At 39.1% G+C, this 57,671-nt stretch carries 42 protein-coding genes and 2 pseudogenes (1 of these 44 running past the window's edge); 14 read left to right on the top strand and 30 right to left on the bottom strand.

Going from position 1 to position 57,671, the window contains the following annotated elements; genetic code table 11:
* Positions 1-421 (top strand): annotated as a pseudogene (locus tag CD001_RS24740) (transposase); the annotation flags it as partial.
* Positions 422-555: 134 nt separating this feature from the next.
* On the opposite strand, the gene CD001_RS24745 reads toward CD001_RS24740, so the two are convergent.
* The 10 genes and pseudogenes from CD001_RS24745 to hpf all read right to left on the bottom strand — a co-directional run bounded on the left by CD001_RS24745 (position 556) and on the right by hpf (position 15,221).
* A complete protein-coding gene (locus CD001_RS24745; RefSeq protein ID WP_096190230.1) occupies positions 556-2,043 on the bottom strand; it encodes a S41 family peptidase in 1,488 nt (495 codons plus the stop codon).
* 681 nt (positions 2,044-2,724) lie between these two features.
* Positions 2,725-3,984, bottom strand: a pseudogene (gene ltrA / locus CD001_RS24750) (group II intron reverse transcriptase/maturase).
* A gap of 606 nt (positions 3,985-4,590) precedes the next feature.
* Complete coding sequence (locus CD001_RS24755) at positions 4,591-5,907, bottom strand: murein hydrolase activator EnvC family protein (protein WP_096190231.1); 1,317 nt, start codon at positions 5,905-5,907, stop codon at positions 4,591-4,593.
* Positions 5,908-5,990: 83 nt separating this feature from the next.
* Entirely contained in the window at positions 5,991-6,884 is an 894-nt protein-coding gene (gene ftsX / locus CD001_RS24760; RefSeq protein ID WP_096190232.1) for a permease-like cell division protein FtsX, read from the bottom strand.
* The gene (gene ftsE, locus CD001_RS24765) at positions 6,874-7,551 is read right to left on the bottom strand and encodes a cell division ATP-binding protein FtsE (protein WP_407081155.1); all 678 of its coding nucleotides are present in this window, start codon (positions 7,549-7,551) and stop codon (positions 6,874-6,876) included. The genes ftsX and ftsE overlap by 11 nt, the downstream gene beginning before the upstream one ends.
* A 1,105-nt stretch (positions 7,552-8,656) precedes the next feature.
* Positions 8,657-9,004, bottom strand: a complete 348-nt coding sequence (locus tag CD001_RS24770) for a c-type cytochrome (protein ID WP_257009934.1) — start codon at positions 9,002-9,004, stop codon at positions 8,657-8,659.
* A gap of 68 nt (positions 9,005-9,072) precedes the next feature.
* A complete protein-coding gene (locus CD001_RS24775) occupies positions 9,073-9,957 on the bottom strand; it encodes a YitT family protein (protein WP_096190757.1) in 885 nt (294 codons plus the stop codon).
* Positions 9,958-10,397: 440 nt separating this feature from the next.
* A protein-coding gene (prfB, locus tag CD001_RS24780) for a peptide chain release factor 2 (protein ID WP_096190235.1) occupies positions 10,398-11,499 on the bottom strand; the annotation gives its coding sequence in 2 pieces (ribosomal slippage) (positions 10,398-11,426 and positions 11,428-11,499; 1,101 coding nt in all).
* A gap of 106 nt (positions 11,500-11,605) precedes the next feature.
* Positions 11,606-14,125: a preprotein translocase subunit SecA gene (secA, locus tag CD001_RS24785; RefSeq protein WP_096190236.1), complete on the bottom strand. Its 2,520-nt coding sequence runs from the start codon at positions 14,123-14,125 to the stop codon at positions 11,606-11,608.
* 541 nt (positions 14,126-14,666) lie between these two features.
* Entirely contained in the window at positions 14,667-15,221 is a 555-nt protein-coding gene (gene hpf, locus CD001_RS24790) for a ribosome hibernation-promoting factor, HPF/YfiA family (RefSeq protein ID WP_096190237.1), read from the bottom strand.
* A 658-nt stretch (positions 15,222-15,879) separates the two neighbouring features.
* On the opposite strand from hpf, the gene CD001_RS24795 reads away from it, so the two are divergent.
* The gene (locus CD001_RS24795) at positions 15,880-16,686 is read left to right on the top strand and encodes a transposase (protein WP_096190238.1); all 807 of its coding nucleotides are present in this window, start codon (positions 15,880-15,882) and stop codon (positions 16,684-16,686) included.
* A gap of 56 nt (positions 16,687-16,742) precedes the next feature.
* The gene (locus CD001_RS24800) at positions 16,743-17,093 is read left to right on the top strand and encodes a hypothetical protein (protein WP_096186829.1); all 351 of its coding nucleotides are present in this window, start codon (positions 16,743-16,745) and stop codon (positions 17,091-17,093) included.
* A gap of 346 nt (positions 17,094-17,439) precedes the next feature.
* Here the strand turns inward: CD001_RS24800 and CD001_RS24805 are convergent, their stop codons facing one another.
* Complete coding sequence (locus CD001_RS24805) at positions 17,440-17,637, bottom strand: cold shock domain-containing protein (RefSeq protein WP_096190240.1); 198 nt, start codon at positions 17,635-17,637, stop codon at positions 17,440-17,442.
* Positions 17,638-18,050: 413 nt separating this feature from the next.
* Here CD001_RS24805 and asnB point away from each other — a divergent pair, with 413 nt between their 5' ends.
* The 4 genes from asnB (at position 18,051) to CD001_RS24825 (ending at position 22,116) form a co-directional block, all read left to right on the top strand.
* Positions 18,051-19,970: an asparagine synthase (glutamine-hydrolyzing) gene (gene asnB / locus CD001_RS24810; protein ID WP_096190241.1), complete on the top strand. Its 1,920-nt coding sequence runs from the start codon at positions 18,051-18,053 to the stop codon at positions 19,968-19,970.
* A gap of 694 nt (positions 19,971-20,664) precedes the next feature.
* Positions 20,665-21,372 (top strand): transposase, encoded by a 708-nt coding sequence (locus tag CD001_RS24815; protein ID WP_179298892.1) that lies wholly within the window; start codon positions 20,665-20,667, stop codon positions 21,370-21,372.
* A 57-nt stretch (positions 21,373-21,429) separates the two neighbouring features.
* Positions 21,430-21,837, top strand: coding sequence for a single-stranded DNA-binding protein (gene ssb / locus CD001_RS24820; RefSeq protein WP_096190243.1), 408 nt, complete (start codon positions 21,430-21,432; stop codon positions 21,835-21,837).
* 27 nt (positions 21,838-21,864) lie between these two features.
* On the top strand, positions 21,865-22,116 hold the full coding sequence (locus tag CD001_RS24825) for a hypothetical protein (protein WP_142303642.1): 252 nt from the start codon (positions 21,865-21,867) through the stop codon (positions 22,114-22,116).
* 469 nt (positions 22,117-22,585) lie between these two features.
* Here CD001_RS24825 and manA read toward each other — a convergent pair whose 3' ends face one another.
* The gene (manA, locus tag CD001_RS24830) at positions 22,586-23,536 is read right to left on the bottom strand and encodes a mannose-6-phosphate isomerase, class I (protein ID WP_096190245.1); all 951 of its coding nucleotides are present in this window, start codon (positions 23,534-23,536) and stop codon (positions 22,586-22,588) included.
* 314 nt (positions 23,537-23,850) lie between these two features.
* On the opposite strand from manA, the gene CD001_RS24835 reads away from it, so the two are divergent.
* Complete coding sequence (locus CD001_RS24835) at positions 23,851-25,623, top strand: alpha-glycosidase (RefSeq protein WP_096190246.1); 1,773 nt, start codon at positions 23,851-23,853, stop codon at positions 25,621-25,623.
* 238 nt (positions 25,624-25,861) lie between these two features.
* On the opposite strand, the gene CD001_RS26150 is transcribed toward CD001_RS24835, so the two are convergent.
* Positions 25,862-26,014, bottom strand: coding sequence for a lmo0937 family membrane protein (locus tag CD001_RS26150; RefSeq protein ID WP_142303643.1), 153 nt, complete (start codon positions 26,012-26,014; stop codon positions 25,862-25,864).
* Between the two features lie 680 nt (positions 26,015-26,694).
* Here CD001_RS26150 and CD001_RS24840 point away from each other — a divergent pair.
* Positions 26,695-28,218: a sodium/proline symporter gene (locus tag CD001_RS24840; protein ID WP_096190247.1), complete on the top strand. Its 1,524-nt coding sequence runs from the start codon at positions 26,695-26,697 to the stop codon at positions 28,216-28,218.
* Positions 28,219-28,294: 76 nt separating this feature from the next.
* Here CD001_RS24840 and CD001_RS24845 read toward each other — a convergent pair whose 3' ends face one another.
* From CD001_RS24845 to CD001_RS24870, 6 genes are all read right to left on the bottom strand, one after another.
* Positions 28,295-28,690, bottom strand: coding sequence for a hypothetical protein (locus CD001_RS24845; protein ID WP_096190248.1), 396 nt, complete (start codon positions 28,688-28,690; stop codon positions 28,295-28,297).
* Positions 28,691-29,036: 346 nt separating this feature from the next.
* Positions 29,037-29,468: a flagellar export chaperone FliS gene (gene fliS / locus CD001_RS24850; protein ID WP_096190249.1), complete on the bottom strand. Its 432-nt coding sequence runs from the start codon at positions 29,466-29,468 to the stop codon at positions 29,037-29,039.
* A 291-nt stretch (positions 29,469-29,759) separates the two neighbouring features.
* Positions 29,760-30,149 (bottom strand): flagellar protein FlaG, encoded by a 390-nt coding sequence (locus CD001_RS24855; RefSeq protein WP_096190250.1) that lies wholly within the window; start codon positions 30,147-30,149, stop codon positions 29,760-29,762.
* 118 nt (positions 30,150-30,267) lie between these two features.
* Positions 30,268-30,627: a flagellar protein gene (locus CD001_RS24860; RefSeq protein ID WP_096190251.1), complete on the bottom strand. Its 360-nt coding sequence runs from the start codon at positions 30,625-30,627 to the stop codon at positions 30,268-30,270.
* 211 nt (positions 30,628-30,838) lie between these two features.
* Positions 30,839-32,857, bottom strand: coding sequence for a flagellar filament capping protein FliD (fliD, locus tag CD001_RS24865; RefSeq protein ID WP_257009935.1), 2,019 nt, complete (start codon positions 32,855-32,857; stop codon positions 30,839-30,841).
* A 518-nt stretch (positions 32,858-33,375) separates the two neighbouring features.
* Positions 33,376-34,929 (bottom strand): flagellar hook-associated protein 2, encoded by a 1,554-nt coding sequence (locus CD001_RS24870; protein ID WP_096190252.1) that lies wholly within the window; start codon positions 34,927-34,929, stop codon positions 33,376-33,378.
* A 673-nt stretch (positions 34,930-35,602) separates the two neighbouring features.
* On the opposite strand from CD001_RS24870, the gene CD001_RS24875 reads away from it, so the two are divergent.
* The 5 genes from CD001_RS24875 to CD001_RS24895 all read left to right on the top strand — a co-directional run bounded on the left by CD001_RS24875 (position 35,603) and on the right by CD001_RS24895 (position 41,037).
* Positions 35,603-36,925 (top strand): ABC transporter substrate-binding protein, encoded by a 1,323-nt coding sequence (locus CD001_RS24875; RefSeq protein WP_096190759.1) that lies wholly within the window; start codon positions 35,603-35,605, stop codon positions 36,923-36,925.
* Positions 36,926-37,175: 250 nt separating this feature from the next.
* Positions 37,176-38,069, top strand: a complete 894-nt coding sequence (locus tag CD001_RS24880) for a carbohydrate ABC transporter permease (RefSeq protein WP_096190253.1) — start codon at positions 37,176-37,178, stop codon at positions 38,067-38,069.
* A gap of 431 nt (positions 38,070-38,500) precedes the next feature.
* Positions 38,501-39,349, top strand: a complete 849-nt coding sequence (locus tag CD001_RS24885; protein ID WP_096190254.1) for a carbohydrate ABC transporter permease — start codon at positions 38,501-38,503, stop codon at positions 39,347-39,349.
* Between the two features lie 250 nt (positions 39,350-39,599).
* Entirely contained in the window at positions 39,600-40,133 is a 534-nt protein-coding gene (locus CD001_RS24890) for a signal peptidase I (RefSeq protein WP_179298893.1), read from the top strand.
* 94 nt (positions 40,134-40,227) lie between these two features.
* Positions 40,228-41,037: a hypothetical protein gene (locus CD001_RS24895; RefSeq protein ID WP_142303644.1), complete on the top strand. Its 810-nt coding sequence runs from the start codon at positions 40,228-40,230 to the stop codon at positions 41,035-41,037.
* Positions 41,038-41,557: 520 nt separating this feature from the next.
* Here CD001_RS24895 and CD001_RS24900 read toward each other — a convergent pair.
* From CD001_RS24900 to CD001_RS24950, 11 genes are all read right to left on the bottom strand, one after another.
* Complete coding sequence (locus CD001_RS24900; protein WP_096190257.1) at positions 41,558-43,180, bottom strand: long-chain fatty acid--CoA ligase; 1,623 nt, start codon at positions 43,178-43,180, stop codon at positions 41,558-41,560.
* Positions 43,181-43,247: 67 nt separating this feature from the next.
* Positions 43,248-44,387, bottom strand: coding sequence for a CaiB/BaiF CoA transferase family protein (locus tag CD001_RS24905; RefSeq protein ID WP_096190258.1), 1,140 nt, complete (start codon positions 44,385-44,387; stop codon positions 43,248-43,250).
* 46 nt (positions 44,388-44,433) lie between these two features.
* Positions 44,434-45,996, bottom strand: a complete 1,563-nt coding sequence (locus CD001_RS24910) for a fatty acid--CoA ligase (RefSeq protein ID WP_096190259.1) — start codon at positions 45,994-45,996, stop codon at positions 44,434-44,436.
* A 208-nt stretch (positions 45,997-46,204) separates the two neighbouring features.
* Entirely contained in the window at positions 46,205-47,350 is a 1,146-nt protein-coding gene (locus CD001_RS24915) for an acyl-CoA dehydrogenase family protein (protein WP_096190260.1), read from the bottom strand.
* Positions 47,351-47,373: 23 nt separating this feature from the next.
* Entirely contained in the window at positions 47,374-48,921 is a 1,548-nt protein-coding gene (locus tag CD001_RS24920; protein ID WP_096190261.1) for a long-chain-fatty-acid--CoA ligase, read from the bottom strand.
* A 170-nt stretch (positions 48,922-49,091) separates the two neighbouring features.
* Positions 49,092-51,152, bottom strand: a complete 2,061-nt coding sequence (locus CD001_RS24925) for a sigma 54-interacting transcriptional regulator (protein WP_257009936.1) — start codon at positions 51,150-51,152, stop codon at positions 49,092-49,094.
* Between the two features lie 645 nt (positions 51,153-51,797).
* On the bottom strand, positions 51,798-52,565 hold the full coding sequence (locus tag CD001_RS24930) for a 3-hydroxyacyl-CoA dehydrogenase (protein ID WP_096190262.1): 768 nt from the start codon (positions 52,563-52,565) through the stop codon (positions 51,798-51,800).
* A 285-nt stretch (positions 52,566-52,850) separates the two neighbouring features.
* Positions 52,851-53,747, bottom strand: coding sequence for a peptidylprolyl isomerase (locus CD001_RS24935; protein WP_179298894.1), 897 nt, complete (start codon positions 53,745-53,747; stop codon positions 52,851-52,853).
* Positions 53,748-53,888: 141 nt separating this feature from the next.
* Positions 53,889-55,886 carry a M6 family metalloprotease domain-containing protein gene (locus CD001_RS24940; RefSeq protein WP_096190264.1) on the bottom strand — a complete coding sequence of 666 codons (1,998 nt, stop codon included), beginning with the start codon at positions 55,884-55,886 and terminating at the stop codon, positions 53,889-53,891.
* 626 nt (positions 55,887-56,512) lie between these two features.
* Positions 56,513-57,226, bottom strand: a complete 714-nt coding sequence (locus CD001_RS24945) for a phosphocholine cytidylyltransferase family protein (RefSeq protein WP_096190265.1) — start codon at positions 57,224-57,226, stop codon at positions 56,513-56,515.
* Between the two features lie 5 nt (positions 57,227-57,231).
* Positions 57,232-57,671, bottom strand: partial view of a pyridoxal-phosphate-dependent aminotransferase family protein gene (locus CD001_RS24950; RefSeq protein ID WP_096190266.1) — the final stretch only. The gene runs 622 nt beyond the window's last position; 440 of the gene's 1,062 nt are visible here — the last part of the coding sequence; its start codon lies off the right edge, out of view — the gene reads right to left on this strand; the stop codon is at positions 57,232-57,234.

The following is a 57,671-nucleotide window of genomic DNA, read 5'->3' on the forward strand; positions in this document are numbered from 1 at the left end:
CCAAAGTGGAAATTTACCTATAACAAAGAGACGGATACTTATACATGCCCTAATGGTAGTACCTTATCATACGCTACAACGAACCGCGAAGGCCGACGTCAATACCATTCAAACCCTGCAGAATGTGTAAACTGTCCCCTGCTTAACCAATGTACGAAAGCCAAAAATCATAAAAAAGTTCTCACAAGGCATGTATGGGAAGACAGTAAGGAAAAAGTGAGAGAGCATAGACTTTCCGCAACAGGGAAATTCCTCTATAAAAAAAGAAAAGAAACCATTGAGCGAAGCTTCGCGGACGCAAAACAGTTCCATGGGCTTCGCTACTGCCGGTTACGCAGCTTGAAGCGCCTCAGAACAAGCGCTCATGACAGCCACAGCACAGAACATAAAGAAGATCGCAAACCACCTTTCAGCCAGCTGAAGGGTGGTTTGTGTCACTTTTTCACCTGAATTTGAACGGAAATGAAAAAATCCCTAAAAATAAAGAAACCCACGTTTTGAAAAAACTGTGGGTTTCTCGACAATCTGAAGGCCACATATGGCCTCCTTCTTCATTTATTTGGATAATAATTCAATCGCCTTTTTAAACTGGAGATCATATTCGCGGTCTTGGACCGCTTCAAATACACTCTGTTGAATAAGCTCAGCGGTTTCCTCATTAATTTCCCCTGTCACATCCAGTCCATGATCGGCTTGAAACTCACGAACAGCTTCTTCTGTTTCTTCACTGAAATAACCGTCACTGCGTCCAGGGTCATACCCAATACCTTCAAGCATGATTTGAGCGTTCTCTATGTTGTCGTTATTCATATCTAATTCAAATGATTCATCTTCAACATTAATTGGTGAAACGTAGAAGAAATCTGGTTGATCCACTTCAACAGTCGGGTCTACCCCTTCTTCGTTAATAAAATTCCCATCGGATGTTAACCATTTATAGACCGTTAATTTCAGCTCACTTCCATCTCCAATTTGCAGCGTTTGCTGAACTGTTCCTTTACCGAAAGTAGACCTTCCAACAACTTCATGCCCACCAGCTTCTTTTATCGCAGCAGCTAATATTTCAGAAGCGGAAGCACTTCCTTCATTAATTAATGCAACCATTGGATACTCTTTATCCTCTTGTAAATTAGAAATTTGTCTCGTTCGATTTCCTTCCCGATCTTCAATTTGTACAATTGGCTCTCCACCAGGGATAATCAAACTGCCTATTTCTTCAACACTTTGTAAAAATCCACCCGGATTACCACGAACATCGATGACAAGTCCATCGATTCCTTCATCTTCAAGTTTTATAAGCTCTTCTTCAAAGCGTTCAGAAGTATTTTGTGAAAATGAAGCAATATCGATGACACCAATCTTTTTATCATTTTCTTCAACAAGATCACTATAAACAGTCTCTATTGGAATTTCATCACGGATGACATCAATCTCAAGTAAATCATTGACTCCCGGCCTTTGAACAGTTAGAGTAACGGTCGTACCTTTCTCACCGCGAATTTGTAAGACTGCATCATATAATGATAAGCCATCTATATCATTGCCATCCACTTCAAGGATTTGGTCATTCGGTCTAAGTCCAGCTTTCTCAGCTGGAGAATCCCTAAATGGAGCAACGATCGTGACCTTTCCATTCGACATACTAACTTCTGCCCCTATCCCTTCAAAAGAAGAGTCAAGCGAGTCCATAAATTCTCTTGCCGTTTCCTCATCCATATAAACTGAATAAGGGTCTTCTAGACTCTCTAACATCCCGTTAATCGCACCTTCTAAGAGCTCTGACTCATCTATGTCTTCTACATAACTTTCCATCACCATTTCGTATGTTTTTTTTAACTTTTCCATTTGCTCTTCTGACGAAACGGACTGTTGTGAGGTCTCCCCTTTTTCACTTTCAGAATCAGCTATTTCACCATTATCATGTTGATCAATAACTGGTGCTGCTTCATTCCCTTCAATAACTTGAACGCCAACATACATCATTCCTGCTCCAACTAGCAATGATACGATAATTGCTAAAGGCAGAAAATATTTTGTTTTCATGGGATCACCTCGTCTTCTTTTCAATACATTCGATGTCAAAATGATTCATTACTTTTATCATTAGTAATACATTCGTTACTAACATAAATATAGTAATTTAAGCGTAACAGATTCACAATCCATTTACAATCAACGCTAAATGTAATCATTATGTAAAAAGTTGGTCATTAATTTCATCTTTTCAACAGGGATAATCAGGTTTAATCATATGCAAACTTATTTAAATGACTAAATTATTTTTTTTGTTGACGAACAATAAATCCGTACTCTCCTTCCTTTCAATGTGCACTAGTATATTATCTTGTAGCAAACTTCTTAGCATTTTTTCAAGATTAGCTTTGTCAATTTAAAAGAAACGAGCTCTTCTAGGAGGGTCAGTAACTTAGCATATCTACTTAGACGCGTCTTTCCTTAAATCTAAAACTTAATTTTCATATATCCAACAGTCATCGCGCTGTTTATCGGACTAGGAACGTCTTCGTGAAATCACCGTTCCATTCTATAAAAAACATGACTTATTATATGTAAATATTAAGATATTATGTACCACGTTCTATTTTTGGCGGGGCAATGGCATATCAGGTGCAAGTACATATTTTATAATCAATCGAGTAGGAGGGGGTGACTAACCCCCGACCTCTCACACCACCGTGCGTACCGTTCGGTACACGGCGGTTTCATTTAAGTCCAACGTAACGATTGATATCTCAAAAGTAGACTTTTAAGCCCTTGATTATTCCAATATCGGTTATCAAGGGCTCTATCTAATATAGGCCTTTTAGCTATACGCCAGTATCCTAGTCTAGAATTAGCCCACTCCCATGCCTGTTGTTCATTGATTCCTTGCTTCCTACGATTCTTTTGTTTCGTTTTAATCTTCTTCCACTCTTTCCATCGAATCATCCTCAACCTTCTTCGAAGCCAACCATCAATCCTTTTAAAGATTGAGGTAGTTTCGGCTAGTTGATAATAGCCCATCCAACCGATCAGATAGCGGTTGATTTTCTCTATCCTATCCCCCATAGAAATTGACCATTTCCTCGAGGTGAGTTTTCGTATTCTCAGTTTAAAACGTTGAATACTTTGCTTGGATACTCTAATTTTCGGTTGTTTAATGTTGTTGGTGAAAGTGAAGCCTAGGAATGTTCTTCTCCATGGTCGGTCTACTGCACTCTTCTCTTTGTTCACCTTCAGTTTGAGTTTCTTCTCAATAAACGTTGTAATACTTTCCATTATCCGTTCACCTGCTCTTCTAGAGCGGACGTAGATATTACAATCGTCGGCATAGCGTACGAAGGCAAGACCTCTTTCCTCCAGTTCCTTGTCAAGTTCGTCTAGAACCATGTTAGCCAGGAGGGGACTAAGCAGACCCCGCTACGGGGTCCCCTCAGTATTAGGACTGACAAGGCCTTTCTCCATCACACCAGATTGAAGATACCTACGTATCAACCTAAGTAGTATGGGGTCATCCACTCGATAACTTATTGTTCTCATTAATCTATCATGGTTTACCTTATCGAAGAATTTCTCTAGGTCAATGTCCACGACCCAGCGACAACCCTCTTTAATATACCCCCTAGCTTGTCGAACAGCGTCGTGAGCACGTTTGTCTGGTCGGAACCCAAAACTTTTGGTGGAGAATGTTGGGTCATAAACCTCACTCAGTGTTTGTGCAATAGCCTGTTGTATGAAACGGTCTATCACAGTCGGGATTCCTAATTTCCTCTTACCTCCGCTCGGTTTCGGGATTTCGACTCGGCGAACAGGTTGAGGTTGATAGGTACCACTTTCGAGCTGAGCTCGCAGGGATGCCCAGTGTTCATGAAGATAAGGTCGTAGGTTTTGTCCGTTCATCCCATCTACACCGTGACTTCCTTTATTACGCTCCACTCTTTCGAGTGCGCGATTTAAATTTTGCCGTGATAGAACTCGTTCCAACATTCTTATCAATCTCCTACGTGAATTAGATCATCTTCTTGTGTGGTATTACTCTCAGCCCTTCTTATCTCCCCTGTGGGATTCACCACGTCCTCCATTAGGAAGGATTATATGTTTCTGCTTCATTGAGTAATACGTACGCCAAGCGCTAATTCTTCTTAAATGATTCGGCCCTTCCCTTAAATCTCTATATCATTCAAAGTACTATGGCCTCTGCTTACTCCTGACTGTTCAGCTATTTATCACTAAATAGGTTACCAAGTGAGCTTGGCGTTACAGCCAGGCCTCCCCAGGTAAGAGTGCAATCTTTCCCTCCACCTATCTGCTTCATTTACTCTGTACCACCTTCGGCAGAACGGACTTTGTTTTGTTTAGCAAACTCATCCAGTGATACCTAGCCTCATATGAAGTTCGTGTTCCTCAGACCGGAGGTCTGCCGCTCGCTTCCTTCAGATTCCACGTCACCATGGACACCCTTGCGTTTGGCTAACCACTACTTCTGCCTTCGTGGTTCGGGACTTTCACCCTATAGATTACACCCATGCTGGGCGCACTAAAAAGGTCATCTAGGAATTCACGTTTCCCTAGATGACCTTAACTGACCTTACTTTAGTTAATATATTTCATTGGGTCAACTGAGTTAGATTTCGCACCATTCCAGTCCCCTTCATGCACCTCAAAGTGCAAGTGAGGTCCAGTTGAACGGCCAGTGTTCCCCATGTATCCTAAGAAGTCGCCTCTGCTTACGTGTTGACCAGAGCTAACGGCACGGTTTTCTAAGTGCGCATACAATGTCGTAATAGTCTGTCCATCTACATTATGACGGATTAACACGGTATTACCATAACTTGGCGAATAGTATGATTGAATAACCGTTCCAGATTCTGCGGCAACAACTTCAACATTGCTTCGCCCACCTAAACCAATATCGATTCCGTGGTGTATTCGTCCCCATCTTGGGCCGTACCCAGAAGTAATAGTACCTGTAGCAGGTCGCATAAATGTACCAGAGTTATCCGGAGTTCCATTATCCGACGATCCGCCAGAACTGCTACCACCGCCACCACTGCTGCTTTTGGCTTCTTTTTCTTGACGTTTCCGTTCTTCTTCTTGACGCTTACGTTCTTCTTCGATACGTTTTTGCTCTTCTTCCCAATCGTCTAACTCTTGCTTTGCAATCTCTTCTTGTGCAGCTAAGATTTCTTGCTCTTCTTCGATACTCATTAATTTATCACTTAAGCTAGACTCTTTTTCTTCTAACGTATCCATAAGACGTTCTTTTTCTTCTCGTTGCTGCTCAAGCTGTTCAAGTAATTCTTCAAGCTCAGCCATTTGATTTTCTAATGACTCAAGCTCACCTTCAAGCTCCTGTTTAGCTTCCTCCAGCTCTTGCATATCGGCAATATGCTGCTCTAAAATATTTCTGTCTTGTTGAGCAATAGTATTTAATGCTGATACTCGTTCGATTAAATCACCAAAACTTTGAGCACCTAAAATCACTTCTATGTAATTTACAGATCCACCATTTTGATACATAGATTTCACACGGTCTTTTAATAACTCATCCCGCTCTTCAATACGCTCTTGCAATTCTTCGATTCTTTCTCTTAACTCATCGATACGCTCATTTGTTTCATCAATTTCTCCCTGCTTTTCACGAATTTGTTCATTCGTTCTTGCAGTATTTTCGTCTAATTGACGTACTTCTTCATTCACTTCCTGCAACTCTTCTTCAATTTCCTTTAATTCATCTTCCGCTTCACCAGCTTCTTTTTCCTTGTCGCTTTGCTGCTGCCTGTAATCTTCGATTTTCTCTTCTAACTCTTGCCCTGTATTTGCTTCCGCTTGTAAAAGTTGGTTCGTTCCTAACATCGTTGAGAACGTAACAATAAGAGCAAGGGTGACCATGAACAATCTTCGATTCATAAGTTGACCTCCCTGTGACAATTTCACGACTATTTCCTCGGAAATAGTCTTAATTTGTTTTTATATTTATTAGTTTAATAGGTTTAGACTTTTAAAAATTTGCGAACACTCATAATACTTCCCCACATTCCTACAAAAGCTCCTATTGATACGAGTAAAAGAGCCATTTGGAATGTAAGTGGGGATGCTGGTAAAAACTCAAAAAATTCAAGTCCTGTCTCATCTCCCATCGCCTCATAAAAACGAATATATCCATACGTTAATAAGCTGATCGGGATAATAGCCCCTAAGATTCCTAGCAACAGTCCTTCGATAAAGAATGGCCACCTAATAAACCAATTTGTAGCACCTACTAGTTTCATAATCTGAATTTCTCGTTTTCTAGCAATAATCGTAATCTTAATTGTATTCGCAATTAGAAACATTGCAGTAAACATCAATCCGATAATTAAAGCAAGTCCAATCCAGCGAATTAAGTCTGTCGCTGCAAACAGCTGTTCAAAAATGTCTTGTCCATACTCTACAGTTTCTACATGTGATAATTCTTCTGCTTCTTCGGCTATGAGAACCGTTTCTTGAGGATCCTCAGCTCGAAGAACAAATTTATCATTTAAAGGGTTCTCATCACGTAACGTTTCAAAAAATTCGCCTTGCTCACCTAAACTTTCAATAAAGGTGTCCAATCCTTCATCCCTTGAAATATAAGAGATATCCTCTATCCCATCTAGTGAGTCTAATTCATCCCTTAGTTCATCTTGTTCCTCTTCAGAGGCTGTCAGATCTATAAACACTTGTACTTCAACATCCTCTTCTAAAGATGAGGCGAAGTGATTAATATTCATTATAAGTAAAAGGAAGGCACCTACGACGAAAAGCATCACGGTAACAGCACTGATCGAGGCGAAGGTCATCCAGCCATTTCTCACTATATTTTTTCCGCCCTCTTTAATATGGCGTAATATAGTTCTACCTTTCATAACCGTATTCCCCCTTTGCTTCATCACGGGCAATTCGGCCATTTTCAACAGCAATTACTCTTTTGCGCATCGTGTTTACAATCTCTTTATTATGGGTAGCCATAACAATAGTCGTACCACGATCATTAATATCTTCAAGGATTTGCATAATTCCCCAAGATGTCTCTGGATCTAGGTTCCCGGTAGGCTCGTCCGCAATTAACACGGAAGGGCTATTTACAATTGCCCTCGCAATTGCTACACGCTGTTGTTCTCCTCCAGATAGTTCATGCGGTTGAAATCGAGCTTTATTTTTTAAGCGAACAATGTCCAATACATTCATTACACGTTTGCGAATATTACTTTTGCTTTCCTCGATTACTTCTAGAGCGAAAGCGACGTTTTCAAAAACAGTTAATGTTGGTAATAATTTAAAGTCTTGGAATACGACTCCGATGTTTCTCCTTAAGTAAGGGATGTGACGCTCTTTCATACTTGACAGTGATTTACCGTCTATAACGATTTCGCCCCTTGTTGGCTTTTCTTCTCGATACATCATTTTAATAAAGGTAGACTTTCCGGCACCACTTGGTCCGACTACGTAAACAAATTCACCTTTATCAATTGAAACATTGATTCCATTTATAGCCATTACCCCATTCGGGTAAGTTTTCCAAATTTCTTTCATACTAATCAACAATATCACTTCCTGTTTCGATTAATCTAAGGTGTTAAACTCACAAGTTTTGAAAGGTTTCATGATGCGAATTGTGTTTAGTAAAAATTTCCTATTATTTATTTTCCCATTCGAAAAATGAATATTTTTGTAATATTTATGTCGAATAATTTTATATTGTTTAATTGAGAATACCTTACAAATCTACAACACTCTATCACTTTAACATTATATCATCAAAAGGAGACAATTTAAGTAATATTTATTTTACAATTATGTTTCAATTGATAGAAAGTAGTAAAGCTAAATGTAATATACCTATTAATTCGACAGTTAATATCCATCATTATCCATTTATGTAGGTATTTATTAACTTATCTTTATCGACAAATTTTACGAATTTTTCTACTAACATGAAGGTGTGCTTGGTTCTTGTCACTTCTACTTACATTTTAGGCTAATGTGCTCAAGCTGAAATAACTCTTCATAAAAAACGATCCGTATTAATTGGATAGACATCTTCCTTTTTAACATTCAATATGAAGAGCGTTAGCGCCTCGGGTATCGACGAAGAGAACTGGACGGGCAAAACGACAGTTCTGTGGCATGTCCGACAATAGAAAGTCCTGTACGTCGGACTGGGCAGAGGGAGATAAAGGAAGTCGAAATCTTGTCTTTTTCTCTTCCTCTACAAGAATTGCTCTGGAGTGTATCCGTCGAGACAACTCGAAGTCTTGCGTAATGTAAACGCTCGTTGCTCTCGACTTATTGTAGACGAGAAAAGGGAAGTTTCTCAAGTCGTATATGCTGTTTCTTCCTCTACAAGCGTTGTTACGCTGTTTATCCTTCAATCGGGCAAAGCGCCACCTCCTGTGGCATGACCAGAGTTAGGACATCCTGTCCGTTAAGACGACTCGTTAGATCATATCTTCTGCTAAAACCCTCTGCCCTGTTGGAACGACTAAGTCACTATATTCGTGTGAAAGCGCGTGGTGTACGCTATTCACTGAGCAAGATACAACAAATAATTTGAGGATTTTCAATAGGGGGTTCCTGAACAAAAAAAGCAGTACCTCTCCTGCATGTAGGAAAAGTACTGCTTTAATCGTATGAAATGTTATTGATCAGCAATCCATGCTGCTACGTCTTGAGCGTCATCGCCACTAACTAGGTCAGCAGGCATCGTTCCTGGTCCTTCTTCAATAGCTGCTAAAATCGTGTCAACGTCATATCCTTCAAGTCCAGGGCCGCTTGCCCCCTCAAGATCTCCTCCATGACATGCTAAACATTGATTTTGATAAACGGCTTCTCCGTTTGCTGCATCATATGTAGCGTCTCCTGCAGCTTCATCCGTTTCTTCTGTATCAATGTCATCCTCGTCTGCTGGTGGCTCTTCTGTATCTTCAGCACCACAAGCTCCTAATAATAGTGCTGCCCCCAACATTGCAACTAGTAATTTTTTCATCTGAATCCCTCCTCAAAGTTTTAAATATTGGAAGACTCTCCAAACCTTCCTCCGCTATTATAACCGAATTACTTATTTTTGAAACCCTTCCCAAGTACCTCTGACGCATTGGTAACAACGACAAATGCTGTTGGATCAATCGTTTGAACAATTTGTTTCAATTTTGTGACTTCGTTCCGGCCGACCACACACATTAACACAGGTTTTTCATGATTTGTATATCCACCAAATCCTGTTAGCTTTGTTACCCCGCGATCCACTTGAGTTAACAACCCTTGTTTTACCTCTTCCTCGAAATTTGAAATAATAATTGCCATTTTTGAATACCCAAGGCCGATTTGGACAAGGTCAATTGTTTTACCCGTCGTAAATAAGCCAATAAGAGCATACAGAGCAAATTCAATTCCGAAAACAAAGGCTGAAGAGATGACGACGAGGCCATCCATAATAAATACACAACCACCTAAAGATAAACCTGTATACTTATTAACAATTTGTGCTGCTAAATCTGTGCCTCCTGTTGATGAATGAGAGCGAAACACAATTCCTAAGCCAAGTCCAACTCCAATTCCGCCAAATATTGCTGCTAACAGCGGATCAGTCGTCGCAGGTTCTAAATGACGGGTTAAATAAACAACTAGTGGAAGAAATAATGTTCCAGCAAGCGTCTTCGACCCGTAAAGGATGCTTCCGACTAAACTTCCTCCTAATAAAAGAATCCCTGCGATAAATAACGGTATATTAAATGCCCATTGTGTAAAAGCAGGCTCAAATCCGAACGCATAGTTCATAATCGTCGATATTCCTGATACTCCACCAGACGCAATTTGGTTCGGTAACAAAAAGATATTAAATGCTATTGCAACAATTGCTGAACCGACTAATACGTGTGCAAATTCAAAAAGTATCCGTTTTGTTGGATTTAATGGTTGATTGACTAATCTTCGCTGCATTTGTTTCATCATTTTTAATAATCACCTGTTTTTCCAAAAATATGTATAAACTTAAAGAAGAATTTCCGGTATTATATGGGATTAAACGAGAATATATTTAGTATGTTTCTTTCACTTACTACGTACTCAACTCATTTAATTAAGCAGAAATAAACGATTGTCGACAAATCCTAAGGTAGTATAACACCAACACTATAGGCTGTAAACGCAGTTCCACTACCGCTTTAATGCGATAAAAAAGACTAATTTTGTCATTAAATAAGCTCTTAGCAGCGAATGATGCTTTGGATAGAAACTCTTATACTTTCGTGCAAGTCTCAATTGTGAAAGCATTAGCTCCGGTTATACGATTATCCATAGGTTTTATAGTTTCCGATTTGTAAAAAATCCCCAAGTGCCAGGCACATGGGGATTTTTGGCTTTTTAAGTTGCTTTGTTTGTTAGTTTATTTTTGAACGTAAGTAAGCGTCGATGAACGGATCAAGTTCTCCGTCCATGACTGACTGCGTATTTCCTGTTTCATAGTTCGTACGGTGATCTTTTACCATATTATATGGATGGAACACGTAAGATCTAATTTGGCTACCCCAACCAATATCTGATTGCTCACCGCGAATTTCATCAAGTTCTTGCTTTTGTTTTTCTAGTTCTAGCTGATAAAGTTTTGCTTTTAGCATCTTCATTGCTCTTTCACGGTTTTTAATTTGAGAGCGCTCAGACTGACATGTAACGACCGTATTCGTAGGAGTGTGAGTAATGCGAACAGCTGAATCTGTTGTATTTACATGTTGTCCTCCCGCGCCACTTGAACGATACGTATCGATTTTTAGTTCCTCCGGTGAGATTTCAACTTCAACATTATCATCTAATTCAGGCATAATTTCACATGAAGCGAATGAAGTATGTCTTCTACCTGACGAATCAAAAGGTGAAATACGAACGAGACGATGGACACCTTTTTCTGCCTTCAAATAACCATAAGCATTATGGCCTTTTATTAGCAATGTAACACTTTTTACACCGGCTTCGTCCCCAGGTAAATAGTCCAATGTTTCTACTTTGAAACCTTTCGATTCAGCCCAACGTGTATACATTCTTAGAAGCATCGATGCCCAATCCTGTGATTCGGTTCCACCAGCACCAGGGTGTAGCTCTAAAATGGCATTATTTTGATCATGTGGTTCACTTAACAATAACATTAATTCAAAATTGTTCAGCTTTTCCACAAGTTCTTTCACGCCTACTTCAAGCTCTTCTGCTAATTCCTTGTCGTTTTCTTCTTTAACTAACTCATAAGATACTTCAAGATCTTCGTGAGTCGATTCTAATTCTCGGTACGTATTCGTCATACTTTTTAATGCATTATTTTCATCGATCACCTTTTGGGCTTCATTTTGATTATCCCAAAACGTTGGATCTGCCATCTGCTCTTCCAATTCGGCAATACGGGTCTCTTTTTCCTCCAAGTCAAAGAGACCCCCTAAAGTCCGCTAAACGCTTAGCCATCGTTGTAAGTTCTTGCTTCAATTCTACTAATTCCATTGAAAATCACCTCAACTGTATTCTTGAACATTGCAGCGACCTGGCAATCATTGTTCCAGGTCGCTGTATCTTTTCGATATTGTCTCCAATCATAAACTGTAAGTTATTATTTACCGTGACATTGCTTATACTTTTTCCCTGATCCGCAAGGGCACGGGTCATTACGGCCGATTGTACTTTCTTTACGGAACGGTGTTTTACGTTTTTTCTTTTCGTCGGCTTCATTTGAACTTCTATGAACGGCTTTACCTTCCGCAACTTGCTTACGTTCCAGGTTTGTTTCAATTTGTGCATTCATGACGTAACGCGTAACTTCTTCCTCGATTGAAGCGACCATTTCTTCAAACATTTGGAAACCTTCAAATTTGTACTCACGAAGCGGATCGTTTTGCCCGTATGCACGTAAATGAATCCCTTGGCGCAGCTGATCCATTTGATCAATATGATTCATCCATTTCGTATCGACAGTACGAAGCAAGATTACTTTTTCAAATTCACGCATACGTTCTGGAGTGAACTCTTTTTCCCGTTTATCGTACTCTATTTGAACTTTATCCAAAATGAGTTCAGTCATCTCTTCTGGTTCAAGACCTTTAATATCTTTTTCTGTTATTTCTTGTTCATCCAAGACATTCGCATTGACATAATCAACGATTCCTTGCAAATTCCAATCTTCTGGTACTTCTTCTTCGGGTGTATATGAAGAAACCGTTCGTTCGATCGTTGATTCGATCATTTTTTCAACAACAGATCGAAGGTTTTCTGATTCAAGCACTTCCATCCGCTGCTCATAAATGACATCTCGTTGTTCACGCATGACATCATCATACTGGAGTAGTTGTTTACGTGCGTCAAAGTTGTTCCCTTCAACTCGTTTTTGCGCTTGTTCAACCGCTCTCGTGACGAGTTTACTTTCGATTGGCTGATCTTCATCCATCCCGAGCTTCTCCATCATATTGCGCATGTTTTCTGAACCAAATCGGCGCATGAGCGTATCTTCAAGAGAAAGATAAAATTGGGACATACCTGGGTCTCCTTGACGCCCTGAACGACCTCGCAACTGATTATCAATCCGGCGGCTTTCGTGACGTTCTGTCCCAAGAACATACAAGCCTCCAAGTTCTTTAACCCCATCACCTAATTTTATATCCGTACCACGGCCTGCCATGTTCGTTGCAATCGTAACTGCTTTTTTCTGACCGGCATTTTCGATAATTTCAGCTTCTTTTTCGTGATTCTTCGCATTTAGTACGTTGTGCGGAATTCGTTTCTTTTTTAACATCGATGAAATGAGCTCAGACGTATCGACGTTCACTGTGCCAACGAGCACCGGCTGACCTTTCTCATAAAGCTCATTGATTTTTTCTATAATCGCCTTGAACTTTGCATCCATTGATTTATAGATTAAATCAGAATTATCTATACGAGCAATCGGCTCATTAGTCGGAATCCCAAAAACGTTCATTCCATAAATATTACGGAATTCTTCTTCTTCTGTTTTAGCAGTCCCTGTCATTCCAGCAAGTTTTTTATACATTCGGAAATAGTTCTGGAATGTAATCGATGCTAATGTCATGCTTTCTTTCTTTATTTCAAGCCCCTCTTTAGCTTCAATCGCTTGGTGAAGGCCATCACTGTATCGTCGGCCTTTCATTAAACGCCCTGTAAATTGGTCAATAATCACCACTTCGCCGTCTTGCACAACGTAATCCTCGTCGACGATCATGACCTTATGTGCTTTTAATGCTTGATTAATATGGTGGTTTAGTTGAACGTGTTCAGAATCAAACAAGTTGTCAATATTGAATGCTCTCTCAGCCTTACTAACACCTTCGTCAGTGATTTGAACATTTTTTGTTTTTTCATCGTACGTGTAATCTTCATCCTCTTCCAGCATACGTACAAAGGAATTTGCAGCTGTATAGAGCTGTGTTGTTCGCTGTGCAGACCCTGAAATAATTAATGGTGTACGTGCTTCATCAATTAAGATCGAGTCAACTTCATCGACGATTGCATAGTGAAGTGGACGCTGTACCATTTGATCTTTATATTGCACCATATTGTCACGTAAATAGTCGAATCCAAATTCATTATTTGTTCCATACGTAACGTCAGCTAAATATGCTTCGCGCTTTTCCTCTTTTGTTAACCCTGAAATATTAAGGCTAACCTTTAAACCGAGAAATTCATAAAGTTTTCCCATTTCTGCTGCATCACGGCGAACTAGATATTCGTTTACCGTAACAACGTGGACACCTTTTTCCGTAAGAGCATTTAAATAGACAGATAAAGTGGCAACAAGTGTTTTACCTTCACCTGTTTTCATTTCTGCAATGTCTCCATGATGGAGTACAATTCCTCCGAGTAACTGTACAGGGTAATGTGTCATTCCTAATGCCCGGGTTGCGCCTTCACGGACAACAGCGAATGCCTCTGGTAGTAAATCTTCTAAAGATTCGCCATTGCGATGACGCTCTTTGAACTCTTCTGTTTTTTTCCTGAGGTCATCGTCACTTAATTTTTTCATCTCTTCACTTATTGATTCAATTTCATCAACCGACTTTTGAAGTTTCTTTAAGTGCCTTGCATCGGTATCTCCAATGACCTTTTTCAATAAACCTAACATCGGACATTGCTCCCTTATCGTTTTTTCTAAAGGTTGTTCAGCTAGCACATTGTAAAACAGTTATTCGTGTAGCTCCAAGAGTGAGCATGAAACCTACTATGTTTCTTTCATAGCCCAAACAAACCTCTCATTTTATTTAAGATTGTATACGTTGGATCATTTCCACTATACTTATGACGACTATATAATATCAAAAAAAGAAAAGTAATTTGTACTAACACACTTAACCTACATTTTATCAGTTTGCCAACCCCCTTACAAGTTAAGGCACAAATAATTTCCATATCAAACCATGTGCCTGGCACCTGAAATCCCAAAGATTGCCTGAAAGTGGTATATTCCTATAACATGACTTGGCTTTGCTTGTCGGTAAAGGGGATCATCAGGAATTAAATTGTGCTGCTAACTCTTATGATTTCATGCTGTCCTCCATGGCGAAAGGCTTCGTTGACGTTTTACGATCGTCGATAGGTTTTAAATTCTGATAGTATAAATACGAAAGGGGACTGCACGTGGCAGTCCCCTTTATATCAACATTTGTTTATTCAGGTTCGATAAGACCGTAACGGCCGTCTCTGCGTTTGTATACGACATTTGTATCTCCACTAACCGAGTTGGAGAAAACGAAAAAGTTATGGCCTAGCATATCCATTTGAAGAATTGCTTCTTCAGCATCCATTGGTTTCAGATCAAAACGTTTAGTTCGAACGATTTCTAATTCATCTTCATCGCTTTCCGGCTCTTCTTCTGCCAACGGCTCTAATTCATTTTTAAACATATACTTTAAGCTGTCATCAGCCCGGAATTTACGATTTACTTTCGTTTTATGCTTACGAATTTGACGTTCCAACTTCTCAATAACAAGGTCAATTGCCGCATACATATCTGTATGTTTTTCCTCCGCTCTTAAAAGTAGCTTTGGCATCGGTATTGTAACCTCTACTTTTTGATCGCTGTTTAAAACACTTAATTTTACGTGGACCTCCGAAGATAATGGTGAATCAAAATATTTGTCTAGTTTACCTACCTTTTTTTCCACGTAATCTCTTAGTGCTGAAGTAATATCTAGGTTTTCGCCACGAATGTTAAAATTCATAAGCAAATTCCTCCTTTCGGTTATGTATTTAATATTCTTCATTCCCCATTCATATTCCTGCTAAAACCTTAGAAAAAAAGAAAAGATTTTGTCGAAATAGTGAACAATCTGCTGAAAAAATCTTACTAAAAAACAACGTCGGTCATCATTGATATTGGGGGCATTCGGCCTTCACATATAAATTAAATGATGAATCATCATGATTGAATATAAGTGAGGGTTCAGATGAAATAGGCAAGTAAACACCCCTCCTCTCCTCTTTGATCGCTACTCGTGTTAATCAATATATGAAGGAAAAACCAGGATATTAAACTTATTTATATTCTCAACACAGAACAACACACTATACCCCCATTCACAAAATTGTCACAGACCTGGTACCGCACAATTTAACTTCATGTATTGACAGGGAGTGAATCATGTTTCTAATACATCGCTAGTGATTATTATATAGAGATTTAGATAGCTTTAAGATACTTTGTATAAATACCAAAATAATCCAGGTGCCCAATGGTGTTCAATGGCGTTGCATGAATTTAAATAAATTCCATGTTTTCAAAAATATGTATTTATATTCAATAAAAAAACTCCTATTGTAGATGTGTTGACCTTGTATTGTTCCCTAATACAAACAAGTCATCTACAAAAGGAGCTCCTAATGAATAAGAAAATTATAGGACGTGAAATGCTCATTTGTCAATGCTTATCTCTTCTTCCTTCGGAAGAGTTAGATTGTCCTTTATTAGATTATGGGAACTATAAGCTTTCAACCAAGGCTTTGTTAAAAATTCTTGTATCCGCTCAATTGGATCATTGGGATTCATATCGTCATATGGAAGAAAAACTAGAAGCTTATCCAAAGCTTCGGGAGGAAATCGGTATAAAGGAAATCAGCGGTTCTCAGATAAGCCGCAGGATTAATGATTTGCCAACTGAGTTAGTACAAAAGCTCTTTATGAAAGTTGTGGAAAAAATCGCCAAACTTACACAGGGGCTAAAGGGACTTCCGAACGGCTTAGGCTGGTTGCGAATTGTGGACTCTACTGAAATAAGGTTGCCACAAAATTTATGCGATTGGGCATACATTTCAAAGAACCAATCTGCAGTTAAAATGCATACTCGGCTAGTCGTTGCTTCACCCGATGTTGTTTATCCAGATAAAATTGTTCCGTCATCCGCAAAGTTAAGCGATTTCGAGAGTTCCGGTGTCATCATAGAAAAATCAAATTCTATTTACGTGATGGATCGCGGTTATCCTTCTAGAGAAAACCTTCAATCGTGGCAGGAAAAAGATGTCTCATTTGTTGTGCGAGTGACGAAGTCACTTCGGTTAGGCATCTTAGAGGAATATGGTCCGACACACCCGTCTGTGCTTCAAGACGCTAAGGTATCGTATACTGTTTCTCAACCACCAGTACGCTACATTGAATTCGTCGATGATAAACAAAGAGTATATAGAATTTAACGAATAGATTTGACCTTACAGATCAACAAATCATGGATATATATCGCGCATGGTGGATGATAGAGTTATTTTTCAAGTGGATTAAACAGCACCTAAGATTAACCAAAATTTGGAGTACAAAACCGCAAGGTATTTGGAATCAAATGTTTCTCTCTTTAATTGCATATGGATTATCTTTAATCGTCAAACTTCAAACAAACTCTAATAAGTCTGCTTGGGAATTCTTTAGACTCCTTCAAACTTATCTCTTTAAAACCGTTGGCTCATTTAAAAGAGCTTTAAAACGGAAAAAGAAAAGAACATCTAAGGGGAGACAAAAAGTGCCCATACCAAAGCCAAAAGTGAAGCCAGATTTTGGGGATGTAGCTCTAGATAAAACAGAATTAAAGAAGAAAAAGCACAAGTAACTTAATGATTTAGACAATTGTAAAAAAAGGGAACAAGGTCGAAACACTACCTCGTTTCCCTTTTTTCTTCATAAGGACAAAAGTAACTTGAAAAAAATTACATATATTGAATTTAAAAACAATTGTGCAACACCAAAATATTCCAGGTGCCTGGCACCTGGAATATTTTGGTGTTTAGATTCGAGTTATTTACCATCAATAACCCGGCTTCCTGAGCGGATGCCGGGTTATGTTCATTTAATTTTATAAAAAATAGATACTGTGCTCTCTCTCCATCTAGAAAGCGCTTACTTTAGAGCACGTACTTGACTGCATGATTAAGATCCTTGTACATGAATATTTCATCCTACAATTTCGTCACATTTGCAGCTTGTGGACCTCGAGCTCCTTCTACAATCTCAAACTCTACACCTTGACCTTCTTCAAGAGTTTTGAAGCCTTCTTCATTGATGGCAGAATAATGAACAAAAACGTCATCACCATCTTCTCTCTCGATAAATCCAAAGCCTTTCTCTGCATTAAACCATTTCACTTTTCCTTGCATGTTTCTTTAAACATTCCTTTCATTTTAGAAATCGTAGTATCCGCTTGTCCAAAATCTGTCGTAAACATTTCCTCACACCTTTATGGACATAACCATAACAATACTTCTAAATAAAGCGTGATAAGGAAATGACGATCCTCAGTTTTAAACAAACTCATCTACTACAATTCCACTATAGCAAAACAAAAATCACATCGTCAAACATTTTTATCTGATTATTTCGACAAATCATACAATTCGTTTATGACGATAGCAATTATCTACAATCTTTTAAAAAATGAATCTAATCTAAAAAATGCTTCGTTATATTTTCGCAAGACATATACAAAGCAGAAGTATGCCCAAATAGGCAATTGTGCAATACTATTACAGATTTATTGAAAATCTTTTATGGATGAAAGGAGCAAGTAAACATGTGCGGATTTATTGGAATCGTCTCTAATAAACAAGACACACTTTATAGATTACCAATAGAAAAAATGGCATCAGCTCAACAACATCGAGGACCTGATGATCAAGGATTTTATGAAAATGATTATGTAAGGTTCGGGTTCCAACGGTTAAGTATTGTTGATATTAGCGGCGGTCATCAGCCAATGCACTTCTCAAATAACCGCTATACGATCGTTTTTAATGGGGAAATTTATAATGCACCTGAACTTAGAAATGTACTAAGTGACAAAGGTGTTCATTTTCAAACTCATTCTGATACAGAAGTCATTCTTGGTCTCTATGATACGAAAGGAACAGAATGTGTAAACGATTTAAGAGGAATGTTCTCCTTTATCCTATGGGACAACGAAAAAAAGATACTATTTGGTGCTCGCGATCCATTTGGAATCAAACCATTATTTTATCAGGAGCTAATTGACGGAACGATTATGTTTGCATCTGAAAAAAAATCACTATTTCTTAACGATTCTAGAAAATGTATTCACGGTGAAGCTGCTTTTCATTATTTAACGATGCAATACGTCCCAGAGCCACTCACAGCGACATCATCGATCAAAAAAATACAACCTGGTCATTCATTTATTTGGAAACCTGAGCAGGACCTCTTATTTAGCCAATATTGGGAGCCAACATTCACACCTGAAAAAAGAAAGTGGAATATCAGATCATTAATAAAAAAAAATCAGAATGAAAATAAATTAACTAAAATAAGAGAAGCATTGACAGACTCTGTGAATGTTCATATGCGTAGTGATGTTCCTGTAGGTGCCTTTTTATCAGGTGGAATCGATTCTTCAGCTGTCGTTTCCATCGCAAAACAGTTCCATCCAGATTTAAACACCTTTACTGCTGAATTTGAACGTGAAGGTTACAGTGAAGCTGATGTTGCTGCTGAAACTGCAGAAGCTATCGGGGTTAAACACCATCGTGTAAATATTAGTGCTGAAGAGGTCATGAATGAATTACCAAAAATTATTTGGCACATGGACGAACCTGTTGCTGATCCTGCTTCAATACCATTATATTTCGTTGCGAAAAAAGCAAGTGAACATGTAAAAGTTGTCCTTTCCGGTGAAGGTGCTGACGAGTTGTTCGGTGGGTACAACATTTATCGTGAACCAAACTCGCTCAGAATGTTTAAGTTGTTTCCTAGCATGTTGAAAAATCAATTAAAAAGCTTCGCAGTGCGGCTTCCTCACGGTATGAAAGGACGTAGCTTTTTAATCCGTGGCTGTACTCCATTGCATGAAAGATATGTTGGAAACGCAAAGATTTTTTCAGATTCAGAGAAATCTTCTATTTTAGTTCCAGGTTCACCTAGCTGGAATTCCGGAAATGTTCTTTCTTCTTTATATACACAAGCAAAATCATTCAATTATGACGATGTTACAACGATGCAGCATATCGACATGCACATGTGGTTAAGAGGCGATATTCTTGTAAAGGCAGACAAAATGACGATGGCACATTCTCTTGAATTACGCGTACCTTTCCTTGATCGTAACGTTTTTGAAGCAGCTGCAAACATACCTGTCATAGGAAAAGTTCAAGGAAAACAAACAAAAGTCTGGCTTCGTGAGGCGTTACGTGATGTGGTACCCCCACACGTGTTACATCGGAAGAAACTAGGGTTTCCTGTCCCGATCAAACATTGGTTAAAAAATGAAATGTATGAATGGGCTAGAGATTGGATGACATATAGTGAGACCGACCATATCTTCAATAAAAAAGAATGCCTAAAACTATTAGAATTACATCGAGCAGGAAAAATTGAAGCAAGTAGAAAAATATGGACCATTCTTACATACATGATTTGGCATTACCAATATATTGAGAGCGAAAAAACAGAGGAACAACAACAAGAGAATAAAATAATATAACCTTTTAATATATAGTACAAACATCCGGAAATCAATATTATTCACAAAATTGTGCGGGACCTGGTCCCGCACAATTTTTTTCATTACTTTAATACTATATTTTTAATTATTTTTTGTAAAATTTAGAAAATAACACTTGCTATTTACCTAAAGTTTAATTATTATATTGTTAGCGCTACTATATATGACATATTTTCCTATATTTTTCTAAGTTATGACATTGATCAATAATCTAATAAAGATATTAGAGTCAAGTACGATCCTTTCTCTTTTTAAGGCTTACTCACCTCCGGGGATTGCAAAACTTTTGTCCTTCCTGTTCGATAAATAGGATCCAATGAACTTCTATATACTAGCTAATAAGTAATCTACTTCAATGCTTCTCTAACCTACAAACACTTTCTACACAAAACGATTGAACTTACACAGTGTTATCTCTAGTAATAGCTCATTACCTTTTTATTCATTATTCATCTATCACTTAATTTTAAGCTTCCTGTTTAAAATTATGTGTGTCACTTATTGCACCTATCTTCTAGGTTATTACAGAAAGAACCCCGCAATAAGTGAATATAGGTGGTGGTGGAAGAAGAATGACTACATACTTTTTAACACCCTCTTCCACCACACACATCTTTTAGTTTTCCTCAAAAATGTTTCCATTCAACACAATTTTAAAGGAGTGAAAATATTTATGCCTAGAAGAAACCGGCAATGGTTCCCCGGCGCGATTTATCATATTATCAGTCGCGGTAATAGGAAAGCGCCAATTTTTTTACATCCAGATGATGTTCATGCTTTCCAAACATTTATTAATGACGCATCTATCAGAACCCCGTTTAACCTTCATGCGTACTGCTTCATGACTAATCATTACCACATGTTAATCGGTACAAAGAATTCACCTATTCACCAGATTATGCATGCGGTTAATACTCCTTACGCTCAATGGTTCAATAAAAAGTACGATGTGACAGGTCATGTATTTGAAAATCGGTATACCGGAATTCCAATTCCAAGCGAATACAGTTTTATGGTCGTTAGTGCATACATTCATAACAACCCTCGTGTTATAAAACAATTCGAAGATCCTAGCACATATCCTTACAGTAGCTATTCTCATTATTTAAACCCGCACAACTATAACAAAGGAGGGGTATATGAAGAATTATCACCTTTTTCCCCATCGTTGTCTCCAGAGCATCTATTAAACCTTTTCCCTGAAAAAAGAGAATGGTCAAACCTTTTTACTACTAATATTTCCTCCCGTTCCCCACCCGAACCATTTACAAAAGAAAAGCTAGAATCTTTATTTCCACTGCCGTTTTCTGTTCATTATGAACGTTATGTTGAAAGGGAATGGAAAATGCAATGTTTACAGCAAGAACAAGCTAAACATTAATGGACGTCAAAATTTGGATGAATGGAAAACTTACAAATAAAAAGGAGCTGATATGAAATGTATAACCAAGTTACTTTAATAGGTAGACTTACGAAAGATCCAACGACGACAACGACAAAGGAAGGAACAACCTTCTCTCGCTTTAACCTTGCTGTCCGCAGATCATTTAAAAATTCAGATGGAAACTATGACACAGACTTTATCTCGTGTACAGCGTGGAAAAAGCTAGCAGAAACGACTGTTGATTATTGTACGAAAGGGTCTCTCGTTTGCGTAACAGGCCGTGTGCAAATGAGAAATTATGATCTTGGTGATAATAAACGACTTTCTTATTCAGATATCGTTGCAGAAAATATTACCTTTCTTCACCTAAAACAGCGTGTTGACGAACAAGCGAAAGAGGTACCTGTTGAAAACTTGCCAAGTGAAAATCTTGCCCCGCCTGCCGACCCGCGAAATCACTAAACTTCCATCAAGTAATAGGAGATGAATATGATGACTGAATTAGAATTACTAAAAATTGTAATCCACAAACTGACAAAAATTGAAGGAGAAATGGTAAGGAAAAAAGACATTGCTGACATAACGTTACAATTAGATGAGCAAGAAGAACAAATTCAAGCAACATATGATACGTTGCATGAATTGAGAAGAAGTGTTGAAGAAAAACATATCGAAAATATCAATTCAGATGAAATTCTGCTCAGGTCTATTATTGAACCAGCTGAGACAGCTGAATTGTGATGAAATTGTAAATTGCTAAAAGCTTCTCGCGATATAAGAAAAGCGCAAGCGCCTTTGGTTATCGACGAAGAAAACTGATCGGACAAAACGCCACGTCCTGTGGCATGCTCGACACTAGAACGTCCGTGTTCGTCGGACTGAGCCGAGTGAGATAAAGGAGTGTCGAAAGCTTGTCTTTGTCTCTTCCTCTACTAAAATTGCTTTGGAGTGTATCCTTCAACCGGGCAATACGCCACGTCCTGTGGCATGCTCGAAGTTAGGACGTCCTGTCCGTCGAGACAACTCGTTAGATGAGAACTTCGGCTAAACCCCCTGCATCCTGCGGGAACGCCGAAGTCACCACGTCCGTGTGGAAGCTCGTGATGGAGGGCTCTTTGGAACTAGACACCTATCGAACGTTAGAATTCTACTTCTTAATCTGTTAAAAAAAGAAAGAGTCGAATACCCTCTTCCTTTTTCTTAAAAGCGATTATTTCGTTGATTGAGAGACAACAACTGTCATGTTTCCAGAGATTGTGTAACGATCAACCGTTGAAGGGATAATAAAGTGATCACCTTTGTTCAATTGGTGTGTCCCTCCCTCAGTCTTTATTTTCCCCCTTCCATCAATCACACTCATTAATAAGTATGTACCATTATTAAACGTTCCTTTACCACTTAACTCCCATTTGTCGACTGTAAAATAATTTTCTTTAATCAAACGCTCGACTTTTACACTATCTACTTCCCAGGATTCACGTTCAAGCACCGGATCTTTATGAGGAACCATTGAACAAGCAATCGAATCTTCAATGTGCAAGTTACGTGTATTCCCTGAAGCATCTCTACGATCATAATCGTAAAACCGGTAAGTAATATCAGAGCTTTGCTGTATTTCTAAAATAAGAATTCCTTTTCCAATCGCATGCACCGTTCCACTTGGAACATACACAAAGTTTCCTTTTTCTACTGGGACCTGTCTAAATAGACGGTCCCATTCTTCTGCTTCAACCAGTTCACAAAGTTGTTCGCGAGTATTTGCATCATGCCCAAGAACGAGTTGAGCTCCTGGCTCTGCATCTAATATGTACCAGCATTCCGTCTTTCCAAATGCATAACCTTCATGTTTTTTAGCATATTCGTCATCTGGATGCACTTGTACAGATAAATCATCTTGAGCATCAATAATCTTAACTAATAGCGGAAACTCTTCTCCCTCATCATTGTCAAACAATTCCCTATGCTCATTCCACAATTGTCTTAACGTCATGCCGCTAAAAGGACCATTCTCAATTACATTCGTTCCGTTTTCATGACCGGAAATTCCCCAGCATTCACCCGTATTATCTGAAGGAACCTCATAATTAAAGGCTTCTTGAAGTCGAGTTCCTCCCCATATTTTTTCTTGCAAAACAGGCTTTAACTTTAGAATATCTTTCATTCTCTCTATACCTCCACATTCTGTAAATATGACCGTCTTCATAACGCTTACATGGACACGCTTTCATGTCCGTGTTATACTGATTCTGAAAAAGTTTGATTTTTTATAATCTTTTGTGCAAACGATTGCACTAAGAGTCATTTCGCAAAGTATCTACTTTATAGCAGACTTTTCAATTCTTTGTACAGACGACAGAAGATTTCCATTACATTGTAGCTATTAAACTTAGTAGAATCAACCAAATTCATAAAGTAAAAAGTTCACAAAATTGTGCGGGACCTGGTCCCCGAAACTTTTGAGGAGGTACTTGACAAATGTTATTGGAAGCGATTTATCATCAGCCTAAATCCCATTATGCCTATGCATACGACAAGGAAACACTCCACATCCGTGTTCGTACGAAGCGTGGAGATATGGACTATGTCTCTGTTGTATGGGGAGATAAGTATGATTTTCATCCTGAAACGATTCAAACGACAAAAATGGAAGTCTTTGCCCAAGATACGATGTTTGATTATTATCAAGCAGCGATAAAGCCCCCGTTTCGACGCTTTGCATATGCTTTTAAATTTGAAAAAGGCGAGGAGACGGTCTACTATAACGAACTTGGTTTTAAAAAAGACAGCTTGAGCAGTTCTGCTATCGGAATGCTTTGGTCTCCATCTGGCATGTTTGAATACCCATTTCTAAATCCTGTCGATGTAAACACACCTCCTGAATGGGTAAAGAATGCTGTGTTCTATCAAATTTTCCCTGAACGTTTTGCGAATGGTGATTCCTCTCTTAACCCAGATAACGTCGAGCCTTGGACGGCAGATGCTGAACCTACTGCGACAAACTATTTCGGTGGAGACTTACAAGGGGTAATTAATAACCTCGATTACCTTGCAAACTTAGGTATAAACTGTATTTATTTCACTCCGTTTTTTGAAGCCGCATCAAACCATAAATACGATACGATCGACTACTTAAAAGTCGATCCTCAGTTTGGTGATAATCATTTGGCTAAAAAATTGGTCGATGAAGCGCACAAGCGTGGGATCAAAATTATGTTAGATGCCGTCTTTAATCATTCGGGATATTACTTCCCTCCATTTCAAGATGTATTACAAAACGGAGATAAATCCCGGTTTAAAGATTGGTTCCATATTCGCGATTTCCCTGTAGTAACCGATCCGCTTAACTATGATACATTCGGGTTTGTTCCAACAATGCCCAAGCTCAATACTGAAAATCATGAAGTACGTGCTTACTTATTGGAAGTCGCTCGTTACTGGATCGAGGATATCGGTGCTGACGCATGGCGCTTAGACGTGGCAAATGAAGTTGATCATGCATTTTGGCGGGACTTCCGTAAAGTTGTAAAAGAGGCTAATCCAGACGCGTACATTCTAGGGGAAATTTGGCATAATTCAATGGCGTGGCTTAATGGCGATCAATTTGATTCGGTAATGAATTATCCAGTAACGAACAGCATTCTCGACTTTTTCTGTAAAAAAGAAATTGATGCTGAGCAATTTATGTCTCGTCTCGACCAAATGCAAATTGCCTACCCAAAGCAAGTTAATGAAGTAGCATTTAATTTATTAGATTCACATGATACTCCTCGTTTGTTAACGATTGCTGATGGCGACAAAGCACGAATGAAATTAGCCGCTACATTCCAGCTCACTTATATGGGGGCACCTTGTATTTATTACGGTGACGAAATTGGGATGGACGGTGGAAATGATCCTGGCTGCCGCAAGCCTATGGTTTGGAGTGAAGATGATCAAGATAAAGACCTGTTAAATTTTTATAAAACATTGATTCAGCTTCGTAAAGAGCATCGCGCACTAAAAGACGGCTCTTTCAAGTTTCTATCTGCTGAAAAAGAGAAATATTATGTAGCTTATGAGCGTTCAGATGAACGAGACCGCTTCCTTATCGTTTTAAATAGTGATGATCATGAACGTGTCGTCACGATGAAAAATGTAAGACAAGGCTCTTTTCGGGACATAAACACAAACAAACGATACACAATCGACAATAACAAACTGACAGTGCGAATAAAGCCGCTGAGCACCCTCATCCTCAAAGAACAATAAAAATTCGGGTACCAGGTCCCCGAACTTTTCTTAAAACTGCAGGTTTTGGCATAGTTATTGCATTATAAAAATTATGCTCCTATCACTAATCATCGATCATGATTTTTTGAATTAAAAAGCCCTAATGTGTGATTTTTTTTTACACATCGGGCTTTTTACATTTGAAAATAAACTCCATATATCAGAGCAGTAATTATATTAAGTGAACCATCCTAAATGCCTCTATTTTATTCCCGCTTTATTTCTTTGTTCTGTTTTTCCCTGTTATGAAATTAAAAACTAGCACGATTAAAGCAATAACAAGCAGAAGGTGGATGATCCCTCCAGCAATTTCAAACAGGAAACCGAGCATCCACAAAACAAGTAAAATCACGATAATGGTCCAAAGCATCTTTTTTTCCTCCTTTGGCGAATATAATATTTGTTGTTCGTTACAATTCCCCTAACACTTCTATTTAAACCCTTCCTATACAAGAAAAGCGTAAGCGCACGCCTATTGGCGAAAAGCGCTGCCTCTTCCTCTTCTAGCATCGCTCTGTGGTTATATCCGTCAACCGGGCAATACGCTACGTCCTGTGGCATGCCCTCCATTAGGACGCCCTGTCCGTCGAGGCAAATCGCTAGATCAGATCTTCGGCTCAAACCCCCGCGTCCTGCGGGAACGCCGAAGTCACCACATCCGTGTGGAAGCTCGTGTAGTAAGCGCTAGTGCCTGAAGTCTAGACAGCAATCGAAAGATTGATGTTTTATACTTTCTTAACCTTTAAAAAATTGTCAGGGACAATTGTCAGGGACCGGGTCTGTGACAATTTTGTGAACGAGGTATTCTTTATTTTCTGAATTATTTGTACTATGATAAATAGTCAAAAGGGGGTGAGTATGTTGACTTTTGGAATTTTCTTTAGCCTTGTCATTGTTCCGCTTTCTATTATTGGACTCGGTTTTATTTGTTATTACATAACAGGGAAGCAGGAACAAAGCGATGAATCGTAAAGAGAACATGAGGAATACCCTTTATGTCGCTCTAACGTAACAAGGTATTACACAACACAATAACTGGAGGAGTTCAATATGGATATAACCGCGCATCCGCTTACCGTCACAGTACTTATTTTATATTTAATATTGCTTGTTGCGATCGGAATCGTTTGTTCACGTAAAAGTTCCGGCGGCTTAACAGATTTTTTCTTAGCAGGGAGAAATCTTAATAAATGGACTGTCGCATTCTCAGCAGTCAGTTCAGGAAGAAGTTCATGGCTTGTTTTAGGTGTTACAGGTACCGCTTATCTCACGGGACTCAATGCGGTCTGGGCTGTAGCTGGATACATAACAGTTGAAGTTTTTATGTTTTTCTTCGTTGCTAAAAGATTTCGGACATTTAGTGAAAAAACAGGAAGTATTACGATACCAGATATATTTGAAAGTCGTTTAGGTGATCCATGGAAAATTGTCCGTCTCGTCAGTTCATTAATCATTCTATTTTTCATGGTCGCTTATGTTGGAAGTCAATTAGTCGGGGGAGCGACAGCATTTTCCGGAGCATTAGGAGTCTCAAGTACACAAGGAATGTGGCTAACAGCAGCAATTATTTTCCTCTATACGATTTTAGGAGGATTTCATGCTGTAAGTAAAACGGATGTTATGCAAATTTTATTTATGTTTTTCTCTCTTGTCCTTTTACCTATCGTTGCCTTAATTCAACTTGGCGGCTTTGAGCCTGTCCTAAACACGATGCATACAGAAGGTGGCGGATTCACAAGCCCCTTTGCTTTTGCATTCGGTGCCATCATCGGGTTACTCGGAATCGGTTTTGGAAGCCCCGGTAATCCTCATATTGTCGTCCGTTATATGAGTTTAAAAAACGTTAAGGAAATGCGACAAGCAGCACTAATCGCAACAATTTGGAATGTCATTATGGGTTGGGGAGCCGTGATGGTCGGTTTAATCGGTCGTGCATATTTCCCAAGTGTTGACAGGCTCCCAGGAGAAAACAATGAGCAAATTTTCACGTCATTAGGTGCTGAAGTGATGAACCCATTTTTTGCAGGGATCTTACTTGTCGCTGTCCTCGCAGCGATTATGAGCAGTGCAGACAGTCAGCTTTTAGTCGGATCAAGTGCTGTTGTTCGTGATATTGTAGACAAAATTTTTGCAAGAGGAAAAGAAATTCCGCAACATCGCCTCGTCTTGTACAGTAGGATTACAATTGTCATTATTATGGGTCTATCCATTTGGTTAGCATCCACAGCTGAAGCATTTGTCTTTTGGATGGTACTCTTTGCATTTGGCGGTCTTGGAGCGTGTTTCGGGCCTGCCCTCATCCTGTCATTTTATTGGAAAGGGTTATCTAGGACAGGAGTTCTCACAGGTATGATAACAGGGTTGCTTACAGTTATCATGGTTGCTGAACAGCCTGAATGGACATACCAATTTATCGATGTTCACGAATTTTTGAACTCATACTTTTTCGGTATCACCTATGAAGCAGTCCCAGGATTCATAGTCGCGACCTTTTTCACTGTCGTCGTCAGTCTCTTTACGAAAAAGCCAGAAAATGCCTCTGACCTTATTGACGACTTGAATAAAGCAAGCTAACAAACTCCAAATGTAAAAACCATCCAAGTGCCTGGCACCTGGATGGTTTTGGTATTCCTTTACGATGGGATGTTGCTTATTGATCCTTTTGCTCGCGTTCAACGACATTTCGCTCAACAAACTGCTTCCACTTTTGCATTTGAGGAACGATCTTTTCGTGAATAAATTGCATTCTTTCTTTAACATCTGTGCACGTTTCTTCTATTGTTATCGATGCTTTTACTGATTCCTGAAAATTACTTAACGCTTGCATCGCCACGTCATCTCCTCCGAAAACAGATAACATCGTCATATTTTCCTCATTATACGAAATAAGTCCTGTCATCACACTTTTGATCAGCCGGTCTCCAATATCAATGTCATCTTGTATATAGCATTCACTCACATATTGAACAGCAGACTCAACCTCACGGAGGAGCTCCATATAATTTGCTAAAAACTGACGTTGTGCCTCAGACAAACGCTCTGACATTAACCAAACACCCTTTCAAAATGAGAAGTCTTTCTTCTCTCCATTTTAACAACAGAAGGATGACGTTGCTAACTCTCGTCTTTTTTATCAAAGTCTTCATAACTCTCGATTTCCCCGTAACTTCTTTCCGTTTCTCCTTAATACCTGTCTTCACAAAAACAAAACTTAGCCTATCGTTAAAGAGGTTTTCTGAAATGAATTATGCTTTCCTAGAAATCTTATACTATCGCAAATGCCCACTTAACGTTATACGATCATCCATAGGTAGAAATAAAAAAGGTAAAGAACCTGATTACCGGAACTTTACTTTTTCATATACGATATTCATTTTTAAATTTAAGATACGCTAACGACTTGCTCTAGCATTCGCTGTTTGTTGACCACCAATGCCTCCACCATGACGCTGCTGACGATCTATTTTAATTACTTCTTTCCATGTATCGCGAAAATCAACCACAAACTGCTCCGCTTCCTTTAAAGCCTTTTTGTCATTATTCGTATTAGCTTCGACTAATCGATTAAGTATAAAGTCATACATTTGCATCATATTCTGAGCAACTTGAACATCTGTTTTTAATGTTACCATCAGCTCTCGAATAATATTTTGTGCTTTAATTAAATTCGTATTTTTGTCCTCAATGTTCTTTTCATCAATTGCCTTCTCCGCACGTTTTATAAACTTCAAACAACCATCGTAAAGCATTAACGTTAGTTCTCCCGGGGATTTTGTTTCAATTGATTTTTGTTGATAATTTGCATACGGGTTATTGACAGCCATATCCACTACACCCTTTCTATTCAATAAAGCTATGATGGAGGCTATCCACATAGCATATCATACCATGAACAGCAGCCAGCTTCGACAAAATACTACTAGTTTGATTATCATAGTCCTCTATTACTAATATCGTCCTAGGAATATCATTGTTTAATGGTCTACAAGAAAAAAATGTCCCTATTAATTTTTTTAATACATACACGTACCTACTAATTTGTAAAAATAAAGCAACTCCATATTAATAAAAAAACAAAAGAACACGACCATTCACCGCATTCTTTTGTTTTTCTACTAAATTTTTTCATCGATAATTATTCCTGCAAATTCAAGCATTGAAGAGATCATATCGAGGAACTCTTCAGGAGGAATTTCTTTGACTACCTCTTCTGTTTGCTGATCAATGACTTTTACCATCGTCCGATCAAGCACTTCATGCTTCTCAAAATGCAAAGACGTACGGCGAAACATAGTTAAATCATTCATTGATTCCACTGCATGATCCAACTCATCCAGTGTCCATTCTCTCCCGCTTACGCGTGACTCATGCTCAGCTAACCTTGAAGAAGTCTCCACACTTCCTTGTGCCTCGACATTTCTTCGATCTTGGCTAGGGCTTCGTTCAGATTTTACTTGATTGAACAAATCACCTACCGAAATTGAGCCCAATGACTTCACTTCCATGTGTATCACTCCCACTCATTATCGTTCATTCTTTATATCGTCTGAAAGAATTCTTTTTTAAGCATTCGAAATAAATTAATCCAATTGTCATGAAACTATAGTCAACACCGTTGAGTCATTATTTTTTCGAATCAAAAAAGATTCCATCAACAGTCGGTCCTGCATAAGGGGTTTCATACTTCTTTCCTGTTTTCTTTCTTTTTTTCAAATCATTTAAGTCCATCTGAATCGTCCCTTTTGCAGCAGCAAGCTGCTCATTAATTGTATGATTCATTTTGATCAATTCTTGAACAATCTGTTCTTCTGGACTGTTTTGATTTGGACGTTGAACATGTTCCATCAATTGCGCACGTTCTGTTAAATATGAGTTGATCACTTCAATGTATTCTTCACGTCCTTCATCTTTCGGAAACGGCTTTTGTAAATGATCATATAATGCCTTCGTCACCTTATAGATGTCCTTTAAACCGTTTGCCATGTTTAGCCTCCATTCAACATATGTGTAAAAGGGTTGTCCTAAAAGGACCTTTGAGGACAACCTTCATTTTATACTCTAATAAAATTCGTTAACGCAACCGCCGTGCGCTCTTTCGAGTCATGATGATTTTTATATGACATACAAACCACTATAGGAGAAACAAGTTGGGATAAGTTGAATTCCAGCCCATTTTATCTTTGTATTATACGAATTAAAACCCGCTGTACAATTGAGCAAACAATGATTCCGCTTGTGCATTCGCTTGTGCGACTGCTTTTTCCATAGCAGTAAACTGCGCCCAATAGCGCTGTTCGACTTGCTGCATACGACGTTCAAAATTACTAATCCGATCCTCTATACGGTCCATTTCACGACCGATTGTAAACTGGTGGTTTAAGTTTCGACCGCGCATTCCACCAGCTGTTTGCGAGATTTGATCAATCAAGCCATTCGCACTTTCACGAACACGCCGAGCAACACCTTGTTCCCCGTACTCACCGTCACCAGCAAAAATCTGATAAACCGCCTCTGAGTCATTTTCTATTGCTGCTCTCAGCTTGTCTTCATCAACCTCTAGTTTTCCACCGTCCCGGTAATTACTAGTCGTCGTAATCCCTATTGAAGATAAATGATTATATTCTGAATCAAAACCTAAATCAACAGTCGCATACATATCCATTCTAAACCTGTCAAACCCGCTTCTTAACGTGCGATCATTTCGAAGCATTCCACTCATAGCTTTTTCTTCCCACAGCTCAATCTCTCGATCACTCATGGCATTCCGTTCATCAGCTGTTAATGGGCGATAATCCCGATAAAGATCTTCACCAAGCTTGCCATTTACAAAGTCAACTAATTCATTATACTCTTCAACGAAACCGAGAATCGTTTCCATAATTGCGTCAACATCCGTTTTGGCACTAATCGTGATAGTATCTTCCCCTTCTGCAAACGTTCCTTGTAATGTCATCGTCACACCATTCATCGTAAACGTATTCGAACGGCGTTCGGTTTCTAATCCATTTACGGTAAATTTCGCGTTTTCTCCGGCACGTTCATTATCACTATTTAAATGAAAACCATCGGTAAAAAGCGCTCCAGCAAAAGTAATTTCCGCTCCATACTCCGGAGGCTGTATCCCTTCAATGACATTCGGGTTAAACCTTCCAGTATCTGTCCGAATGACCGATATTTTATCTGAAAACTCATCATAAAAAACATTGATTCCTGTATTAGAGTCATTCATTTGCTTAATGACATCATTCATCGATTGATCAGCTGTAAAAACGAAATGATCGGTTACAGCTTCACCTGCTTCATTATAAGTCGTAATGCTCGAAGTTGTATAATTTTGCTGGTATGTAACCGCTACTTCACCTTCTGTTCCTTCTGCAAACCTCAGTGCACCTGTTTCTGCATTTACAAAAACTTGACCAGCACTTAATTCAGCGGAAGAGTCTGTTACGACTTCAAAAGCATTACCACTGACGGTTATTTCTAACGAATCTATATGAATTCCTCTTTTATCAAGTCGCACACTTCCATTTTCTTCATCAAGTGTAAACGTTTCTGTCTGATTTTCGGAAAAATAGGTTACTCCTACTTTTTCATTTGTCCTTAAATTCTTACCGAATTGCAACGTACCATCTTCATTTACTAACACATTGTTTTCGCCTAGTTCCCCTTCATCGGTAACGACTTCCAAGGCCACACCATTGACTGTAACAATGGCTGAGGCAGGATCATTAATATTCGTTTCCAAAGAAATTGAATCGGTTACTGAACCAATTGTGATCTCTTCTTTATTCACAATTCCTTGTTCCCAATAGTCGTTTGCAAAGCTTTGTGTATGCAATGCCTTCGACGTCTCTATTTTTTCTCCAGAACTAATTGCATTTGTACTTGCGTTTGATGCTGCGGTTGCTAAGCTCTTAACCTCACTAATTCTGAACGTTCCGCCACTTGCATTTGAAGTAGCGGTCGCAGTAACGAGCTGTTCATTTGAACTGGAAGCTTGTTGGGTCATCATATTTGAGCGCCTAAGTACTGTATCAAATATATTTGTACGAAATTGATCTAGCATCATATTAATTGCCCGATATTCCTCCATTCGCCATTCGAGCAATTGCTGATCTTGCTTCATACGATCCATCGGCATCCGTTCCGCCCGCATCAAATCCTGTACCATCTGATTAATATCCATTCCCGTGGCAAAGCCTGAAAGTCTCACCTTTCACCACTCCTTATCCTTTATTCTGTTGTCTATCCAGTTTTTAAAACACTATTTATCTATTATTTATATCGGACAGGCAGGAGCGTTTTTTAAGGAAATTTGGAGGAATATGAAGGAAGTTTGGACTTTACGACTATTTTTCACAATAATAACTGTCCTCACGTAAAACGGGCAAGTGTCATTTCGCCTTATAAGGGCACTTTACCACGAGAGTGCCTTAAGAGATCTTATTAATTTGGTTCCTTACCAAAAGTATTTTGAGGACATCCCATTTATATTCAAATAGAATTCGAAATCGCTATAGGCGGACGCTTTCACTCCAGAGCACAAGTGCACCATCTACTCGTGCTGCACTTCGTTTGCATTCGTATTGTAAAGAATTTTTCAGCAAGCGAATAGTTTGTGCCTTGAAACTAGTGCAAGTTAGCGATTCTAACATCTATAGGATTACATTCTAATCATAAAATCTAAAAATGGATGCACCCTTATGAGTACATCCATTCTGCGAAACGACTTTACATCATTTGTCCGCCGCCCATGCCGCCGCCAAGTGACATTAGCTGTTCTGCCTGCGCATTCGCTTCTGCCATTGCTTGCTCCATCGCAGTAAACTGAGCCCAGTATCGTTGCTCCACTTGCTGCATACGCCGTTCGAAATTCGTAATTCGGTCTTGCGCTTGATCAATTTCCCTTCCGATAGAAAATTGCTGATTAGAAGCCATTTCAGAGCGACCGGCACGTTCAGAAATCATATCAATTTGACCGGATAGCGTATCACGGATTCGCCTTGCAATCCCTTGTTCTTCATATTCATCCCCATCTGCTGCAAACATTTGATAAACAGATTCTGGATCTTCTTCTATTGCTGACCGGAGCTTGTCCTCGTCAACGACAAGTCGACCGCGATCTTGATATACTTCACTCGTCGTAATTCCTAACTCTGTGATCAATTCAAACGTTTGGTTCGGGTCACCAGAGTCCACTGTCCCATAGAAGTCTTGCCGCATTTGGTCTAATGCCCCTGTTAGTAAACGGTCATTTCTTACTAACCCGCTATTCGCTCGTTCTTCCCACAATTCTATTTCATGCTCTGACATCTCTCTCCGCTGCTCATCGGTTAACGGCGCATAATCACGATGGTATTCTTCAGAGACTTTTCCGTCGACCATTTCAATTAGTTCATTATATTCATCAACAAACTCCATCACAGTATCAAAAATATCTTCCGTATTGTTCGAGACTTCTAACGTAACAGGGGTATCGAACGTATTGTTGAGCGAAATATTTAATCCATCTATTTCGAACTGATTACTTCTTCTTTCCATATCTGATAATCCATTCAAAGTGAATTGGGCATTTTGTGCATCCACTTCATTTTCTTCATTTAAATGTAACGTATCTGTTAAAAAACTGCTGCCTTCGAAATTTAATTCCGGACCTTCTTCATTAAATACGCCCGTTTCTGTTCTTGATAATGACACTCTGCCACTTTGAGTGTCGTAATATGCTTGGACGCCTAATTCAGAACGGTTTAATGAATCGAGAATATCGTTTAAGCTAGCCTCGTCGTCAAAAGTAAATGTCTCAGTTACTTCTTCCCCATTTTCATCATACGTCGTCATCGAAAATTCAATTTCTCCGTCTTCGTTCAAATCGAAATTTCCACCAAATGCGTCTTCTTGACCGATTAAACTATCATTTGGATCAAACTCAGCACCATCTTCAACAATACTCTCACCGCTGAAGTTATAAGCTGCTGTTGCTAGCTGGGTAACATCAGAGATCGTATACGTGCCATTTGTCGCACCAGCGGATGCCGTCCCGCTAACTAAGCTCTCATTTGAAGAACTTACTTGCTTCGAATCCATGTTTGCACGACGCATAACTCCATCAAATGCATTATTTCGAAAATCCATAAATGCTCGATTTACTTCACGGTATTCACCCATCTTTAATATTAGTTCCTGTTGATCCTGCTGCATTTTTTGCAACGGCTGACGCTCCGCTTGCATTAAATCGGACACCATTTGGTTAATATCCATCCCCGAAGCAAAACCAGAAAGTCTCATTTGTACCACCCTTTTTTTGGAAGGTGCCAGGCACCTGGAATTTTATGTAACAAAATACTAAACCTAAAAAATAAATAATGTATGAAAATAAAACAAAAAACAGAAAAAATCGCAGGATCGTTCCTACTCTTTTTTCTGTTTTTATTCATACACATCGATTATTCATTCTTATGTTTATTATCGGCGAAACGTAGAAAAAGTTTAATTTTTTTATGTTTAAAAGTAGATTTTCATAGTTTTACATATTCCTTCTTTAATAATGCATTACTCGCTTTCTCATCTTCTACTGTTCTTTCGACAACTTTTGAAATTTTATTTCAATATTTAATAAATTTTATTGACTGTATAATTCACTCGGACTATAATTAACGATAAACAGCGGTATATAGAAAGATTTTCTAGTACTCTCGTACATGACTAATTTTCCGAATTTTCAGTATTAAATACCTTTTTGCCCGGTTCAAACTTATGTTGCTTTATCGAATGATGGCTGACTTATCTCTTCCATATTCAGAGGTTTGCCCTACTTATTTTTTTGAAACCGTAAGAATAGTTCATGAATTCTTCTCTTACGTTTCATATAAAAACGATGTAAAAAAGGGGGAAATTCGTTTTGAATCATTTATTTAAAGGAACCGTTTTATTCTTTTTTACTGCGCTTCTCATTTTCGGGATGCTCGCAGCTTGTTCAGCTGATGACGAAGAAACGACTGGTGAAGAAAATCAAGATGACCAAACTGAAGACACGGGTGACAGCGATTCCGACGACTCTGCTGACAGTGGAGATGGAGACATATCCGGCGAATTAGAAATCCAATACTTTGTTGGTGGCTATGGGGATTCTTGGTGGAAAGAAGTCATTAGCGACTTTCAAGAACAATATCCAGATGTCACCATTATCGAGCATGCCGGACCGAACATCAACGATGAAATGAGATCACGTTGGGTTGCAGATAATCCGCCAGATGTTGTCTATATCGATGGCGCAGGGTCTAGTGAAACACAAATGGTTGAAGATGGACAGCTTATGAACTTAACAGATTGGGTTCAAGAAATTGAAGTAGATGGAACGCCACTATTAGATAGTTTTATTGTCGAGCCAGCCAAGTATGATGGTGAGATTTTCAGTTTACCGTTAGTTTTTGACACTTGGGGAACTTGGTATAATAAAGCGGCTTTTGAAGCTGAAGGCTATGAGGTTCCGACCGATTTTGACAGTTACATGAGCACGATGGACGCAATCCAAGAAAACGAAGGAATTTCACCTTTCGTTACGACTGGCCAGCATCCTTACTATTTCCTCAGAGGTGTGTTAACACCAGCGTTCGGTGCAGCTGGCGGTGATGAATTACTCGCTGATATCGTGACCGGTGCTGAAGGAGTATGGGAAAGAGATGAAGTTGTTCATACGATGGAAAAAGTCGCAAAAATGCAAGAAGCTGGTCACATCGATGAAGGTTTTGGAGCGCTAAACCATACTCAGTCACAAATGAACTTCTTACTAGGTGAAAATGCCTTTGTCCCAGTAGGATTCTGGCTGCCAAACGAAATGGCAAATGATGTCCCCGACGGTTTTGAATATGGATTTATCCCTTCACCAATTCAAGATCCAGGTGAACCGTATGCGATCGTACCTGATTTACGTCCTTTAGCGATTGCAGAAAATGCGAACAACCCAGAAGCTGCAAAAGCGTTTGTTGAGTTCGTATTCACACAAGAATATGCGACTCTTTTCTCTGAACATACCGGAGCTATGATGAACTTAATGGGTGTCGATTTATCTTCGAATGATAATGTACCGCCATACTTGATTGAAGCAAACGAAATGATTAACGATCCAGATACAGTACAAATTTATCATAGACCTCACCCAATGAGCTCAGACCTAGAAACCCCTCTTGGAAATGCATTAACATCGTTAATGCTCGGCAATATGACAGTTGACGAGTTCATTGAAGAAGCTGAAGCAGCGACAGCTGACTATCGTGGTGAATAGATTCATTCTAGAATTCTAGTATTGATCAAATTTTGAGTAAAACGATTGTATGGAATGTGAGACAAAATTCCCGTCATTGCATTCCATCTTTCTTTTTTTGTAAAGCTACCTTGAAAACAATGCATTTTTGACAGATGTAAAATAAATATTCATTTCTTAATTTATTAGAAACATGGTGCAAACGGCAGTTATTACAGAACGAATGTCCGTTGAATTTACCAACGACAGAGTTTAGAAAGGAGTGATTGAATTGGTCCAATCGAAAAAACAAAAGTACTTATTTTTGGCGTTTTGTCTCTTACCTGCCTTCATCTTGTTTTCAATTTTTACACTATACCCATTATTCAGCGGCTTATATTATTCCTTTTTTAGCTGGTCAGGCTCTGCTGCCAACAAAGAATTTATCGGATTAAGTAACTACATTCGGCTTTTTAATGATTCAATTATTCCAAGAACGATCCTGCACGACTACTTTCTTGTCGTGACAAAAGTAATCGGAATTATGATTTTAGCTACCTTCTTTGCAGTTGCTATTATGCAATTAAAAATTAAAGAAGCACCTTTTTACCGAATCATCTTTTTCTTTCCAAATATTATGTCCGTCGTCGTTATCGGGATACTATGGACATTTATATATAATCCAAGTCTCGGTCTAATCAATTCAGGTTTAACGTTCCTCGGTTTAGAAAGCTGGACGCGCCCTTGGTTAGGCAGTGAAACATGGGCATTACCGTCACTCGTTTTACCTTCCATATGGGCTGGAATTGGTTTATTCATGTTAATGCTTATGGGAGGAATCGGGACTATTTCGAAAAGCTATTATGAAGCTGCTGAACTAGACGGTGCCAGTGAATGGCAGCAGTTTTGGAAAGTAACCTTGCCATTGATTTGGCCACAAGTAAAAGTATCCATCCTTTATATTGTCATTACGACGTTAAATGGATCTTTTATTATCGTTCAAATTATGACTGGCGGCGGTCCTAACAACGCCACTCACGTCATGGGATCATACTTGTATCAGCAAGCATTCGTTCAATACAACTTCGGTTACGGAGCAACGATCGGGGTTATGATTTTAGTTATTTCATTCATCACAGTGTTTATTTTACAATATTTGCTACGGCGAGAAAAAGTCCAATACTAGTGACTGATCATGTTTGCGGAACAACGTGCTATTACTATGACGTTACAAGAAAAGCGCAAGAGATAAAGGAGTGTCGAAAGCTTGTCTTTGTCTCTTCCTCTACTAAAATTGCTTTGGAGTGTATCCGTCGAGACAACTCGAAGTCTTGCGTGATGTAAACGTTCGTCGCTCACGACTTATCGTAGACGAGGTGAGGGAAGTTTCTCAAGTCGTTCATGCTGCCTCTTCCTCTACCTGAGTTGCTTCGTAGTATGTCCGTCGAGACAACTCGTTAGATCAGAACTTCGGCTAATACCCCCGCGTCCTGCGAGAACGCCGAAGTCACCACGTCCGTGTGGAAGCTCGTGATGTAACGCTCTTCGCTGAAGCTAGACAGCAATTGAGAGATTGTATTTTATACTTTTTTAACCTTTGAAAAAGGAGGTACAAATGTGAAGCAAAATAGAAAAGCTGGTCATATTTTACAGCGTACAGGGATAAGGCTACCGTTGATCTTATGGTCCATTGCAGTCTTGTATCCGATTATATGGATGCTTATTGGATCATTCAAATCGAATGCCGAAATATATGCCAATCCGTGGGGGTTGCCTGCTTCGTTTAACTTTCAAAATTTTACTGATGCTTGGAACAACTACAATATCGATGTTGGCGTTTTTAATAGTTTGATTGTCACGATATTTGGTGCATTATTAACGTTAGCTTTGGCTGTACCAACCTCATATGCACTTGAAAGAATGAAGTTTCGCGGAAGTACATTACTATTTAACCTTTACATTTCGGCGATGATGATTCCAATGGTGCTCGGCTGGATCCCATTATTTTTCCTATTAGCACAGTTTAATATGCTAGACAATATTTTTGGATTAGGGATTGTCTATGCCGTTTCACAATTGCCTTTTAGTATCTTTGTTTTGACGACCTTTATGAGTTCAATCCCGAAAGAATTAGAGGAATCCGCAGCGATTGACGGGATGTCCCAATATGGCGTACTGTTAAAAATCATTACCCCGCTCACGATGTCCGGAATTATTACCGTGACTATTATGAACGTAATTCAATTTTGGAATGAATATTTCATGGCCTTAATCTTCTTACAGTCACGGGAAAATTATACGTTAGGCCTTGCGATTGATTTTATTAGTCGTGAAGCAGAGTATACGAATGCTTGGGGAACATTATTTGCGAGTTTAACGATTGCCATCATTCCAGTTATCGTCTTATATGCCATCTTCCAGCGCCGCATTTCAAAAGGCATGACCGAAGGCGCGATCAAAGGGTAGCAAGAAAAATATAAACATGAAGATTTCACAGTCTATTGGAATTACATAAGTATCCTATTCGGATTGAAATCCCGTTCCATCGGGGTTTCTTTTTTTTGCTTTGAAAAATGTAAAGCTACAGTTTCTCCTTCTTTTTAAATTCTTAATAAAGAACAATATCACTTGACTACGTTCTTTATAAAGCATATAATAACTTATAATGTTCGTTTTAACGAACGTCATCCTGGAAGCGAGTAGAGGGGGGAGTTGCTTGATAAAAAAAGTCATGAAGTGGATCAGTAATCTATTCGTTGTTTTCTTTCTTATTTTAAGCTTAGGAGTATTGGTCACGAATGTACAAGCTAAAGGTGAACCTCCGTCTATTTTTGGATTTCAACTTTTGCAAGTTTTAACTGGTAGCATGGAACCGCACCTAAATCCTGGCGATATTGTCGTCATTAAAAAGGATAATGGAATCCAAGTAAATGACGTCATTACGTATAAGAATCCCGAAAACATTTATGTCACTCACCGGGTCGTTGATGTCGTGGAGAAAAATAATGAGATACTTTTTCAAACAAGAGGTGATGCCAATAATATTGTCGACCAAGACTTTGTCTCCTCAGACCAACTCTTAGGATCATATGTTTTTTCGATTCCAAAGATCGGTTACATCATTAATATCGCTAAAAATCCTATAGGTATATTCCTTCTTTCTATGATACTTATCATCCTATTAATCTTCGGTACAGTGAAAAAAATCATTTTACGCAACCATGAAAGTAACGATAAAGTCAACACTTGAATGTCGGTGTTAGGAGGTGACGATTCGAGAAAAAACGGACAAGCTTCACTCACAAGGAGAGTATACAGAATCCAAAAATTGGGAGGGATGTCGTGTGAAAAAGAAACCACTATTTATCGTCATAAGTGTTATATTGCTAGCTGTCATTATTTCTGGAACGATTGCTTATTTTTCAATGGAATTTTCGAGTGATGAAAATACCGCTACTGCTGCAACATTTGATGTTGATGTCGTCAATTCCGACGGTGAAACGATCGGGGATGCTCAATTTGATTTAGATGAAAAACTGTACCCTGGAATGGAAACGAGAGAAGTTTACACATTCGATATTAATAAAAATAATACAGAAGTACCTTTAGAATATAGTGTGAACTTAACGCCATCTGGTGACTTATTCCCTTCTAACGGAAGCACGCCTATTGAACTGAAAATGGAAAGATTGATTGATGGAAACTGGACTACAGTGGACCATTCCACACAATTCAGGCCAGAAAACGATACAGAAAGCTACCGCATTTTAATCGATTGGCCGCATGGTGACAATGACATTGAATTCCAAGGGACTACTGGAAATATCAGTTTAGAGGTTGTTGCCACTCAAGTCGATGATTTTGTCATTGATCTTGAGTTAGGAAATGTTGAGTTTATCAATTCAACGCCGATACGGAGCGGAAGTGTCGTTTTCGAAATCATCAATAACGGTAGCCAGTTAGAAGATACTTCAGTTAGGATTGATAGAAGAGTACAAAATGATTGGGTCCGTGTCATAACGATTAACAATAGCACCATTCAAGAAGGCTCAAGGGAATATAGTGCCCCAAGACTAAACGACTTAGGAAGATACTACAGAATTACAATCGAATATGAAGGAGACGTTATTTTGCAAGAAGAAGTTTGGGGGTAATATCACCGCCAGCTAAAAAAAGAAGTAAATCACTTTTAACGCCTTCACTCATCCGTCGCTAGCTGGCGGATGAGCTTTTTCATGATAAAACAAACGTGACTTATTCTTAAAAAGCTTTTCGTAAGTAAATAAGTAAGTACTCGCCTAGAAACTTTTATACTTTTGTGCAAGTCTCAATGGTCAAAGCCTTCATCGACGTTATAGATTGTCCATAGTTTTTATAAGAAAAGCGTAACCGCCTTTGGTTATCGTCTAAGAAATCTGATCGGACAAAACGCCACGTCCTGTGGCATGCCCGGCATTAGACGTCCTGTCCGTCGAGACAACTCGTAAGATAAGATCTTCGGCTAAAACCCCCGCGTCCTGCAGGAACACCGAAGTCACCACATCCGTGTGGAAGCTCGTGTAGTAAACGCTCGTGCCTGCTAGTCTAGACAGAAATCTAGAATTGAAATTTTATACTTTCTTATCTTTTTAAAAAAGACGCGCCTCTCGTAATGGGCACGCCTCTACTCAACGATTATGTCGTCTCCTCTATTAAATGGTTTTTAAGTTGATCTCGTAATTTCCGTTTCATGAACTTACCTACCGACGTTTTTGGAATTTCATCTAAAAAGATGATGTCATCTGGCAGCCACCACGTAACGAATTGTTTACTTAAAAAGTCCATTAATTCCTCTTTTGAAACTGTCGTCCTATAATCATCCTTTAATACGACACAAGCGACAGGACGTTCTTGCCACTCTGGGTGAGCAACCGCAACAACACTTGCCTCAAACACTGCATCATGGGCCATTAGTGCATTCTCCAAATCAACCGATGAGATCCATTCACCGCCACTTTTTATTAAATCCTTCGTTCGGTCAATTACTTTCACAAACCCTTCTTCATCAACCGTCACAACGTCCCCAGTATAAAGCCACCCATTTCCAAATGCTTCATTTGTACGTTCATCATGATAATATTCATTTGCAATCCATGGTCCTCGAACGAGAAGCTCTCCCATTTCCTCTCCATCCCAAGCAACTTCGCCGTTTGCGCCGATCACTTTCATTTCAAGACCAGGAACAAGTAGACCTTGCTTAGCCCGGACATTTAGTTTTTCTTCCTCTGGTAAATCTTCTTGATAGCTCTTTAACCTTGAGATTGTAACAAGAGGACTCGTTTCGGTCATACCATACGCATGAATAAATGGGATATTGTATTTCGTTTCATATGCACGAATCATCCCAAGAGGAGCAGCAGACCCACCGCAAAGAACAGCACGAAGACAACTCGTGTCATAGTTCCCTTCATCTAATTCCTTCAATAATCCTAACCATATTGTCGGGACACCAGCTGTTATCGTCACTTTTTCTGATTCGATTAATTGTGCGATCAATTTCGGCGTAAACTGGGGTCCAGGTAAAACTTGTGTTGACCCGAGCCATGTTGCAGCAAATGGTAATCCCCAAGCATTTGCATGAAACATTGGAACGACAGGCATACAACGATCTGATTCAGAAAGTGCCGCAGAATCAGCTAGCGCCATTGCAAAACTGTGTAAAACGATTCCTCTATGAGAATAGGTGACCCCTTTCGGATTTCCTGTCGTTGCAGACGTATAGCACATTCCTGCAGGCTCATTTTCATCAATTTTCTTTTCAAATTCATATGTTTCATCTGCTTCCGCTAATAGCTTTTCATAGGAGTAGACAGGTGATAACGTCGTTTGAGGAAGCTCCTCATAATCAGACATAACAATAAATGCTTCGACCGATTTTAACCGGTCTTTCAAAGGCTCAATAAGTGGTAATAAATCATCATCGATTAGTAGCACTTTATCTTCTGCATGATTGATGACATAAATAAGATGTTCCTGTGAAAGTCGAAGGTTAATTGTATGAAGGATCGCCCCCATACCTGGAGCTGCAAAGTATATTTCAAGATGACGATGATGATTCCACGCCAACGTGCCTACCCGATCACCTTTAGAAATTCCTAACTTTTTTAAGGCACTTGCAAGCTGTCGAGTTCTTGCACCGATTTGCTTATATGTGAATCGTGAAACACCCGTAGAAGTTCTAGAGATTACTTGTTTTTTCGGAAAAAATTTCTCTGCTCTTTCCAACATCGATCCAATTGTTAAAGGAAAATCCATCATTCCCCAATACCCCTTCCAATTACAGAATGTGTGATAGTGTCAACAAAATCTAGCGCTACAATAAGATTTAAAACACGTTACCATTCTTCCATTCTTTTATCTGTTGTGACGATACTTGCAATCGTTTCATTAAAATTTCCTCTGTATGTTCACCTAAGACAGGCGGTGGTGACGCCTCTTCTAAGGGACTTCCCTGGTGGGTGAACACTTGCACCATTCCCCATTTCGAGTCGACGACCTTCTGTCCCTTTTGGAAATAAGGAAATGAAGCTAGCTCACTCGTTTCTAAAATAGGAGTTAAACAACAATCTACTTTTATACTAAACTGTGTCCATTCTTCTAACGTCCTCTCAGAAAAAAGCACTTTCAAATCACTGTATACGTTGTTTTCTTCTTTTGCAGGTGAATCGTGAGCCTCTATCCAATCTTCTCTTTTTACCGCATGACAAAAGTTCACCCAAAACTTTTTCTCTAATGCTGCAAGACTAACAAACCGTTCATCTTTCGTTTCATAGATTTGATAGGAAACGATTTCCCCACCAAGAAATGGAACACCATGCTGACTGCCTGTTTCTTGATGAAACAAAACATGGTTCGACATGAAGGACATCATCGCATTCGCCATTGAAAAATCAATGTATGTTCCTTCACCCGTTTTTCCCCGCTGAATTAAACCGCTTAAAATCGCTTCGTTAACCGCGATACTGCTAACGAGGTCGGCAAACGTATTTTTCGGATGAACAGGTATACCGTCACGATCTTTTAATTGAGCAAGCGCACCACTTAAAGCCATGTAATTTAAATCATGACTCCCTAGAGAGCTCATCGTTCTATTTTGTCCATAACCTGAGACCGAACAATAAACGATCGCGTTATTCAACTTTTTAACACGTTCGTAATCGATCCCTAACTTTTTAGCCACTCCTGGCCTAAAGCTTTCAACGACAACGTCTGCCGTTTTGATCAACTTTCTAGCAATCTCTTGGGCAGCTTGATTTTTCAAGTTAAGCGTGATGCTTTTTTTATTTCGATTATTAGCAAGAAAGACAAGACCTGTTCCATCTTTTTTCACACCGAGATTGCGGGCTGGATCGCCTTCTTGCGGCTCAACTTTTATAACCTCTGCTCCCATATCAGCTAACCTAAGTGTTGCAAAAGGGCCAGGTAAATAAAATGAAAAGTCAATGACTTGAATTCCTTTAAGCATCAGACAGCCCCTCCTAACATGTGACCCGGGTGTAGTTGCGTTCCTACTAATCGACTTGATTGATCTCTTGTAGCTGCTTTCTCAATAAAAATTTCTGTATTTTCCCACTCGCATTTCTTGGCAGCTGTTCAACGAATATATAATGTCTCGGTCGTTTGTAGCGTGCCAGTCGATCGCTATTTTTACAAAAATCATCGATCTCTGCTTCCGACATTGCATCGTCTTTTTTCACAATGATCGCTGTTACTTTTTCTCCCCACTGTTCATCTGGTTCACCGATAACAGCAACATCTAACACACCAGGATGTTCATAAAGGATATCCTCTACTTCACGCGGGTAAATATTCTCACCACCACTAATGATCATGTCATCCACTCTGTCGGCAATCCATAGATAACCATCCTCGTCAAAATAGCCAATATCACCTGAATAATACCAGCCCTTATAGATCGCCTTTTCAGTAGCGTCAGCTCGGTTATAATATCCTTGCATCATACATGGACCTTTGACAATAATCTCCCCCGGTTGTCCTGCAGGCATCGTATCTGTCGGCTCAGGTCTGCCAACATCTTGAGGGCGGACGATTCTAATCTCATGATTTAAGATCGCTTTCCCAGCAGAGCCCGCTTTATGAATTTGCTCCTCTTCCATTAGGAAAGTAACGGCTGGTCCCATTTCTGTCATTCCATATGCCTGCACTAAACCGATCCCGAAACGTTTATGGATCGCTTCAACTAACGCAGGTGCCATTGGTGCTGCACCATATAAACCAACTCGTAATGACTTTAAATTATAATGGCTTAACTCCTCTTGCAGCATCATATTCCACATCGTCGGTGCGGAGAAGAAAACGGAAATCCGTTCATCTTCAATGAGTTGTAGCGTCTGCTTCGAATCAAAATGGTGGGCAATGACATTTGAAGCACCAATATGAACCCTAGGTAAGAAGGCGCAATGAAGTTCTGCACAATGAAACATTGGCGCTACGACTAATCCGCGATCTTTTTCAGTAAGTTTCATCCCAGATATTAAAATTAAGCTTTGCTCAACGATATCGCGGTGACGATGCATCACTCCTTTTGGGCGTCCAGTCGTACCGCTCGTATACATAATCGCATATAAATCGTTTTCAGATACGTTAATATTAGGTCGTTTATTGGAAGCTACAGCTACTTTTTCATGATAGTGTCTAGCAAAAGAAGGAGGGTTTTCATCGACATGCCAAAATGCTACATTCGGAAAGAAGGACTCGATCTCAGATACTTTAGGTGTAAGAACGTGTTCAAATAAAACAACTTTCGGTTCAGCGTCTTGTATAATAAACTTTAATTCTTCTGACTCAAGACGGAAGTTGATCGGGTTAAAAACTGCTCCGATCTTTGCACAAGCAAAAAACGCAGTCGCTAATTCTTCTGTATTAAACAAATAAGTTGAAACTTTGTCACCTTTCATAACGCCAGCGTCCATCAATGCATTCGCTAACTTATTAACTTGCTGATCCCACTCCTTATAACTGTAGCGAACACCTTTTTCTACATCATATACCGCTTCTTTATTCGGATATTTTTGAACGGTTTGTTCAAACAATGTGCCAATCGTCGTATACATACTCCCACCCCATTCATTTTTTGATTCGAAAAATATAGCTGCATAAATGCTCAGCGAAATATGAATATCGATTTTCTTTATGACTGTTCCGATTATTGCCGGTCAACTACTTCTTTTTATCAGCTCCTTCCAAAGTCAAACGTCCATACCATTTTCACAGCGACAGCTGTACCCATTTCACATTCATTTTTCAATTTTTTCGATTCAATTAAAGCCCTAAGTTTTTTGCAATAATCGTTTTCATCACTTCGTTCGTTCCAGCATAAATCGCTGCAACAGGCGTATCGCGGAAACGGCGAGCAATTTTATATTCCTCCATATAGCCGTATCCACCGTAAAGCTGCATACACTCCGAAGCGACTTCCTTTGCCACGTCAGTCAGCTTCCATTTCGCCATGGAAACTTCAGTTACTATTGGTTCTCCATCCATATGCTTGCGAATTAATTGATCAATAAAGGTTCTGCCCATTTCAATTTCTGTTGCAAGCTCTGCTATTTTAAATTGTGTGTTTTGAAACTTGCTAATCGGCTTTCCAAAAGCTTTTCTAGATTTAACATACTCCATCGTCATTTGCAGCATATCTTCTGCAGCAACTTGTGCAGCGATTGCGACGACAAGCCGCTCTTGTTGGAGATTTTCCATTAAATAACGGAACCCTTCCCCTTCTTCCCCTAACAAATTCTCTTTCGGTACACGGCAATCTTCGAAAATTAATTCAGCTGTGTCTTGGCTATGAAGACCAATTTTGTTTAACTTTCGTCCCCTCGAAAAACCTGGGCTGTCTCGCTCAACGACGAGTAAGCTAACACCTTTATGCTTCGGTTCGGCTTTCGGGTTTGTTTTACATGCAACAAGGACTAAATCAGAATGAATGCCATTTGTAATAAATGTTTTTTGGCCATTTAATACGTAATGGTCACCATCTAACATCGCTGTCGTTTTAATATTTGCAAGGTCAGATCCTGCGCCAGGTTCCGTCATCGCAATCGCTGTAATACATTTACCCGTTACACATTTTGGGAGCCAACGGCGTTTCTGTTCCTCTGTACCGTAAGAAGTTAAGTATGGAACAACAATATCGTTGTGAAGACCGACGCCGACTAGACTTGTTCCGATACGTTCTAGCTCTTCATTGATCACAACAGAAAATCCCCAATCTACCTCTGCCCCACCATACTTTTCCGCTACAGATGGACAGAGAAATCCTTGTTCTCCCATCTTCTCCCATAATGAACGGGGGATAAGCCTTTCTTCTTCCCATTTTTCAAAATAAGGTTCCACCTCTTTTTCTAAAAACTTTCGTAACGCTTTTCGAAAAATATCATGTTCCTCTGTTAAATAAGGATGATTCACTTTCAAATCCTCCATTCTTCTTTTTAAATTGACTTTTCATCCGAAAATTCAGTCTTTTTATTAGAATATTTTTCACGTAATTGATACTTCAATAGCTTTCCGGATGTATTTCGAGGTAACTCGTTAGCGATGACAATCTTGCGAGGAGTTTTGTACCCTGCTAATTTTTTGCGACAAAACTGATGAAATTGTTGTTCATCAATCTTTTCCCCATCTTTCGGTACGATGATCGCTGTCACAGCCTCACCCCAAAATTCATCTGGCGTACCGATAATCGCGACATCACGAACGTGCGGATGATCATAGATGATTTGTTCCACTTCAACCGAATAAACATTTTCTCCTCCAGATATGATCATATCTTTTTTCCGATCAACGATCGTGATATTCCCCTCATGATCGATAACGCCTAAATCCCCTGTATATAGCCAGCCATCTTTAAGGGTTTTCTTTGTTTCTTCAGGTTTTTTAAAGTACTCTTTCATGACCGTTTCTCCCCGGAGGATGAACTCTCCAACAGAACCAGGCTGCACATCATCTCCTGTTTCATTAACGACTCTAGCTTCAGTATGAAAAATCGGTTTGCCGCCTTTTCCAAGATGATGTTTATGCCCTTCTGGATCTAACATAATCCCTCCAGGACCTGCTTCTGTCAGACCACAAAGATTATAAAAGCGGTCTGTTTTAAATAGCTTCATGCTTTGGCGGACAATTTCCGGAGCCATCGGCGCTGCTCCATAACCACAACGTTGAATCGATGATAAGTCATATTGATCGGCATTCGGTATTTGAAGCATAAAATTGTACATCGCTGGTACACCGAAGAAATGTGTAATTCGATGTTCTTCGATCGCCTTTAACGTCTCAACCGGATGAAAGTCTCGATGAATAATATGACTTGCTCCGAGGACAACTCCAGAAACGAGGAATAAATTCAATTGTGCTGAATGAAAAAGAGGTGCGATGTGTAAAAAGCGATCATCTCTGTTAATTCCCATTCCTACCACCATCGTTAAACCAACGTGAAAAACACGTTTATGATCAAATAACGCCCCTTTCGGTCTACCTGTTGTGCCGGACGTGTATAAAATTTCAAGATCATCGGTTTCTTCAACTTGAACAGGAGGATCATCGGTATTTTTTGTCAGTACATCTTCATATGATAAGTGATGTGTTTGTTGCGGTTGACCGACTGTAACAACTGTTCGAACATCGGTTCTTTCAGCTGCTTCTTTTATTAAGTGCTCGAACTCTTTATCACATATGACGATGGCAGAATCGGATTGTGCTAATATATATTGAACTTCCCCAGCTGTAAGCCTGAAATTAATCGGAACGACAACTGCTCCAATTTTAGCGATAGCAAAATAGGAAAAAACAAAGTAATCAGAGTTCTTCATCATCAATGCCACTTTGTCACCTTTTTTGACTTGAAGGTTCAACAATCCATGTGCGAGTTTATTCACTTCCTCATTGACCTGTAAATACGTATAATTCCTCCCCTCAAAATGAATGGCTTGTTTGTCACTAATATTTCTTGCATTTACAGATAAGTATGAGCCGATGTCCAATTTCATTTCCCCCTTTGGAAAAACATATTTGACTACTCCTTTATATATTTGCAAATTCCATGCCATGTTTATATTGATCGTGATTAGCCGGAATTTCCTACTTTACGTTGGCAAAAAAATGTATGGAGTAACTGAACTAAAAAAAGAAGTGTCCAATTTTTAGACACTCCTTACAGTTCATATTTTTTCAGTTTTTCATATAAACCTGATCGACTGATCCCTAACATTTGTGCCGCCTTCGTTTTATTTCCATTTGCACAATGTAATGCTTTTTCTATCGCGGAACGTTCAGCACTTTCAGCCATATTCACCATAGGTATCTTGCCAATACGCTCTGTATATTCCGTCATGTATTCTGGTAAATCAGCGATTTTGATTTTGCCATTTTCAGCAAATGTCGCTGCTCGTTCCAACACATTTTTTAACTCACGAACATTTCCTGGCCAATGATAATTTAACAACAAAGAGTTCGCCTCTTCTTCTATTCCCGTTATACTTGACCCGAGCATTCTGTTAAATTGTTCAATAAACACGTCAATAAACAACGGAATATCCTGCTTTCTTTCACGCAAAGGGGAAATATGTAAAGAAATCACATTTAATCGATAATATAAATCCTCTCGAAATGTCCCTTCCTTCACCATTTCCTCTAGTGAACGGTTTGTCGCTGCAATAATCCTTACATCGGCTTGTACGCGCTTTGTTCCCCCGACACGGTAAAATTCCCGCTCTTGCAGGACTCTTAACAGTTTCGCTTGTAAAGCTAACGACATATCACCAATCTCATCCAAAAATAACGTGCCTCCATTTGCTAAATCAAACTTTCCGATCTTCCCTTTGCGGTGTGCTCCCGTAAATGCGCCATCCTCGTAACCGAAAAATTCTGATTCTAACAAGTGTTCAGGGATCGCAGCACAGTTAATCGAGACAAATTTCCCTTCTTTTCTTATACTGCTTCCGTGAATCGCGTGGGCGAACAATTCTTTCCCGGTCCCGCTTTCACCTCGAATAAGAACGGTCGACCTGCCTTTTGCAGCTTTTTTCGCACTTTTCTTTAGTTTTTCAATATAAGGATCCTGACTGATAATTTGATCCCAAGTAAATCGGGCCGTTTCAGTATTCTTCAACTGGGAACGGTAAAAATTAGCCTTACTTTCAGCCTTTTCAAGCTTCTTATATAATTCACTCACTTGGTTTAATTGGCGAAACATCACTTTTCCTAAAGCTCCAATTATTTCTCCATCTTGTTTTATCGGAATTTTATTCACAATATATTTGATCCCGTTTACTTCCTTAAAGTCACTTAATTCTACTTCACCACTATGAAAAACAGAACATAAATGCAGTTGCGGCATTACATCATCAATCGGCTTATGAATGATTCTAGATTTCTCTAAATGAAACAAATCTAGAAGCGGAGGACTAACCATTGTCACCCTTTTATTCTCGTCAATCATTAAAATTCCGTCGTATGCATGTTCGATCGCGGTATCTAACGTTTGCTTTAAATTTTTCACCGTTTGCAGTTCTTTTGCCATTTGTTCAAGTTCGGTAATTTCATGGAATAATGCGATAATCCCTTTCGAGCCAGTTATCGTTTCATAACTAGATAGACGGAGCATCGTTTGATTCATTCCAACAGCTACCTTTGGTACAAAAATAGACTTAGTGTCCGCTATATCGACATTTGGAAAAAGAGTTTCGAACTTCTCACCCATGACGGATCCCTTCGATTGAGCACTCAGCGCCAAGAAGTGGTCATTCACATAAATCACTTCTTTTTCTCCATTTGTCATGACAATTCCTAAATGGGAAGATTCTAAAATCGTTTCGAGCTGTTCTTTTAATGTATTTGAATATCGAAGCAAGGCCATGACCATGTCTGTCTTTGTTAATAATCCAATAACATGGCCATCATCATCTAAGACGACTCCTGTTCCTACATGACTGTTTTTTACCATCTCTTTAATCTCATCATAAGACGTATTTACCGTAGTTGAAACAATATCTGTTTTTATGTAATGTCCGATCGGCTCTGATAACGATTGTTTTTCCAGGATGAGAGTGAACAACTTACTTTTCGTAAAAATTCCGAGCAATTGACCTTCTGCGTTCGTGACAGGAATGATATCCCATTTATGTTCTTTCATCATTTCGACTGCTGAACGTATTGATCCCGTTTCGTCTAATGTACAAGTAACAGGTGTCATCATTTCCTTCAGATCAATCACCGAACCCCTCCTATTTTGCCAGTCCATTTCTTTAATTTCTATTTTACAATATAATAGTATGTAAATTCAGAATAATTTTAACTCATTGTTGAAAATGGCCATACAGTTGGTCGGCGCGCAACTTCTCTTCGGATACACGCAACTTCTCTTCGGATGCACGCAACTTCTCTTCGAGTGCGCGCAACTTCTCTCAAAGTACACGCAACTTCTCTTCGAGTGCGCGCAACTTCTCTTCAAGTGCGCGCAACTTTCCTCACGGCACACGCAACTTCTCTCGGAGTGCGCGCAACTTCTCTCACGGTACACGCAACTTCTCTCGGAGTGCGCGCAACTTCTCTCACGGTACACGCAACTTCTCTCAAAGTACACGCAACTTCTCTTCGGGGGCGCAACTTCTCTCAAAGTACACGCAACTTCCCTTCGAGTGGGCGCAACTTCTCTCAAAGTACACGCAACTTCTCTTCGAGTACACGCAACTTCTCTCCGGTAGCACGCAACTTCTCTCAGGTTACACGCAACTTCTCTCCGACTGGCGGTCTACCTATTTAGTAGAGAAGAAGAAAAAAGCAGGGTCTTATGATTCATGATTCAGACTCTGCTTTCATTTGACGGTTTTCTTTCATAGTTTCATTTTTATTTTTAAAATTACTTAGGTTGCATCCGGATTGCACCATCAAGGCGGATCACTTCACCATTTAACATCGGATTTTCGACGATTGACTGAACTAAATGAGCATACTCACTTGGATCCCCTAGCCGTGACGGAAATGGAGTCATTTCCCCTAACGCATTGCGCGCTTCTTCTGGCAGCGCGGCAAACATCGGTGTGTCGAATAACCCAGGAGCAATCGTCATTACCCGCACACCGTAGGGAGATAGCTCACGGGCAATCGGTAATGTTAAACCAACGACACCACCTTTTGATGCACTATAAGCCGCTTGACCAATTTGTCCTTCAAATGCTGCAACGGATGCGGTGTTAATAATAACCCCTCGTTCACCGTTTTCATTCATTTCGTTTTCCACCATCTTTTCAGACGCTAATCGAATAACATTAAATGTCCCTATTAAATTTACTTCAATGACTTTTGAAAAAGAACCAAGATCATGAACACCTTTTTTACTTAATACTTTTTTCGCGTCACCGATTCCTGCACAGTTTACGACGATATCGACTTCACCAAATGTTTCAATTGCTTCGTTCAATGAAGATTGAACTGATTCTTCATCTGCAACGTTCGTTTCAACAAAGTGGACATCATCCCCAAGTTCTTCTACTAATTGCGTTCCCTTATCTCTCATCAGGTCGAAAATCACTGCTTTTCCACCTTGTTTCACAACATTGCGAATGACAGCTTCGCCCAATCCAGAGGCTCCGCCAGTTACAAGAGCAACCGAATCTTTTATAATCACAACTAAATCCCCCTTATTGAATAAGTCATCACCATTTTATGATGCAAGATTCATACCAAAATTTTTATCGTTTATTTACATATTCTATAAGCGGGATTTATCGATTTATGATTGTTGAACAAAAAAAGTGTCCAGAACATGTTTTTACACTGTACAAATTTTGGACAGATGGTTGATATGGGTCCGCTCAACACCCAATGTTAGGCTTTTAGATAACAATAACGGAACGAGCGGCCGCCAAGAAAATTCAGGGAACTTGTATGAAAAGAGGCAAAAGGTTTGCCATTAATAATTAAACAAATCGCCTTCCTCGTAACCTTCAATATGAATATCGAGAATGGCCTCTTGAATCAAATTTGCAATTCTTTCTTGCACATCTTGTATATCAACACGATCATCGATCAATTTATTACGAATTTCGCGTTCCATATCCTCAAATGATTCGAACCCTTCCCTTTCACGCTCATCATTTACTTTAATAATATGGTAACCAAACTCGGTTCTGACTGGGTCACTTACTTCCCCAACGTTCAATCCAAATGCTACTTCTTCAAACTCCGGTACCATCATTCCAACAGGGAAAAAACCTAAATCTCCTCCATCGCCAGAATTGGATGTGTCGATCGAGTAATCAAGTGCGAGCTGATCAAAATCGTCCCCATCATCAAGCTTCTCTTTTATCTCGATTGCTAGTTCTTCTTCTTCCACTAAAATATGTTGAGCATGAATTTCTCGATTCAGCTGTTCATATTCATCTCTTAATTCTTCCTCATCTATCGAGACACCATCAGCTTTCGCTTCTTCCTGTAAAAGTGTCATTTTTACTAGTTGTCGGAAGGACTCTTCGTCTCCGTAGTTTTGATAATCTAACCACATTTCAAAATCATCGTCTAATTCTTCCTTGATCATTTGAATTTCACGATCAATATCTTCTTCACGAACATTGTATGTCTCATCCAAAACTAATACAGTTACTAATTCTTGCAAAGCGCTTTCGCCATGCTTCGCTTTCAAAGCCTCATAATGTTCTTCTTTCGTAATCGTTCCAGCAGTTGTCTCCACTAAAACCTCATCACCATCGAACTCAGTAGTACTACCTTCTTCAGCTTCTGTTCCTATAGAACATGCAACTATCATTAACAAACCTGCCAACATTACGATATAAAATGCAACGTTCTTCATAATCTCACACTCCTTCAAGATCGTTATATGAAAACTAGTATGTATGAAACCTCTTAAATCGATTGAATCTTTATTTTTCAAAATCATGAAGTGAGAACGAACCAAAGAGGTCCGCTCCCACCATGAAATATGCAACTCTCACTATCTACCATTACCATTTCCTGGTCCGACACGACGAACAACACTGCTTGATTGGTCTGCATCCGTTTCAGACGTTGCAGAGAACGTTAACTCAGTTGGTCTCAGTTCTCTACCAGGATCAGGAAGCTGAACGTAAACAGATACTTCTTCCGTTTCACCAGCTTCAACTTGCAATAGATTGTTTGGAAGCATCATGTCCCAATCAGCTTCAGTGGAAGCTTCAAGACGGAAAATATCCGTTTCCTCTCCAGTATTTGTCACATTGAAACGATATTCCGCAATCATTCCAGGCTGTGCATGCTCAGCAGAGCTTGTCTCTACTGAAACACCACGTTCATAAGGGCCCGCACCATCCAAGTGACGAACAGCTACACGGTAAGAAAGAGCTTCATCATTAGCGACTACTTTATCAAGAATGTAAAAATGTAAACGATTATGCTCATCGACATATTCATTTTCGACACCGTCATCTGTTCCTGCTTTAAACAGTGCGTTCGCTAATTGCTGATAATCGCCTTTCGATAATAATTCTTCCGAACCGTCAGCTCGTACGAAATCAACTTCGTCAATATATTCCGGATGAGCATCAATGACCCAAATATTCGGCCACGACTCAGCATTCTTTGTTTTTGCCATTAATACACCTGCATCCATTTGGAAAGAATCGAAGCCGACACGGTCGACAACTTCAATCGTATAATTGTCGTACCATTCAGCACCCCTCTGCATATCTGCACGCCAGTCATCTTCCAAAGAATTTGGTGGTGTATGGTCGACCATTTCGATATTTATACCGTATATCCCATCCCGGCCAAACTCTTCTCCAGTTGGAACAGAACGCGTTAAAATCTCAGCAAATACCGGTCCCGTTTCAGCTAGCTCATCACGATCAACGTTTATATATTGATCTTCCGTCAAATACCCTTGTTTAATCTTATTTCTTAACATATGATGCGATGGAGCTGAGGCCCCTTCATACGATGGAATCGTCCATCGAGTGTGATTTCCTCCTGGACCATTAAAAGCACCACGACTCATGATTTCCCAAGGACCAGAATACGTTCTAGACACTGGATCCGCATATGGATTGTTGTAGTTATCTAGTAATTCCATAATATGACCGAATTCATGGGCAAAAACTGCCATACCGCTACTTTCACCTTGTAAGGACATTCCTTGGCTTATGTTTGCTCTCGCCCAAAGGGCTGACGCAGCCATCCAAGATGTCCAAGGTACATAACGAGTTGTCGCCCAGTTGTCTAGTTCATCTCTAAACTCCTCTGGCGGACCAAATTCATCGGGAACATCATCTGGGCCTTCAAACATCATTTCTCCAAACTGCTGCCAAATATCAGACTCGTTATAACCTGCATGAACGATAAATGTGAAATCATAGTCGATACCTGAAGCCTCGATGTCTTCTGCAGCAGCTTCTACGGCATCATTCATGATGTTATGTGTACTATACCCTTCTGGCATATGAGCTTGTTGTCCGAATTCTCCCATGCCGTACTGAAAATATCGATGTTCCATTTCATAAACACCATAAGCATCAAGGTCGACACTCCACTGACCGAAAGAGTTTTCTCTCCAATACTCATCAATCGTGCGATAATTGTTAATTTCTTGTGGTGTATTTAAGTAATCCGCCCACCACTGAGGCAGTTCGTCTCGAGGAATGTCCCCAACTCCAATTGGGTTTCCAGCAGGGTCTGATCCTTCCGGCTGACTTAATATAAATTCCTGATCTGGAAAGTCGACCAAAATTAAAGCCCCTTTAATATCGAGATCAGGCTCAATATGATCAGCTTCATTCCAATTAATCCCGGGTACTGGTCGATAATCTTCCCACGTCATATCCCTTGGGAAAACCCACGATTCTTCGTCAATCGGATCCGGAAACTCAGAAAGTCCTGGTGGTGAAGCGAAAGCTGTAGTAGAAGAAAGTAACATGAGCGAGCTGAGAAACATAGCAACTGATTTCTTTCCTATTTTCATAGATTCAGCCTCCAAAATTTAGAATTTTGCAACCTCTAGTTCTTCACCTATCTACTCCCTAAACACTCTTTGTCAAAAAAAATTGAAATCTATCACCTCACTGTAAAAAAATTATTTCTACTCCCTAAATGTATCAACAATTCTGAATTTTTGATATATTCGTCGACAAAAATAAGTAAATAGTACGAAATGTGGATATAGGAAAAATGTTGTTTGAATATGGTAGATTATTATTTACTAGAGAATAGATAAAAGAAGTGAGAAAAAACATCCCATTCAAAAGTCGCAAGAATGTCGTGTTTCAAAGTAAGAGCTGACACGCCACAAATAAACTAATTAAGTTCTCCTTCTCTAAAAGAGATTTAAACCCATTTGTCTGTTTCTTGAATATATAGAGATCATAAAAAGAGTTACCATTTTTAATGGCAACTCTCCTTGATCTAGTTAATTCGTATTATAAATTTGAAAGCACAAAAACTTAATACACTCATGAACAATATCATTTTAAAAAGTAAAACACTAAACTCTCATTTAATCAGTTAATAATTAAAACCATACTCAGACTACATAGTAAATTAATACTAGCAAGTAACTTGAATGCTTAAAACCGCAATTTATACAATATACTATTTAACAACCGTTTTATTTATATAGTCTCTGATTTTATAATAATCTTCAATCTTATCTATTTCAGACCAGTATCTATCACCAATATCTGTTATATAAACATTTTTCCCATGATCTGAAAGGTGGTACAATACATTTTCCCACCAATCATTATATCTTTCCGATTCAATCATTGAATTCAAGGTATTTCGAAAAACATCGACAAAGCTAGAACTAATTTTTGCTATTCCTACATACTCCCCTGTCCGCATATGTTTCTTCAAATCTTTACCATAATCTTGGAGAATATGATTATTATATTTAAAGAAGAAGTCGCCTTCGTCAACTTTTCTTGAATCAGCTAGCATTACTGGTGAAGCTTTTTCTGCAAGTAATAAGTCAATTGTATCTTGCTCTATATATACATCACCATTTATTAATATTATTTCGTCATCAGTTAAAAACTCCTTGGCGAACCATAAAGAAGCAATACTATTTGTAAATTGATAAAAGGGGTTATAAACAATTTCTATTGGTAAATCGTCCACTTCTTTTAGTATATGATTTTTTTGATAACCTACAACTAAGCAGACATCAATGCTGTTTTCTAAAAACAAATTAATGGTATTTCTTATTAATGATACTCTGCCCAATGGTAAAGTACATTTAGGTATTTTTTCTATATCTTTGCTTATTCGTGTCCCTCTCCCAGCAGCCATTATGATTACTTTCATTTCTATTACCAACTTTCTATTTGATTCAATTCTTCGATTAATACGTCTAGGTCTTTATCCGTAAATGAACCAACATGGCCTATCCTTAATAACTTTTCTTCTAATGCTCCTCCAATTGGGTTTACGAATATATTTAAATCATTTTTTAGTTTACGATAAATGCCCCCCGCGTTAGACCCCTTGCATATAACAGGTGTTAACATATTCGAAAGTGGAAATTTTGGAATTTCATACTTTGATGGATCAATGTATTTCCTAAAATAACATGCTCTTTTTTGAATTAGATCTAAATATCTTTCGATTCCTATTTCATCAACTTGTTTTAACCTTTCATGAACTTGCATTACAACAGAAATTGCAGGCGTATATGGAGTCTGTCCTCTCTCTAAATCAATAAAATGTTTTTGTAGATCAAAATAGAAAGTTAGCTTGGGATTATCTTGAA

This window comes from Evansella halocellulosilytica (assembly GCF_002335745.1).
Lineage (GTDB): Bacteria > Bacillota > Bacilli > Bacillales > Salisediminibacteriaceae > Bacillus_CA > Bacillus_CA halocellulosilytica.

Excerpts from the sequence above, each read along its gene's own strand:
- CD001_RS24745 (WP_096190230.1), bottom strand. The coding sequence starts at position 2,043 with ATGAAAACAAAATATTTTCTGCCTTTAGCAATTATCGTATCATTGCTA.
- CD001_RS24755 (WP_096190231.1), bottom strand. The coding sequence starts at position 5,907 with ATGAATCGAAGATTGTTCATGGTCACCCTTGCTCTTATTGTTACGTTC.
- ftsX (WP_096190232.1), bottom strand. The coding sequence starts at position 6,884 with ATGAAAGGTAGAACTATATTACGCCATATTAAAGAGGGCGGAAAAAAT.
- ftsE (WP_407081155.1), bottom strand. The coding sequence starts at position 7,551 with ATGAAAGAAATTTGGAAAACTTACCCGAATGGGGTAATGGCTATAAAT.
- CD001_RS24770 (WP_257009934.1), bottom strand. The coding sequence starts at position 9,004 with ATGAAAAAATTACTAGTTGCAATGTTGGGGGCAGCACTATTATTAGGA.
- CD001_RS24775 (WP_096190757.1), bottom strand. The coding sequence starts at position 9,957 with ATGCAGCGAAGATTAGTCAATCAACCATTAAATCCAACAAAACGGATA.
- secA (WP_096190236.1), bottom strand. The coding sequence starts at position 14,125 with ATGTTAGGTTTATTGAAAAAGGTCATTGGAGATACCGATGCAAGGCAC.
- hpf (WP_096190237.1), bottom strand. The coding sequence starts at position 15,221 with ATGAATTTTAACATTCGTGGCGAAAACCTAGATATTACTTCAGCACTA.
- CD001_RS24795 (WP_096190238.1), top strand. The coding sequence starts at position 15,880 with ATGAATAAGAAAATTATAGGACGTGAAATGCTCATTTGTCAATGCTTA.
- CD001_RS24800 (WP_096186829.1), top strand. The coding sequence starts at position 16,743 with ATGATAGAGTTATTTTTCAAGTGGATTAAACAGCACCTAAGATTAACC.
- CD001_RS24805 (WP_096190240.1), bottom strand. The coding sequence starts at position 17,637 with ATGCAAGGAAAAGTGAAATGGTTTAATGCAGAGAAAGGCTTTGGATTT.
- asnB (WP_096190241.1), top strand. The coding sequence starts at position 18,051 with ATGTGCGGATTTATTGGAATCGTCTCTAATAAACAAGACACACTTTAT.
- CD001_RS24815 (WP_179298892.1), top strand. The coding sequence starts at position 20,665 with ATGCCTAGAAGAAACCGGCAATGGTTCCCCGGCGCGATTTATCATATT.
- ssb (WP_096190243.1), top strand. The coding sequence starts at position 21,430 with ATGTATAACCAAGTTACTTTAATAGGTAGACTTACGAAAGATCCAACG.
- CD001_RS24825 (WP_142303642.1), top strand. The coding sequence starts at position 21,865 with ATGATGACTGAATTAGAATTACTAAAAATTGTAATCCACAAACTGACA.
- manA (WP_096190245.1), bottom strand. The coding sequence starts at position 23,536 with ATGAAAGATATTCTAAAGTTAAAGCCTGTTTTGCAAGAAAAAATATGG.
- CD001_RS24835 (WP_096190246.1), top strand. The coding sequence starts at position 23,851 with ATGTTATTGGAAGCGATTTATCATCAGCCTAAATCCCATTATGCCTAT.
- CD001_RS26150 (WP_142303643.1), bottom strand. The coding sequence starts at position 26,014 with ATGCTTTGGACCATTATCGTGATTTTACTTGTTTTGTGGATGCTCGGT.
- CD001_RS24840 (WP_096190247.1), top strand. The coding sequence starts at position 26,695 with ATGGATATAACCGCGCATCCGCTTACCGTCACAGTACTTATTTTATAT.
- CD001_RS24845 (WP_096190248.1), bottom strand. The coding sequence starts at position 28,690 with ATGTCAGAGCGTTTGTCTGAGGCACAACGTCAGTTTTTAGCAAATTAT.
- fliS (WP_096190249.1), bottom strand. The coding sequence starts at position 29,468 with ATGGCTGTCAATAACCCGTATGCAAATTATCAACAAAAATCAATTGAA.
- CD001_RS24855 (WP_096190250.1), bottom strand. The coding sequence starts at position 30,149 with ATGGAAGTGAAGTCATTGGGCTCAATTTCGGTAGGTGATTTGTTCAAT.
- CD001_RS24860 (WP_096190251.1), bottom strand. The coding sequence starts at position 30,627 with ATGGCAAACGGTTTAAAGGACATCTATAAGGTGACGAAGGCATTATAT.
- CD001_RS24870 (WP_096190252.1), bottom strand. The coding sequence starts at position 34,929 with ATGAGACTTTCTGGTTTTGCTTCGGGGATGGATATTAACCAAATGGTG.
- CD001_RS24875 (WP_096190759.1), top strand. The coding sequence starts at position 35,603 with ATGCTCGCAGCTTGTTCAGCTGATGACGAAGAAACGACTGGTGAAGAA.
- CD001_RS24900 (WP_096190257.1), bottom strand. The coding sequence starts at position 43,180 with ATGATGGATTTTCCTTTAACAATTGGATCGATGTTGGAAAGAGCAGAG.
- CD001_RS24905 (WP_096190258.1), bottom strand. The coding sequence starts at position 44,387 with ATGCTTAAAGGAATTCAAGTCATTGACTTTTCATTTTATTTACCTGGC.
- CD001_RS24910 (WP_096190259.1), bottom strand. The coding sequence starts at position 45,996 with ATGTATACGACGATTGGCACATTGTTTGAACAAACCGTTCAAAAATAT.
- CD001_RS24935 (WP_179298894.1), bottom strand. The coding sequence starts at position 53,747 with ATGAAGAACGTTGCATTTTATATCGTAATGTTGGCAGGTTTGTTAATG.
- CD001_RS24940 (WP_096190264.1), bottom strand. The coding sequence starts at position 55,886 with ATGAAAATAGGAAAGAAATCAGTTGCTATGTTTCTCAGCTCGCTCATG.
- CD001_RS24945 (WP_096190265.1), bottom strand. The coding sequence starts at position 57,226 with ATGAAAGTAATCATAATGGCTGCTGGGAGAGGGACACGAATAAGCAAA.